The sequence below is a fragment of the Bacillus sp. OTU530 genome, from assembly GCF_038440375.1.
Map to the genome: position 1 here is coordinate 1 of NZ_JASATP010000042.1, position 51,666 is coordinate 51,666.

Genomic DNA, 51,666 nt, shown 5'->3' on the forward strand with positions numbered 1-51,666 from the left:
GTTTTGAAGGAATATCCTTCAAACCAAATAGGTCTAGTGATGATGGCGAAGAGGTCACACCCGTTCCCATACCGAACACGGAAGTTAAGCTCTTCAGCGCCGATGGTAGTTGGGGGTTTCCCCCTGTGAGAGTAGGACGTCGCTAGGCAACAAAAAAGAATCGTATCCAGAGGAACGGTTCTTTTTGCATTTTGAACAACTACGCCTTTGTTTTCGCCTAAGAGCAGGGCTCGCCAATCGGCGAGTTTTCTTTACACTGTAGGAAAGGATAAATTTCCAGCTGGAAGCGAATTCGACGTAGTCCGAAATTTTAAGAATACAGTGTAAGTGCAACTACGCCTCTGTCTTCGCCCAAGGGCAGGGCTCGCCAATCGGCGAGTTTTCTTTAAAAAATAAGAAAGTATAACTTTTGGGGATGATGTCTAGCTCCCAAGGCCCAAAATGGTAGACTTCGGCTCACCCCTACGCTGCCATAAAAGGCGGGATGTGTCTGCTTTTCTTAAAAAGATGACAGACACATCGCCCAGATATTTACATAGGATAATAAGCAGAATGGATAAAAAAATATGAAAAGTCTGTATATATGCTGTGGAATTGTCAAGGATGTAAATATGGAGGTGGAGAGAATGAAAACACTTTTAACAGATTTTGAAACTAAACAATGTATTGTATGTGACTCAAAGCAGGAGAAAGGAATTTTTCTCTATAATGGGTTTATATGTGAGTCCTGTGAGCGTGATATTGTGCAAACAGATACAGATGATGCAAGATACTTATTTTATTTACAACAGCTTCGTAAAATTCAATTGCCAAAAGTGTGACTCCCTTTAAGTAAAATAAGTGGGTTTTATAGATTATTTTTATAACAATAGGCATAAGGCCTATTATTTTTTTTGCCTGAAAAAGCGTACAATAAGGAAAGAAGTTTTTATAAGGGATACAAGTATCATAATGCAGTACTATCTAGGTTCCATAGTTCGCTTTTTAATGAGTAAAGGAGAAACAATTGTGAGAAACAAAAGTACACCACTATACGATGCTTTAGCAAAGTTTGCAAAAAAAAGACCAGTATCTCTTCATGTACCAGGACATAAAAATGGATTATATTTTCCATCTGAGGGGATGCAGCATTTTCATAGTATACTAGAAATAGATGCAACAGAACTATCAGGTTTGGATGACCTGCATTCTCCTTCTGGTTGTATTGAGGAAGCGCAGCAACTGTTGGCAGAGCTTTACGGCTCTTCAGCGAGTTACTTTCTTATTAATGGATCTACAGTTGGGAATCTTGCGATGATTTTGGCCGTTTGTAAAGAGGACGATATTGTGCTCGTACAGCGTAATTGCCATAAGTCCATTATACATGGCTTGGAGTTAGCAGGAGCCATACCGGTATTTTTGGCAGCTGAAATAGACCAAACTTCATATGTTCCTTCTGGTATTGCATATGAAACAGTGAGAGCAGCGTTAGAACAATATCCACGTGCAAAAGCAGTTATCTTAACGCATCCCAATTATTATGGACAAGCAACAGATTTAACTGCGATTATTGAGTTAGCGCATAATATGGATATTCCTGTTTTAGTTGATGAGGCACATGGTGCGCATTTTTGTTTGGGGAAACCTTTTCCAAAGTCAGCATTGGAATATGGGGCTGATCTTGTCGTTCATTCAGCGCATAAAACTTTACCCGCTATGACGATGGGGTCCTATTTGCATTTTAACAGCAGACTAGTTGATCAAGAAGAGGTGTCTCGTTACATAAGTATGCTTCAATCAAGTAGTCCTTCTTATCCGATTATGGCATCTTTAGATCTAGCCCGATTTTCCCTCGCCTGTTGGAAAGAATCGGGTACAGAGGAGCTTCAATCATTTATCATACGATTCCGTAAATCTTTAGAAAACATTAGGCAAATTAAAGTTTTATCTCATACAAATCAGGATCCATTAAAGGTTACAATTCAGACAAGATGTCATTTATCAGGATATGAACTTCAAGGACTTTTCGAACAGAGAGGTATTTATACAGAATTGGCAGACCCATATAATATTCTTCTTATCCTGCCCTTACATGTATCAGAAGTTTACCTAGAAGCTGTATCTGACCTGCATGAGGTATTGCAACAGTATGAAGCTATATCAGAACTCAATATTCCTCCCTTCATGCAGACAGATCTATATTCTGTTTTGCCGTTTAGTTATAAAAGATTGAAGGGATATAAGACGAGAATTGTTTCATTGGACCGGGCAGAAGGACTTATTGCGGGAGATATGATTGTTCCATATCCTCCGGGAATCCCTCTTATTATGAGAGGAGAACGGATTACAAAAGAGCAGATAGCACAATGGCATTTGCTAGTGAAAAGCGGTTCACGTTTTCAGGGGGCCTCCTATATACAAGAGGGTAATATAAAGGTATATGAAATAGAAGGAGAAGAGAAATGAGTACAAAAGGTATGTTTATTACGTTAGAAGGACCAGAGGGCTCTGGAAAATCTACTCTTATTACAAAGCTATCTCCGCTTTTACAAGAAAGAGGATATAAAGTCATGGTTACGCGTGAACCTGGTGGAATTGCAATTGCAGAGGATATTCGTGCGATTTTGCATAACAAGGAATATACAATGATGGATGCGAGAACAGAGGCTTTGCTTTTCACCGCAGCAAGGAGACAGCATTTAGCGGAGAAGGTAATTCCAGCTCTTAGGGAAGGGTATATTGTGATATGCGATCGTTTTGTAGATAGCTCACTTGCCTATCAAGGATATGCGAGAGGATTAGGGGTCGAGCAGATATGGAATATGAATCAATTTGCGATTGAAGATTGTATGCCTCAGCTTACTGTCTATTTAGATATAGAGCCTTCTGTTGGATTAGAGAGAATATATCAGGATCATAACAGGGAGATAAACCGTCTTGATTTAGAGAGCATTTCTTTTCATGAACGTGTACGAGAGGGGTATGTACAGTTAGCAGAACGTTTCAAAAATCGTATTGTTACAGTAGATGCTCATCAGCCTGCAGGGATTGTTCTTGAGAAAGTTCTACAAATTATTGAAGAACGGTTGTAATGAATTGGAAGATAGGCGTTTCCTCCCTATAGATGCAAAAAAATTGCTATAATAGAGAGGGACGTCAATTTCAGATGAGAGAGTGGTAAGCATGGCAAAAACGTGGGAGCAGCTTCGAATGATGCAGCCAATTGCCGGCAAGATGCTCACAAACAGTATTGTTAAGCAGCGCCTTTCCCACGCATACCTGCTGGAGGGACCAAAGGGAACTGGAAAGCTCGAGACAGCGCTGCAAATTGCAAAGAGTGTATTTTGCTCACAGCGTGAAGGGTTTGAGCCTTGTCTGGCATGCAATAATTGTCGTCGCATCGAATCGGGCAACCATCCAAATGTATATATAGTGAAACCAGACGGATTGTCTATTAAGAAGCAGCAAATTCAGGACCTTCAAGAAGAATTTTCTAAAACAGGTTTAGAGTCTAATAAGAAGGTTTATATTATAGAGCATGCTGAACGTATGACAGCGAATGCTGCAAATACGTTATTGAAGTTTTTAGAGGAACCAAAGAGTGAAACAACAGCTGTTTTGTTAACAGAGCAAGTTCAGCAAATATTGGATACTATTTTATCAAGGTGCCAAATCCTTACCTTTCTTCCGCTGCAAAAGAACCTGCTGATTGAGCAGCTAAAGGAGCGAGGGGCTTCCTTATCGTTAGCCAGTACAGCTGCACAGCTTACAAATAATCTGGAAGAAGCGCTATCTTTTTGCGATGAGGAATGGTTTGCACAAGCTAGAACTTTAGTGATAAAATTATGTGAAGCCTTAGGGAAGGAAACTTCATCACTCTTTTTCGTACAGGAGAAATGGATAAAGCATTTTGCAGAGAAAGAGCAGCTGCAGATGGGGTTAGATATGCTTCTTCTCATTTATAAGGATTTATTATATGTACAACTAGGAGAGGGAGAGAAGGTTGTGTTTCAAGATCAAAGAGCGCTGTTAGAATCTCTCTCGTATTCTCAGAAACGAATGATATCGGCTCTTTCCTATATATTAGAAGCAAAAAATAAACTCAATGCTAATGTCAGCCTGCCGCTTGTGCTGGAGCAATTAGTATTGCGTTTGCAGGAGGGATAGCAGTTTGTATGATGTAGTAGGAGTGCGTTTTAAAAAGGCCGGCAAAATCTACTACTTCGACCCGAGTAACTTGGACATCGGAGAGAATGAATTTGTCATCGTTGAAACAGTCAGGGGCGTAGAGTACGGTAAAGTAGTAATGAATAAGAAACAAGTGGATGATAATGATGTTGTATTGCCGTTAAAAAAAGTCATTCGCATTGCAGACGAAAATGACCGTACCATCGTAGAGGAAAATAAGAAAGCGGCAAAAGAAGCATATGAAGTTTGTTTGCAAAAGGTAACAGATCATGAGCTAGATATGAAGCTCGTGGATGTCGAATATACATTTGACCGGAATAAGGTGATTTTTTATTTTACAGCGGATGGAAGAATTGATTTCCGTGAGCTTGTAAAGGATTTGGCATCTATTTTCCGTACACGTATTGAGCTTCGGCAAATTGGAGTACGTGATGAGGCAAAAATGCTAGGTGGGATCGGACCGTGTGGCCGGATGCTTTGTTGTTCAACTTTTTTGGGTGATTTTGAACCTGTGTCAATCAAGATGGCAAAGGACCAAAATTTATCATTAAATCCTGCTAAGATCTCAGGCTTATGCGGAAGATTAATGTGTTGCTTGAAATATGAAAATGACGAATATGAAGCAGCTAAGGAGCAGCTCCCGGATTTGGATGAAAAAATACAAACACCGAACGGTCTTGGTCGTGTGGTAGGGTTAAATATATTGGAACGATTAATTCAAGTTGAGCTCATGGATAAAGAACATATTATAGAATTCACGTTAGATGAACTCATCAATGAGGGAGTCGTTTCGAGTCAAACCACAGATTGATGAGGTGGGTGCTTTTGGAGAAGAAAGATATTTTTGCAGCGGTTTCTAGTATGGAGGAGCAGATTGGGTCCCTTTATAAACAGTTAGGTGAACTCAAGCAGCATATTGCTGAATTGCTCGAAGAGAACCAGCATATTAAGTTAGAAAATGAAAATTTGCGGCGCCGTTTTGATGACAGGAAAGTTGAGAGTCAGAGCCGAGAGTCCCGAAAGCGAAAAGAGCAGAAACCAATCACAGATATTGGAGAGGGATACGACAATTTGGCAAGGCTGTATCAGGAAGGATTTCATATTTGTAATTTACATTATGGAAGCGTCCGTAAAGAAGGAGATTGTTTATTCTGTCTCTCATTCCTAAATAAGAAATAAAATTACCTTTCCAACTTATTGGAAAGGTAATTTTTTGTCATTTATACATACTAAAAAAGACTTGATCAGGAAGGATAGAGGTTGAAAGAAGATGGAGTTATATGGTGATGAACGTCTTGATTATTTATTGGCAGAGGATATGAAAATTATTCAGAGCCCATCCGTGTTTAATTTCTCTTTAGATGCAGTCCTCCTTGCAGATTTTGTATGGTTGCCTATTCAAAAGGGAAATATTCTAGATCTATGTACCGGCAATGCCGTGATTCCGCTTTTAATGAGCAAGCGTACAAAGGGAAAGATTACGGGGGTAGAGATACAGGAGCGCATTTATAATATGGGTGTGCGCAGTGTGAACTATAACCACTTAGAAAATCGTATTCATTTGATTCACGGTGATTTGAAAGATATGCCTAAGGAGCTTGGTTATCATAAATATGATGTAGTTACCTGCAATCCTCCTTATTTTCAAACACCAAAGCCTTCAGAGCAAAATTTGAATGAGCATTTAGCAATTGCCCGCCATGAGATTTTATGTACATTAGAGGATGTTGTACGGGTGAGCAGTCAATTGGTGAAGCAGGGAGGGAAGGTGGCATTTGTTCATCGCCCAGGGCGGCTGTTGGACATCGTTACATTAATGAGGCAGTATAAAATTGAGCCAAAGCGCATTCAGTTTGTATATCCGAAGCAGGGGAAAGAGGCTAATACGCTGTTAATAGAGGGGATAAAAGACGGAAATCCAGATTTAAAAATCTTGCCTCCTCTGATCGTATATCAAGAAAATGATGAGTATACAAAGGAGCTTCGTAAAATTTTATATGGAGAAGAGTAGTCACTTTTTTTACGTGTTATTATGCAGTGACGGCACTTATTATGCTGGATATACAAATCATTTGGAAAAGCGTCTGGCTGTTCATAATAAGGGGACGGGAGCCCGTTATACAAGGGGCCGCCGGCCTGTCAGCCTGTACTACTATGAAGAATTTGCGCTCAAGAGGGATGCAATGAAAGCAGAATATCGATTTAAACAGCTTACACGTAAGCAGAAGGAAGAGTATATGCAAAAAGGAGAACGATATGTGGCAGCAAAAAAGCTTTCAAACTGAAGGGACAGGAACATTAGTATTAGTTCCGACACCGATAGGGAATTTAGAGGATATGACATACCGCGCTGTCCGAATACTTCAAGAAGCAGATCTGATTGCGGCAGAAGATACGAGACAGACAAAGAAACTTTGCCATTATTTTAAGATTGAGACACCTGTAACAAGTTATCATGAGCATAATAAGGATATAAGCGGGCAAAAAATATTAGATTTGCTTGCAGAGGGAAAAACAGTAGCGCTTGTGAGTGATGCAGGCACTCCTTGTATTTCTGACCCAGGCTATGAATTGGTTGTAGCGGCAGTTGCGCATCAATATACCGTTGTTCCGCTTCCAGGAGCTAATGCAGCACTCACAGCCCTGATAGCCTCTGGATTGCCGACAAAGCATTTCCACTTTTATGGATTTCTACAAAGGCAGAAAAAAGATAGGAAAGAGGAATTAAGCAGCCTACGGCATGTGCGAGATACTCTAATTTTTTATGAAGCACCACACCGTCTAGAGGATACACTACTTGCTATGCTAGAAGCGTGGGGAAACCGTTCAGTTGTGCTTTGCCGCGAATTAACAAAAAAGTTTGAGGAATTTATCCGCGGTACGTTGGAGGAAGCTGTACAATGGGCAAAATCTTCAGAGGTACGAGGAGAATTTTGTATTATTGTTCAAGGATCCCTAGAAGAGCCAATAGAGGAAGAGCTTTGGTGGCAAGCAATGTCTGTCTATGATCATGTAGAGTTTTATATATCTGAAAAACAGCTATCTTCAAAAGAGGCAATTAAAGCTGCCGCAAAGGATCGAGATATACCGAAGAGGGATGTATATCAAGCATATCATATAGAGGAATAAGAAAAGCTTCTCTTTGAAGAAAAGAGAAGCTTTTTTTACACTATAGGAAAGTATAAGTGATTCGGCGTAGTCAGAAATTTTAGGAATACAGTATAAGTGCAACTACGCCCTGTCCCGCCAATCGACGAGCTTTCTTTATTGCTATTACTTTGTAACTGCAAGATATTGTTGTAATTCTTTTAAAACTGCTTCTGCGCCTTCTGTGCTTAATACAATTTTACCATCAGCTAAAGATAGGTTTTTATCAGATACTTCACCTGTTACTTGGCAAGTCATGTTTGGTTTATATTTTTTTAAGATGATTTTTTCATCATCTACATAAATTTCAAGAGCATCCTTTTCTGCGATTCCTAATGTACGGCGTAATTCGATAGGAATTACCACGCGACCCAACTCATCAACTTTACGAACGATACCAGTAGATTTCATATTATTGTATTCTCCTCCCAAGGATTTATTATAAGTGATTTTTTATGTCTTATTTCTTCATTTTTCGACAAAAACTTCATATGTTTATGATACCAATTATTTACATTTTGGTCAATTAGTAAATTACAAAAATATCAAATTTTTTAAAATGTAAGGCTTTATTGTAAATTTTTAGACTTCTGCACATAGAAAATTTTTTTTGCCAAAGAACAATTTTTTCGACATTATAACAAATTATCTTCATTTCTTATAAGTATAATATCACTTTTTGTCGAAAAAAGTCTAATGAAATTTCTTTTATTTTGAATTTTTAGGATGGTTTGGTTGAAAAGTATTCATATTCCCATAAAAAAATAAGAGTATCTGAGGGAAGAATGTATATTTTGAGGAAGCAATAGAAATACATGATAATATATATAAAGGCAGGTAACAGGCTCTCGTCTTTACATTAGAATTTTTGTTATACTGTTTATAAATACATATAACTAAGGTCCTTTGGGAGGTTTAACAGTGACAGAAGGAAAGAAAACATTTTATATTACAACGCCAATTTATTATCCGAGCGGCAAGTTACATATTGGACATGCATACACAACAGTAGCGGGTGATGCGATGGCTCGTTATAAAAGACTAAGAGGGTTTGATGTTTACTATTTAACAGGGACCGATGAACATGGTCAAAAAATTCAAAAGAAGGCAGAAGAACTAGGCGTTACACCTCAGGCATATGTAGATGACATTGTGTCAGGAATTAAAGATTTATGGAAAAAAATGGATATATCCTACGATGACTTTATTCGCACAACGGAAGATCGTCATAAGGAAGTGGTAGAGAAAATTTTTGCCAGATTGCTCGAGCAGGATGATATCTACCTGGATGAGTATGAAGGTTGGTACTCTGTTCAGGATGAAACGTTTTATACGGAGCATCAGTTGGCAGATCCGATTATTGAAAATGGAAAGGTTATAGGTGGAAAGAGTCCTGATAGTGGTCACCCTGTTGAACTAGTGCGTGAGGAATCCTATTTCTTTAGATTAGAGAAGTACGCAGACCGTTTATTGCAGTATTATGAGGAAAACCCAGGGTTTATCCAGCCGGAATCACGTAAAAATGAAATGATTAACAACTTTATTAAGCCTGGACTAGAGGATCTGGCTGTCTCCCGAACGTCTTTCGATTGGGGCATTAGGGTGCCAGGCAATCCGAAGCACGTTATTTATGTATGGATTGATGCATTATCCAACTATATTACTGCTCTTGGGTATAATACAAAAGGTGATGAGAAATATCGTAAATATTGGCCGGCAGATATTCATTTAGTCGGAAAGGAGATTGTCCGCTTCCATACAATTATTTGGCCTATTTTATTAATGGCTTTGGACTTACCGCTTCCAAAAAAGGTATTTGCGCACGGCTGGATTTTAATGAAGGACGGCAAGATGAGCAAATCAAAAGGAAATGTAGTAGATCCAGTTACGTTAATAGATCGTTATGGTTTAGATGCTCTTCGTTATTATTTGCTTCGTGAAGTTCCATTTGGCTCTGATGGCGTGTTCACCCCAGAAGGATTTATTGAGAGAATCAATTACGACCTAGCAAACGACTTAGGAAATTTGTTAAATCGTACGGTTGCAATGGTTGATAAATACTTTGCTGGAGAGATCCCTGCCTATAAAGGAAATGTAACAGATTTTGACGCAGCGCTAGTATCCTTTACAAAAGAGACAGTAAAGCATGTAGAGAATGCAATGGAGAATATGGAATTTTCTGTGGCGTTAACAGCGATTTGGCAGCTTGTTAGCCGATCCAACAAGTATATTGATGAAACGCAGCCATGGACATTGGCAAAGAGTGAGGAACATCGTGACAAGCTAGAGGCTGTGATGGCACATCTTGCGGAATCTCTACGCCAAATAGCTGTAATGCTTACACCATTCCTAACAGAGGCGCCAGTTAAGATGTTTGAACAGCTTGGTGTTGTAGAAGAATCATGGAAAACTTGGGATAGCCTACAGGACTTTGGGGTTATAAAAGGCGGAACAAAGGTATCCAAAGGGCAGCCTATCTTCCCGCGTTTGGAAGCAGAACCTGAAGTAGAGTATATTAAATTGAAGATGCAGGGATCAGCTCCAAAAGTGGAAGAGAAAAAGGAAGAATCAGCGTCAAAAGAGGAAATTGTGGAAATATCAATTGATGACTTTTTTAAGGTCGATTTGAGAGTGGCGGAAGTGTTGCATGCTGAACCTGTTAAAGGCGCAGATAAGCTATTGAAGCTGCAGCTCGACTTAGGCTCAGAAAAACGGCAGGTAGTCTCAGGAATTGCCAAGTTTTATTCTCCAGAAGAATTAAAAGGAAAAAAAGTTATTTGTGTTACAAACCTAAAGCCTGTAAAGTTACGCGGTGAATTGTCACAAGGAATGATCTTAGCGGGTACTGACAATGGTAAATTGTCATTAGCAACTGTTGATCAGACGCTAGCTAACGGGACTAAAATTAAATAGATTTGATAAAAATAGGGATGTTTCACGTGTAACATACAGGAAACGTCCCTTTTCTATATTGATTACAAAAATATTCCATATTTGTAGCGGAATTGTAATATAGTTGTTATTCGGCTGTTAGGAAAGTAATTTATTGTTATGCTAGACTTAAAACAAGTAAAGGGGATATCGTTATGCTATTTGATACGCATGCCCATTTAAATGCGGAGCAATTTAACGAAGATTTAGAACAAGTAATAGAACAAGCAAAGCAAGCAGGAGTTACAAATATCGTTGTTGTTGGGTTTGACGATGTAACAATCCCAAGAGCGATAGAGTTGGCTGATAGGTATGATTTTATCTATGCAGCTGTTGGATGGCATCCTGTTGATGCAATTGACATGACAGATGAACATTTACAGTGGTTAGAGGAATTAGCTGCTCACCCTAAGGTGGTTGCACTTGGGGAGATGGGTCTTGATTACTATTGGGATAAGTCTCCAAAAGAAGTGCAGCAAGAAGTATTTCGAAAGCAAATTAGACTAGCTAAGAAAGTAAAGCTCCCAATTATCATCCATAATCGTGAAGCAACCCAGGATATTGTGGATATCTTGAATGAAGAAGGTGCTTCTGAGGTTGGAGGTATTATGCATTGCTTTGGCGGAAGTGTTGAAACTGCCAAACAATGTATAGATATGAATTTCCTCATTTCACTAGGTGGACCTGTAACGTTCAAAAACGCAAAAAAACCAAAGGAAGTTGCAACAGAGATTCCCTTGGAGAAACTGCTAATTGAAACGGATTGTCCGTACTTAGCTCCCCACCCGTTTCGAGGTAAGCGTAATGAACCTGGTTTTGTAAAACTTGTCGCAGAAGAAATCGCTCAGTTAAAAGGGATTTCTTATGAGGAAGTAGCAGCAAAAACAGCAGAAAACGCAAAACTACTATTTAATCTTCCATAAAAGGCGGCGGCATGCTCGCATGCCGCCCGCTATAGAACCTGTACCTATTCCACTACTTTCATTTCAACTTTGCCAGTCTGCTAGATTAATAAGAGGGAGCCTAGCTAGTCAATCGTATCTCAACGAGAAAAAGGAGGCGTTTCAGCGTGATGTTTCACACGGGAAAGCTATTATCGAAGTTAAGGACGAGCAAAAAACTAGCATTACAACTTACAAGTGCTCTGATAGTTTCAAGTTCAGTTGGTACAGCTGCTTATGCTGCAACAAAAGAGAATGTAACTATTGAACTAGATGGGAAAAAGCAAGTAGTATATACACATGCTGACACAGTAAAAGAATTGTTAAAAGATGAAGAAATTAAGGTGGCAAATCGAGATTATATCTCTGCATCTTTATCTGAAGAAGTAGAGGATAATATGAAGCTTGTCATTGCAAAAGCCAAGCCCTTTACCTTAGATGTGAAAGGGAAATCCCAAACGGTTTGGTCAACAGCGAAAACCGTGCAGGAGCTGTTAGATCAGCAAAAAATCCAGTTAGGTGAACATGATAAGGTAACGCCAGAAAGGAATACAGCGATTCAGGGTCACAACACGATTAAGGTAGAGACAGCATTTCCTGTTATATTGAATGTCGGTGGTCAACAAACAAACGTATGGTCAACTTCGATTACTGTCGCTGACTTTTTGAAGCAGCAGCAGGTGGCGTTGCAGGAGTCAGATAAGGTAACCCCAGCACTAGACCAACTCCTTGCAGAAAACACACCTGTGACTGTTACAAAAGTAGAAAAAGTCACCGATGTGGTGGAAGAACCAATTCCGGCTGCGGTAGTTAAGCAGAAGGATGATTCTCTCCCAGCAGGCACTGAAAAGGTGCTTCAGGAAGGAGAGGATGGGACGATCCAAAGAACCTTTGAAGTAGTGAAGGAGAACGGAGTTGTCACGGCACGAAATCTTCAAAAGGAAGAGAAGCTGAAGGACAGCCAAGATCGCATTATTGCTGTTGGAACAAAGAATGTAGAAAATTATGATACACCATCCCGTGGTAATGAGGCAGGAGCTGCTGATGAATTTTATGTAGAGGCAACAGCTTATGGACCAGATTGTGGGGGCTGCACAGGGATTACTGCTAGTGGATACAATATTAAAGCAAATCCGAATATGAAAATGATTGCGGTAGACCCGAGTGTTATTCCGCTAGGATCAAAGGTATGGGTAGAAGGCTATGGCTATGCGATTGCTGGAGATACAGGCGGCGCAATTAAAGGACATCGCATTGACGTGCTATACCCATCTGAAGCAGCAGCATCTTCCTGGGGACGTAAACGTGTGAAAGTCCGTGTTTTACGATAAAATAAAGTGTAAAGAAGCAGAGGCAGCACCTCTGCTTTTTAATTTTTTTATATATGGAAAATAATAATGGAAAAGCTGTTTGTTTTTTTGTTTAATTAGTTAGGGAGTAAAGAAGGAAGCATGGAGGCAGGAATGAAAATAAAAGAAGTGATTGTCGTAGAAGGTAAAGACGACACAGTTGCAATTAAGCGGGCAGTAAATGCAGATACGATTGAGACGAATGGTTCTGCAGTAAATGATGAAGTAATTGAACGTATTCGTCTTGCGCAACAAAAACGAGGTGTTATTATTTTTACAGATCCAGATTTTCCTGGAGAACGCATCCGTCATATTGTTTCGCAAAGGGTACCAGGCTGTAAACATGCTTTCTTACCTAAGGAGGAGGCTCTGGCAAAGCGTAATAAAGGTGTGGGAATTGAGCATGCCTCTAATGAGGCGATACGACGTGCATTGCAAAGTGTAAAACAGGAAGTGGAAGAATACATAAGTGAAATCACATGGGAAGATTTAGTGACAGCTGGATTGATTGGCGGCGATAAAGCCAGCAGTCGGCGCGATCGCCTTGGAAAGCTACTAAAAATTGGTCGTACAAATGGAAAACAGCTATATAAACGAATTACAGTGTTCCAAATTTCCAAGGAGGCTTTTGCAGCTGCGTTAGCCCAAGTGTTACAGGAGGAAAAAGAATGAAGGATATTGCAACACCAAATCGGACGAAGGGCATTCTAGAGAAGTATGGATTCTCATTCAAAAAAAGCCTTGGACAGAACTTTTTAATTGATACAAATGTTTTAAATAGGATTGTTGATTTTGCGGAGATGAGCTCGGAAACAGCTGCCATTGAGATTGGGCCAGGTATCGGGGCTTTAACTGAACAACTAGCAAAGCGAGCTAAAAAGGTTATTGCATTTGAGATTGATCAAAGGCTGCTTCCGATTCTTGGGGAAACCCTAGAGCCTTACGATAACGTGAAAATCATTCATAGTGATGTGTTAAAGGCGAATGTGAAGCAGGTTGTAGAGGAGGAATTTGAGAAAGATCAAGACATTATGGTTGTTGCTAACCTTCCCTATTATGTTACAACCCCTATTTTATTTAAGTTATTAGAGGAGCAGCTGCCAATTCGCGGTATTGTTGTTATGCTTCAAAAGGAGGTTGCTGATCGTATAGCAGCAGCGCCAGGAACGAAGGATTATGGCTCTCTTTCTATTGCCCTGCAGTATTACACAGAGGCGGAAACAGTTATGATCGTTCCACGTACAGTATTTGTTCCGCAGCCAAATGTAGATTCTGCTGTAATCCGTTTGACAAAACGCGAAAAGCCGGCGGTCATGGTACAGGATGAAGCGTTTTTCTTTGAGGTTGTACGAGCTAGTTTCGCGCAGCGTCGTAAAACATTAATGAATAACCTCGTCAATAATCTGCAAGGTATTCCCAAGGATAAGGAACTGCTAGAACAGACGCTTCAGGAGGCAGGAATTGATCCAAAGAGAAGGGGAGAGACATTAACCATTGAGGAATTTGGCCGTTTGAGCGATGCTCTATACAATCAGAAGAAGAACTACCATTCTGTTTGAGTTATCAAATTCTTATCTTTTTGTAAGAAAAATTTTCATTTTTAGTCGTTACAGTACGTGTGCTGAAATCATCCGCCTTTTTGAGAAAGGCGGTTTTTTTCACTTTAAGAAAGTATAAATTTCTCACTAGAAGACAATTCGACGCAGTGAGAAATTTTAGGAATAAAGTATAAGGGCAACTACGCCTCTGCCTTCGCCAATTAGTGAGTTTTCTTGACCTGTCTTAGGAGAGATTCACCCCTGATTTATCTTTCTTAGTCACGCTTTTTTAATTTTCTCATAGGCTAAAAACAGAACAACAACGTTGCAGTTATACCCTGCGCACTTATGAGGCTGGAGGTAGAAAGGAATGGAGGTAAAGGTTGGAGATTTAGTGGAAAGAAAGTCTTATCAACGTGATCTTCTTTTTCGTGTTACAGAAATTAAAGAAGAGAACGGAAAGACCCTTGCGATTCTTTTTGGAGCAGAGTTCCGTATCGAAGCTGATGCACCCATAGATGATTTGATTATAGTTGGTCAGCGTGAATATAAGGCTAGAGAAAAGCAAGTAATTGATACACTTGAAAAGGCATATCGTTTATTTCAACAAGATCACCATTTAGCAAAGCAGCGTAATGAATATTATTCTACGGGAGGATACACGAACGAAGTCAGCTACTTTCAAGTGCCTGGGCGAGTACTTCACTTAGATGGAGATCCACTATATCTACAGAAGTGCTTAGACTTATACACAAAGATAGGAGTTCCTGTACAAGGGGTGCATTGCAAAGAAACAGAAATGCATGAAAAGATTGGGGGATTACTTGATTATTATCAACCAGATATTCTTGTGATTACAGGGCATGATGCTTATGCAAAAACAAAAGGGAAAATGAATGAAATGAAAGCATATCGCCATTCTAGACACTTTGTACAGGCTGTCCGAGAAGCAAGAAAGAAATATCCATCACTAGATCATTTAGTGATTTTTGCAGGAGCCTGTCAGTCGAACTTTGAAGCACTAATCCGAGCGGGAGCCAATTTTGCCAGTTCACCATCACGGATTAATATTCATGCTCTAGACCCTGTGTACGTTGTGGCGAAAATCAGCTTCACCTCTTTTATGGAGCGGGTGAATGTGTGGGATGTTATACGGAATACAATCACAGGGGAGAGAGGGCTTGGCGGTATTGAGACGAAAGGGATATTGCGAACAGGCTTGCCATTCCAATATTACGAGGAGTAGTAAACAAGCAAGGGCTTTGTCCTTGCTTGTTTACTATCAGCTTTTACACCTTAAGAAGTATAAATTTCTAGCCGGAAGTGGACTCGACGTATTCGGAAATTTTAGGGAGACAGTATAAGTAGAGCTACGCCTCTGTCTTCGCTCAAAGGCAGGGCTCGCCAGTCGGCGAGTTTTCTTTACACTGTAAGAAAATATAAATTTCTAGCTAGGGGACAATTCGACGTAGTGAGAAATTTTAGGAATACAGTATAAGTGCAACTACGCCTCTGTCTTCGCCCAAAGGCGGGGCTCGCCAGTCGGCGAGTTTTCTTTACACTGTAAGAAAATATAAATTTCTAGCTAGGGGACAATTCGACGTAGTGAGAAATTTTAGGAATACAGTATAAGTGCAACTACGCCTCTGTCTTTGCCCAAAGGCAGGGCTCGCCAGTCGGCGAGTTTTCTTTACACTGTAAGAAAATATAAATTTCTAGCTAGGGGACAATTCGACGTAGTGAGAAATTTTAGGAATACAGTATAAGTGCAACTACGCCTCTGTCTTCGCCCAAAGGCGGGGCTCGCCAGTCGGCGAGTTTTCTTTAGATACATAAAAAATATGAAATGAGTACAAGCTATGTATGTTGAGCAGCAAAAACTGAAAACAGCGAGGTGCAGCGAGAAATGGCGAAGCAGTTGAGTGAGATTAAAACCGTTTTGGATAACCAGCTTGGCAGAAGGCTTACATTAAAAGCAAATAGTGGGCGAAGAAAAACGATTGAGAGATCTGGATTTTTGGCAGAAACATACCCTTCCGTTTTTGTCGTACAGTTGGACCAGCAGGAGGATACATTTCAGCGTGTATCTTACAGTTACGCGGACATTTTAACGGAAACAGTGGAATTGACTTTTCTAGATGAGCATGGCAGTGACATAGCATGGGGCGGACAATAAATTATCTATTTATATCATTACATAAAGTACCATGAGTGAGAGCTTTATTATTTTGCATACTAGTTAATAAAGCAGCTGAAAAGGGGGTTCTTAATATTGAGCAGAAGAAGAGGGATTATGTCTGAGCAATTTAAAGAAGAACTTGCGAAAGAGCTTGGATTTTATGATGTTGTAAAAACAGAGGGCTGGGGCGGTATTCGTGCCAAAGATGCAGGGAATATGGTGAAACGTGCTATTGAACTTGCAGAGCAGCATCTGGCAAATCAACGAAATCAATAGCTTATCGATTTTCTATGCTGCGGCGCCGAGGGAGAAATTCCTCGGTTTTTTCTTTTTATTGGGTTTCCTTTATAATGTGTCTATATGTATGGAAGAACAGCATGGCATTGTTAATTTTATGATAAAATAGACGGTAAAAGATTGAGTACATAGAGTAGGTGAAAAGTTTGAAGCTGCTAGTGAAAGCACCAGCCAAAATTAACTTGTCCTTGGATGTGTTAAGAAAGAGAAACGATGGGTATCATGAGGTCAGGATGATTATGACAACAATCGACCTAGCTGACCATTTAGAACTTACTCCATTGGAGGAAAATCGTATTGAAGTTGTTTCACACAATCGGTATGTACCAGATGATCAGCGAAACCTTGCGTATCAGGCAGCCGATCTCTTAAAGAGACGCTTCGGTATTCGACAAGGAGTTTCCATAGCGATCGAAAAAACAATCCCGGTAGCTGCGGGTCTTGCTGGGGGGAGCAGTGATGCAGCAGCGGCGCTACGCGGTTTAAACAAAATCTGGGGACTTGGGCTCAGTATGGATGAACTAGCGGAAATTGGTGCTGAAATAGGATCAGATGTTTCGTTTTGTGTATATGGAGGAACTGCAATTGCGACTGGGAGAGGAGAGAAAATCGAGCATATTCCTGCGCCGCCTCCATGTTGGGTTGTTTTAGCTAAACCGCAAATTGGTGTTTCAACAGCTGAGGTATACCGCAATCTGCAGATTGACCGGATTACTCATCCAAACGTGGATCAAATGATTCATAGTATCCAGCACAGTGATTATGAAGGTATTTGTCATTCAGTTGGAAATGTCTTGGAAGATGTAACGTTTCGCATGCATCCTGAGGTTGCGCATATAAAGGAGCAAATGAGAAGGTTTGGGGCAGATGCTGTATTGATGAGCGGAAGTGGACCAACTGTATTTGCATTAGCCCACCATGATTCACGCATGCATCGTATTTATAACGGATTAAAGGGATTCTGTGAGCAAGTCTATGCGGTACGTACGCTTGGCGAACGAGAAAGACTTGAATAGATACGTATGATGCGTTATGATTTGTTTAGAATATTCGTGATTTGAGGTGAGGGTATGAAAACAAGACGTAGTACAAGATTGGTTGATATGACGTATTATTTATTGCAACATCCTCGTCGCTTAGTTTCTCTCACTTTTTTTGCTGAACGGTATCAGTCTGCCAAATCCTCTATTAGTGAGGATTTGGTTATCATTAAGCAAACGTTTGAGCAACAAGGAGTCGGCACGTTGCAGACGATACCTGGTGCAGCAGGAGGAGTAAAGTATATCCCGTATATGAATAGTATAGAGGCGGATGCGTTGATTGAAGAGCTTTGCAGGCAGTTGGCAAATCCAGAGCGTCTTCTTCCGGGCGGCTATTTATACATGACAGACTTATTAAGTAATCCTCGTTATATTAATGGAGCAGGCCGGTTGTTTGCTTCTTTATTTGCGGGTCAGCAGGTTGATGCAGTTATGACAGTTGCGACAAAAGGAATTCCGCTTGCTTATGCAGTAGCAAATTATTTGGATGTGCCTGTAGTGATTGCTCGTAAAGACAGTAGGGTGACTGAGGGGCCTACTGTAAGTATCAACTATGTATCTGGTTCATCCAAGCGTATCCAAACAATGACTCTTGCGAAAAGAAGTATACCAGAAGGTGCGAATGTCCTCATTGTTGATGACTTCATGAAGGCAGGAGGCACAATTCAGGGAATGATTAGTATGCTGGAGGAATTTCAAGCAAATGTGATTGGGATCGGTGTACTTGTAGAGGCTGATCATATTGAGGAGCGTTTAATTGAGGAATATGTTTCTTTAATCCGTTTATCTGAAGTGAATACGAGAGATAAGGTGATTGAAGTGGTAAAAGGAAATTATGCTCTCCCTGAATTTAAAGAAGAAATGGTATCAGAAGAAGAGATAAAGCTATAAGCTTTATCTTCTTTCATACATACATTTTGAAGAGGAAAAGGTGAGATAATATGAAAATCGTACATACTGTAAAAGCACCGCAAGCAATTGGTCCATATTCACAAGGGATTATCGCTGGAAACATGTTTTACAGCTCAGGACAAATCCCATTAACAGCGGAGGGCCAGCTTGTTACAGGAGATGTGAAAGAACAGACACATCAAGTGTTTGCAAACTTAAAAGCAGTTTTAGAGGAAGCAGGGGCATCATTCGAAAGCGTTGTCAAAACAACAGTATTTTTAAGCGATATGAATGACTTTAATGATGTAAATGAGGTATACGGACAATATTTCTCTGAGCATAAACCTGCACGCTCTTGTGTACAGGTAGCGCGATTGCCAAAAGATGTAGCGGTTGAAATCGAAGTAATCGCTCTCGTGCAGGCATAAAGAAAACTCGCCGACTGGCGAGCTTTGCTCTTGGGCGAAGACAGAGGCGTAGTTGCACTTATACTTTATTCCTAAAATTTCTCGCTACGTCGATTTCACTTCTAGTTGGGTATTTACAGTTTCTTACAGTGTGGAAAATATAACCATCTTATGTGCCATAACAGTTTATTTTGAAAATTTTTAAAAATTTGAAGGAATAACCAAAAGATTGTGGAATTTATACTCCATATCGCTGATTTATGGAAAAGGGTGGTGAACATAAGATGGAAGTGACTGACGTAAGATTACGCCGCGTAAGCACAGAAGGCCGCATGAGAGCTATTGCATCTATCACACTGGATCATGAGTTTGTAGTCCATGATATTCGAGTGATTGATGGTAATAACGGCTTATTCGTAGCAATGCCAAGCAAGCGCACTCCGGATGGAGAATTCCGTGATATCGCGCATCCAATTAATTCTAATACACGCTCTAAAATTCAGGATGCTGTATTAGCAGAGTATCACCGTTTAGGTGAACTAGAAGAGGTTGAGTTTGAAGAAGCAGGTGCTTCATAAAATAACCAAAAAGTCGAAAAGGCATTTTTGCGTAAGGCAGGCTCCTGGAAAACAGGAGTTTGTTTTTATGTTTAGGTGGAAAAACAATGGACTTGAAGATATCCCTCATGTATTTTGTCACCTTCTAAGGCTAATGTACGTTTGCTCCACTACAATAAATAGGTTATGCAAATATTGCAGGAGCGTCTGAAGAGATTGAAATGAAACGTAATCCCCATGATAAATTCCTCATCCCTATCTTTTTTTCTCCATAAGCTTTAAGATATGTTTCACTTCTTGAAAAAATAGATAACAATAATACAACAATGGGTAAAAGCTGTGGTAAAATTTAATAGTTGTGCTTCGTTTCTTGAAATAAAAAACGTTTTAGGATAATATTCTTAATGGATAAATAGGTTGTGATGGAGGGTTTATATGTCAAATCGATTTGCGATCATTTTGGCAGCAGGGCAGGGAACACGCATGAAGTCCAAGTTGTATAAAGTACTTCACCCTGTTTGTGGAAAGCCAATGGTGCAGCATGTAGTTGAGCAGGTGTCACAGCTGGGCTTGCAAGAAATTGTTACAATTGTAGGCCACGGTGCGGAATTAGTGAAAGAACAGTTGGGAGAGCAAAGTAAATTTGCCTTGCAGGCAGAGCAGCTAGGCACAGCGCATGCGGTATCACAAGCTGTATCTTTGCTAGGACAAGAAACAGGAACCACTCTTGTCATTTGCGGTGATACGCCTTTAATTACTGCTGAAACGATGGAAGCATTGTTACAACACCATGAAGAGATGGGTGCAAAAGCGACAGTGTTGACGGCTTATATAGAAGACCCGACTGGATATGGACGCATTGTTCGTAATGATAAAGGATATGTGGAGAAGATTGTTGAGCATAAGGATGCAAGCGATGATGAGAGAAAGCTTCGCGAAATCAATACAGGCACATATTGCTTTGACAATCAGGCATTATTTGAATCGCTTAAAAAGGTTTCAAATGAAAATGTGCAAGGGGAGTATTATTTGCCCGATGTTATTGAAATCTTAAAAAAGGAAGGCTCAATTGTTTCCGCCTACCAAACAGATCGCTTTGAAGAAACATTAGGGGTAAATGACAGAATTGCTCTATCACAAGCAGAAGATATTATGAAAAAGCGCATTAATCAAAAGCATATGATGAACGGTGTTACGTTAATCGATCCTAACAATACGTATATTTCCGCAGATGCAGTAATTGGAAGTGATACAATTATCTATCCAGGAACAGTGATTGAAGGAGAAACAACAATTGGTTCTGATTGTGTCATTGGGCCGCATACAACATTAAAGGATAGTGGAGTAGGAAACGGAACCGCAATTCGTCAATCTACTGTTCACGATAGCAGAATTGGCAATGATGTTGCTATTGGACCTTTTGCTCATATTCGTCCTGATTCTATAATTGGTAATGATGTGCGTGTTGGAAACTTCGTAGAAATTAAAAAGTCTATCTTTGGTGATGGAAGTAAGGCATCTCATCTTAGCTATATTGGAGATGCAGAGGTAGGCACAGATGTGAATCTTGGCTGTGGCTCCATTACGGTAAACTACGATGGTGAAAATAAGTTCAAAACTGTTATTGGCGATGGTGCTTTCATTGGCTGTAACTCCAACCTTGTTGCACCTGTAACGGTAGGAGAAGGAGCCTATGTTGCAGCAGGTTCAACCATTACGGATCATGTACCTGCAAAAGCGTTATCGATTGCGCGTGCGCGTCAAGTGAATAAGCAAGACTATGTAGAGAAAATGTTACAGAAGAAAAACTAATGTGGAGGGTTCATTTTAATGCCTAATCAGTATTTAAATTCAAACTTGAAGGTATTCTCACTTAATTCCAATAAGGTTGTTGCGGAACAAATCGCAGAGCGAATTGGTGTAAAATTAGGAGAATGCTCCGTAACCCGTTTTAGCGATGGTGAAATTCAGATTAATATTGAGGAGAGCATTCGTGGTTGTGACGTGTTTGTCATCCAATCTACAAGCTATCCGGTAAATGAGCACATTATGGAGCTATTAATCATGATTGATGCTTTAAAACGTGCATCCGCTAAAACTGTTAACATTGTGATACCATATTATGGCTATGCACGTCAAGACCGTAAAGCACGTGCGCGTGAACCGATTACTGCAAAACTTGTGGCTAACCTTTTGGAAACAGCAGGTGCAACTCGTGTAATTACACTTGATTTGCATGCTCCACAACTTCAAGGTTTCTTCGATATTCCAATTGATCATCTTATGGGTGTACCGATTCTTGCTGATTATTTCTCAAAGAAGGAATTAAAGGATGTTGTTGTTGTCTCCCCTGACCATGGTGGAGTAACGCGTGCAAGAAAGCTGGCAGACCGCTTAAAAGCTCCAATTGCAATTATTGATAAGCGCCGCCCTAGACCGAATGTGGCAGAGATTATGAATATTGTTGGTCATATTGAAGGAAAAACAGCTATTCTGATCGATGATATTATTGATACAGCCGGTACCATTACTCTAGCAGCAAATGCTCTTATAGAAAATGGCGCGGCAGAGGTATATGCATGTTGTACACACCCAGTCCTGTCTGGTCCTGCAATCGAACGCATTCAAAACTCCAAAATTAAAGAGCTTGTTGTGACAAATTCAATTTTGCTTCCAGAGGAGAAGAAGATTGAAAAGATCAGGGAGTTATCTGTAGGCCCATTACTCGGAGAAGCGATTATCCGCGTTTACGAAAAACAATCTGTAAGTACATTATTTGATTGATTTTTATATAGCAAGTTAGACGTAACCTGAGACGAGGTTACGTCTTTTCGCATCAAGGATAGAAAGAAGGGAAAAGAATGAAGCTAATTGCAGGACTTGGAAATCCGGGAAGAGAATATGAAGCAACAAGGCATAATATTGGGTTTATGGTAATCGATGAATTGTCAAAGCGTTGGAATATTCCATTAAATCAACAAAAATTTAAAGGAATATTCGGGTCTGGTGTCGTAAATGGGGAGAAGGTAATCTTATTGAAGCCGCTCACGTACATGAATTTATCTGGAGAAAGTATTCGTCCACTTCTTGATTACTATAAAATTGAAGTTGCCGACTTCATTGTACTGTATGATGATTTAGATTTGCCAGTTGGAAAGCTGCGGTTACGTACAAAGGGAAGTGCCGGTGGACATAATGGAATCAAGTCTACGATTGCGCACTTAGGGACGCAGGAATTTAATCGCATTCGGATGGGGATTGATCGTCCCAAGCACGGCATGAAGGTTGTGGACTATGTACTAGGACGATTTGCAGCAGAAGAAATGTCAGAGGTACAACATTCTATTCAAAAAAGTGCTGATGCATGTGAACAATGGTTATCTGCACCTTTTTTACAAGTTATGAATACCTTTAACGGACAATAAAGGACGAATAATTCTACGCCATTTCATCCATACTAGTAATAATTGCAAAAAGTTCAGGAGGATGGCATGAACGCCCATTATTATTGTCGTTATTGTGGATACAAGGTTGGCTCCATTGAAGGAGAAGAAGCACAGGAAATGGTTTTAGGGAATTTAACAAATGAAGAACAGTTAGAAATGACACACTTCGATGAAAATGGGAATTTATTTGTAAAAACCATTTGCGAATCGTGTCAGGATACTTTGCAGCATAATCCACATTATTATGAATACGACACATTTTTGCAATAAGCTTTGGCTTGTCCAAAGCATTTTTCTGTTTGCTATTTGCAAGTATGCTGCATAAAAATATATTAACTTGCTCTTTTGTCGAGAGGGGTTTTGACGATGATAGGATTATTGGAGAGCTTTTATGAAAGTAAGGAGGTTCAGTCTGTTTTAAATGGATTGAACGAGGGATTGAAAGAACAGTTAGTGTCCGGGATGTCTACGTCTTCCCGTTTGCTGCTTTCAGCTGCATTATATAAACAAACAAAGCGTACGCAGCTTATTGTAACGCACAATTTATATCAGGCACAAAAGGTTTATGAGGATATGGTATCCATTTTGGGTGAAAATGAAGTATGGCTATATCCTGTTAACGAGTTGATTGCTTCAGAGATAGGAGTAGCGAGCCCGGAATTAAAAGCGCAGCGAATCGAGGTACTCAACCATCTTGTTCAGAATGAGCCTGCTATTGTAGTTGCACCTTTAGCTGGTTTGCGCCGTTTTCTTCCTGCAAAGGAACTTTGGGCGCAGCAGCAAATTGAATTAAGGGTCGGCGAGGAAGTCGATTTAGAGCATATGGCTCGTATTCTAGCTTATATGGGCTATGAACGAAAATCGATGGTGGAGGCGCCCGGAGACTTTAGTATTCGCGGTGGTATTCTAGATTTATACCCGCTTACTGAGGAACTACCAATTCGCCTCGAGTTTTTTGATACAGAAATTGATTCTATTCGTACGTTTACAGTAGAAGATCAACGTTCTCAGGAGAAAGTTTCAGCTATTTCCTTTGGACCAGCAACAGAATTTATATTTGCCGATGAAGAGCTTCGCCAAGGAACGATGAAGCTAGAACAGGAATTAACGAAGACAGTTAAAAAGCTTAAAGATGAAAAGCTGAAGGAGCTGCTAGTAGAAACAGTTACTCATGAGTTGGAAAAGCTAAAGAATGGACAAATAATTGAACAAATGTTTAAGTATCTGTCTCTTTTTTATCCACAGCCTGCTAGTCTTATAGACTATTTGCCGGATACGGGTATTGTGATACTAGATGAAATCTCACGCATTCAAGAAACTGCAGATCAGTTAGAGAAGGAAGAAGCGGAATGGTATATAGCGCTGCTTGAGGAAGGAGCTATTGTACAAGATTTAGCTTTTTCTCATGATTTCACAAAGCTTCTGCAGCAGCGGGATCGCAGCTTTTTATATTTAACTCTATTCCTTCGTCATATTCCTCATACGCACCCACAAAATATCGTCAATGTAACATGTAAGACCATGCAGGATTTTCATGGTCAAATGAATCTATTTAAAGCAGAGATTGACCGGTGGAAAAAGAGCCATTCCACTGTTGTGATATTAGGGGCAAATGAAGAAAGAATGAAGAAGCTTGAGAAAATTTTGAATGATTATGAGATAGATGTTGATGTTCTACCAGATTCTGTGCAGCTTATTCCAGAACGTATACAGATTGCCAGGGGCGATCTTCATGCGGGATTTGAACTGCCAATGCAAAGGCTTGCGGTCATTACCGAGAAGGAGCTTTTTAATAAAAAGGCGAAAAAGCCGCAGCGCAGACAAAAGCTCTCTAATGCTGAGCGTATTAAGAGCTATTCCGAATTGAAGGTTGGAGATCATGTTGTCCATGTAAATCACGGTATCGGTAAGTTCTTTGGTATTGAAACTCTAGAGATTAATGGTGTGCATAAAGATTATTTGCATATTAAATATCAAGGAAATGATAAGCTGTATGTCCCAGTTGAGCAAATTGATCAAGTGCAGAAGTACATTGGTTCAGAAGGAAAGGAACCAAAGATTTATAAGCTGGGTGGAACAGACTGGAAGCGTGTTAAAACAAAGGTAGAGAAATCGGTTCAAAATATCGCTGATGATTTAATTAAGCTGTATGCTGAGCGTGAAGCATCAAAGGGCTATGCCTTTTCTCCAGATGCGTTAGAGCAGCGCGAGTTTGAGTCCTCTTTCCCATACCAAGAAACAGAGGATCAGTTGCGTTCAATCACTGAGATTAAAAAAGATATGGAACGCTCCCGCCCTATGGATCGCTTATTATGTGGCGATGTTGGCTATGGAAAAACAGAAGTTGCTATTCGGGCAGCATTTAAAGCCATTATGGATGAAAAACAGGTGGCAATTCTTGTTCCGACAACTATTTTAGCGCAACAACACTATGAAACAATTCGAGAGCGTTTTCAAGATTATCCCATTAATATTGGTGTGCTAAATCGATTCCGCACACGAAAGCAGCAGAACGAAACAATGAAAGGGTTAAAGGATGGAACGATAGATGTTGTAGTAGGGACGCATCGTCTTTTATCCAAGGACATTATCTTTAAAGATTTAGGTCTTCTGATTATTGATGAAGAGCAACGCTTCGGTGTAACGCACAAAGAGAAGATTAAACAGATGAAAGCTAATATCGATGTCTTAACGTTAACGGCAACACCAATACCGCGTACGCTTCATATGTCGATGCTGGGTGTTCGTGATTTATCCGTTATTGAGACACCTCCGGAGAACCGCTTTCCAGTTCAAACATATGTAGTAGAGTATAATCCTGCCCTAATTCGAGAAGCAATCGAACGGGAGCTGGCCCGGGATGGTCAAGTATACTTTTTATATAATCGTGTAGAAGATATTGAGCGGAAAGCAGAAGAGATTTCCATGCTTATCCCTGATGCACGTGTAACCTTTGCTCATGGAAGAATGAATGAAGGTGAATTGGAATCAGTCATGCTTGCATTTTTAGATGGTCAATATGATGTTCTTGTTAGTACCACGATCATCGAAACAGGAGTTGATATTCCAAACGTAAATACGCTAATTGTGCAGGATGCTGATCGTATGGGGCTGTCACAGTTGTATCAGCTACGCGGTCGCGTAGGTCGTTCTAATCGTGTTGCGTATGCGTATTTTACGTATAAGAAGGATAAGGTGTTAGCGGAAGTAGCAGAAAAACGATTACAAGCTATTAAAGAATTTACAGAGCTTGGGTCGGGATTTAAAATTGCAATGCGTGATTTGTCTATTCGTGGTGCCGGGAACTTGTTAGGTGCAGAGCAGCATGGTTTTATTGATTCTGTTGGTTTTGATTTATACTCCCAAATGCTGAAGGAAGCGATTGAACAACGAAGAGGCGATACGGGAGAACAGCCATACTTTGATGTAGAGATAGATCTTGAAGTAGATGCTTACCTTCCGGATACGTACATTTCCGACAGCAAGCAAAAAATTATGATGTATAAGCAATTTAAGGGGATATCCTCTATAGAAGATATTGAAGGGCTTCAAGAGGAAATGATAGACCGCTTTGGCGATTACCCGCAGCAGGTTGGCTATTTATTGCAAATTGCCTTGATCAAGGTGCTTGCTGCACAGGAGCGTATTGAGTCCATCAAGCAGCTAAAGCAGCAGGTAACCCTTTTGTTCTCTGAACAGGCAACTCAAACTATAGATGGTGGAAAGCTCTATATGCTAAGCAGCAGTCTTGGAACTATGACTCATCTTGGCATGGAGGGATCAAGGTTAAAGGTAATCATCGATGTAAAGGGTATTGAGCCATCTAGATGGCTGACGATTACAGAGAATTTACTGCGAGGTTTGCCCAATGCGAAAAAAGAAGTTGTAAATGCTTGACTAAAGAAATAAAAAATGCAATTCGACGTGCATAGAACCTTCACAGTGAACAATACTATGCTTAACAGTTGGTGATTTTTACATGAAAAGGAGAAGATAGAACAAATCACCACTTTTATCATCAAGTAGAAAGTGAGGCAGCATTAGAATGAAAGCAACTGGCATAGTACGTCGAATTGATGATTTAGGTAGAGTAGTTATTCCAAAAGAAATTCGTAGAACCCTTCGCATTCGTGAAGGAGACCCATTAGAGATTTTTGTGGACCGCGATGGAGAAGTCATTTTGAAAAAATACTCTCCAATCAGTGAATTGAGTGATTTTGCAAAGGAATATGCAGATGCATTATATGATAGCTTAGGACATACAGTATTAATTTGCGATCGTGATACTATTATTTCGGTTTCGGGCGTTTCCAAAAAAGAATATTTAAATAAAAATATCGGTGACTTAGTTGAAAAGGTGATGGATGATCGAAATTCCGTTGTAATGACAGATGAAAGTGAAATTTCCATCGTAGACGGGATAAAAGAAACTGTTACATCCTATACGGTTGGACCCATCATTGCAAACGGTGATCCAATCGGTGCAGTCATCATTCTCTCTAAAGATAAAGTTATTGGAGATGTTGAGCAGAAAGCTGTTGAAACAGCAGCGAGCTTTTTGGCAAAGCAGATGGAGCAGTAGGAAAAAAGGCAGCATGTCGCTGCCTTTTTTTGCTATGATAATTTACACTTTAGGAAGTTGTGAATTCCCCGTTTGCCAAGTTGTGATATATAATACGTAAGAGCCTGGCAAAGAAGGAGATTTTTATGAAAGCCAAAAAATATTCTGCCTTTTGGCACGGTGCAGTTATTTTGACAGCAGCGGGTTTAATTACAAAAATTTTAAGTGCATTTTATCGAATTCCTTATCAAAATATTGCGGGAGATATTGCATTTTATACATATCAGCAAGTATATCCGATATATGGTCTTTGTCTTACTTTTGCAGTATACGGCTTTCCTGCCGTAATTTCTAAAATGATTGCTGAACAGAAGGAGGATGGAAAGGAGGAACGAGTGAGAGATATCCTTTCTATTTCTTTTTGGCTCTTGACACTACTTTGTACCATCGTGTTCCTATTCTTGTTTGCTGCGTCCCATTTTGTTGCACGAATGATGGGAGATGAGCAGCTCTACAAGATTGTACGAGTTGCATCCTTTTGCTTTTTATTTATGCCATTCATCTCTATGGTGCGGGGATATTTTCAAGGCTCGTATAATATGCTGCCAACCGCTGTCTCACAAGTAACTGAACAATTGCTCCGTGTGTCTACAATTGTTTTGTTATCATTGTATTTTGTTGCAAACGATTTTGATGTATATACAATTGGGGCAGGTGCAATGTTTGGGTCAGTAGTTGGGGGAATGGTCAGTGCTGTGGTGTTATGGCTATTTCTACGTCGCAATTTGCAGCATGTCCTCTTTCGCCGGTGGAGCAGCATTTCTAAAAAGGGAATGATTATGAGGGCGTTATTTTGGCAAGGGATCACAATTTGTGTTAGCAATCTTGTTCTGATTGTTATGCAATTTGTTGACTCTTTGACAGTGTACAATATGTTGATCGGAGCAGGAGAATTTGCGGATAGGGCAAAAGTAATAAAAGGGATATACGATAGAGGAATTCCGCTTGTACAGCTAGGCACTGTTGTTGCCACTTCTTTTTCATTGGCACTTATTCCTGTGATGACGGAAGCGCGGCGGAGAAAAGATACAGCACTCATTAGAGGCAAACTCCGTCTTGCTGTAAAGGTTACACTTGTCATTGGACTAGGAGCATCTGTTGGTCTTGCTTGCATTATAAAGCCAACAAATATAATGCTGTTTGAAAATCAGGCAGGCTCTGACCTGCTGGCCATTTTAGGGTTTTCGATCTTATTTAGCGCCTTGGCCATTACATCTGCAACTGTTTTGCAAGGACTAGGGTATACAGCGGCTCCTGCCCTCTTCACACTGGTTGGTGCTGTTGCGAAATATACGGCAAACATTATTCTCATTCCTGAGCTAGGAGTAAAAGGAGCGGCGGTTGCGACTGTTATTTCATTAATGCTGATTGTCATACTAAATTTCTTTCTTCTTGCTCGTGTGGTTTGCACTTCTCTTATAGAGTGGTTTGCTCTTATTAGGATAGTGCTTTCTTGTGGGGCTATGGCTCTTTTTTTAATGCTCTATTTATTTATTGTAGAGTCTGTATTTCCAGGAGCGAGTCGCAGTGGGGCATCAGTTGAAGCTATTGCAGGAGCAGTACTCGGTGGATTGGTGTATCTTATTTTTCTTGTGAAGCTTCATGTTTTTACGGAGGAAGAACTCGGTGCATTGTTGCATCGTAGAGAGATTTCATTTCAAAAGAAAATGAGAAAGGAGAAGGGTGCATGATTACAATTTTAGGACTTGGTGCCGGAGAGTTAGAGCAGCTTACGCTTGGCGTATATCGAAGCATTCAGCGAGCATCGCATCTTTACTTGCGCACAAAGGAGCATCCCGTTGTTAAGGACTTAGAGGAGGAAGGAATTGCATATACATCCTTCGATGATGTATATGAGGCACACGATTCCTTTGAACAGGTATACGAGACAATTGCGGAAACATTACTTACAAAGGCAAAGGAGCAGGAGATTATCTATGCTGTTCCTGGGCATCCCCTCGTAGCAGAACGGACGGTACAGCTTTTATTGGAAAAGGGCCAGGCTGCTGGTATTCGCGTAAGAGTAGAAGGAGGACAAAGCTTCCTAGATCCTTTATTTGCGAGCCTGCAAATTGACCCGATTGAGGGGTTTCAGCTTGTAGATGCGACGTCCTTTGAGAGAGGACAATTGGAATTGCGTCATCATCTTGTATTCTGTCAGGTATATGATGCATTTATTGCCTCAGAGGTAAAGTTAACATTGATGGAGATGCTTCCCGATGAATATGAGGTATACATTGTAACTGCTGCGGGTACATCCTTTGAGAGTTTAAAAAAGGTGCCTTTGCATGAATTAGATCATGAAGCGGAATTAAATAATTTAACGAGTGTATATGTTCCGCCTGTTAAAGAAAAATCTGTACTGTATCAACAGTTTGACGTGCTGCGCAGCATTATTGCAGAGCTCCGTGGCCCAAATGGCTGTCCGTGGGATAAGGAGCAGACGAATGTTTCGTTAAAGAAATATTTAATTGAAGAGGCGTACGAGCTTCTTGATGCAATTGATGAGGAAGATGATGACCATATTGTCGAGGAACTTGGAGACGTTTTACTTCAGGTACTGCTGCATGCACAGATTGGAGAGGATGAAGGCTGGTTTTCTATCGATGATGTGATTCGCACATTATCAGAAAAAATGGTTCGTCGTCATCCGCACGTGTTTGGCAGTGTAGAAGCAACGACTGCTGATGAGGTCCTAGCAAACTGGGAAGAAATCAAAAACAACGAAAAGGATCGTGTGAAAGAATCTGTTTTATCGGGTATCCCGAAAAGCTTGCCGCAGCTGCTGCAGGCCTATGAATTACAGAAGAAAGCTGCAAAGGTTGGATTTGACTGGGATGATGTAAAGCCGATGATAGAAAAGGTAAGTGAGGAATGGAATGAATTTCAGCAAGAGCTGGGAGAAATGAATGAAGAGAGAATGGTCTCTGAATTCGGGGATATATTGTTTGCGTTTGTAAATATTGCCCGTTACTACAAGATTAATCCGGAAGAGGCCGTGCATGCAACAAATCGCAAGTTTTTGAAACGTTTTTCCTACATAGAGATGAAGACAGCAGAAGTGAACAAGGATATGAAGTCATGTACGCTTGAAGAACTGGATGTACTTTGGGAAGAAGCAAAAAGCAAAGGAATATAAGCAGGAGGAATAGTATGAGATTAGATAAATTTTTAAAGGTATCCCGTTTAATTAAAAGAAGAACATTAGCTAAGGAAGTAGCTGACCAAGGTCGCATTTCTATTAACGGTCTACCTGCAAAAGCCAGTTCAGTCGTAAAAGTAAATGATGAGCTAACCGTTCGATTTGGACAGAAAATTGTAACAGTCAAGGTGAACGAGCTGAAGGAAACAACCAAAAAGGAAGACGCTCCTTCCATGTATACAGTTGTGAAGGAAGAAAAAGTACAAACAGAACAATCTGAAGGCTTGTTCTAAAAAAAATGTCCCCTTCATACATTGATAACAGTATGAGCCATGGGGGGAAGAGCATGAATAAGGGCTACCAGGCAACTTCTTTAAATAATCAAAATGCCTCTGTCGAGCATGACGTTATTATGCGTGGGAGAAGACTCCTTGACATTACGGGTGTAAAGCAGGTGGAGAGCTTTGACAGTGAAGAATTCTTGTTAGAAACAGTCATGGGATTTCTCACAATCCGGGGACAAAATTTGCAAATGAAGAACTTGGATGTAGAAAAGGGCATTGTGTCGATCAAAGGCAAGGTTTACGAAATGGCCTATATAGATGAACATCAATCGGAGAAGGCTAAAGGCTTCTTTAGCAAGCTATTTAAATGAGTCTAACCATTCAATTCTACACAATGCTTTCTATGGTTGGTATGGGTGCATGGGTCGGTGCGGCCCTTGACACGTACCAACGTTTTCTAAAACGTCCTAGACGAAACCGCTGGGTTGTATTTGTCCATGATATTGTATTTTGGGCTGTCCAAGCTATGTTTGTTTTTTATGTGCTGCTGCTCGTAAATGAAGCAGAGCTTAGGTTTTATGTGTTTGTTGCTTTAGTATGTGGTTTTGCAGCTTATCAAAGTCTGCTCAAAACCTTATACATGGCAGTACTTGAGGCAATCATCCGGACTGTTGTTCGTACGTATCGTTTATTAGAGATGCTTGTCAAAATCCTTATTATTAGACCGATTGTATATCTTTTTCAGTTTTTATTTACATGCATCTTGCTTTTGCTTCAGCTGTTAAGGACAACTTCTCTTCTCTTTTACAGACTGATTGTACAGCTCCTGCTTCTTATTTGGAAAATCATTTTGGCTCCTCTTCGTTTAATTGGAGTTATAGTATGGAAACTCCTTCCCAACCGTGTTAAAATTTTTGTGAAGAAATATGCAGGAATTTTAAAGAAAATCCAGAAAGTGAAAGTGATAGTCTTAAAATGGTGGGAATACATTAAACGATGGTTAGGGGGACCTCGGAAATGAGGGAACTAAGAAAGTATGTAACGGAGAATCCAACAGAGAATCTTCAGCATACTATACAATCAGACAATTCGAAGAAAAAACACCTTTTGCGCCGACTCCTTGTGTTTTTTCTATTTTCCTGTACCGTTGTGGTAGGGTCAAATATCACCTTCTATCAGCAAAATGTAAGTATTAAAGAGAAGCAAAAGGAAGTAGAGAAGCTTTCAAAGGAAATGGAAGCAATGTCGGCGGAGGAAAAAGGCTTAAAGGATGAGATTAAACAGCTGAACGACGATGAGTATATTGCTAAGATTGCTAGAAGAGACTATTTTTTTTCCAAAGAGGGAGAAACTATTTTTCCGGTTGCTAAATGAAGAACCGGTTTTTTCCAAATGCTTGTAAGGCATATGTCGTTCATTGACACTATATTTTACAATCATATATAATAAAGGAAACTTGACTTTTGAAAAATTAAGGAGGAGCATTTTTTTTATGTCAATTGAGGTAGGCAGCAAGTTACAAGGGAAAGTAACAGGTATCACTAATTTTGGGGCTTTTGTGGAGCTGCCAGAAGGGCTAACTGGTCTCGTTCATATTAGCGAAGTAGCGGATAATTATGTTAAAGATATTAATGATCACTTAAAAATCGGCGATCAAGTAGAAGTAAAAGTGATTAATGTTGAAAAGGACGGAAAGATAGGATTATCTATTAAAAAGGCTAAGGATCGTCCACCGGTACCAGAGGGTGAACAACAGCAACAACAGCGTTCTGGACGTCCACAGCGCCCTCGTCCGTATAACCGTGATCGTGGCGGCGAACCCCGTGGTGTAGTGAAAGAAAACTTTGAACAGAAAATGGCACGCTTTTTAAAGGATAGCGAAGATCGTTTATCTTCCTTAAAGCGTAATACAGAGTCAAAACGAGGCGGTCGCGGCGCGAGACGCGGGTAACTTGCTGTTTATCCTTTCAAAATATAGGCACTCGAGAACGCAGTTCGGGTGCCTTTTTATTTCACTTTAAGAAAGTATAAATTTCTAGCTAGAAGACAATTCGACGAGTTTTCTTTATATACTCTAAAAAACTTTGGATTTTATGTTGACACTTTTTAAGATTATTGATATTATAAGTCTTGTCCGTTGGATGACCAAGATATGGCGGTGTAGCTCAGCTGGCTAGAGCGTACGGTTCATACCCGTAAGGTCGGGGGTTCGATCCCCTCCGCCGCTACCATAAAGGCCCGTTGGTCAAGCGGTTAAGACACCGCCCTTTCACGGCGGTAACACGGGTTCGAATCCCGTACGGGTCATCTAAAAAGAGCTAAACCATTGTGGTTTAGCTCTTTTGCACTTTAAGAAAGTATAAATTTCTAGCTGGAAGACCATTCGACGTAGCGAGAAATTTTAGGAGTACAGTATAAGTGCAGCTACGCCTTCGCCTTCGCTAAAGGGCACGGCTCGCCAGTCGGCAGGTTTTCTTTATATTAATTCCCCTCTTCGTTCTTCTTTGTGAACAAGCTTGCTTTCTAAACATTGTTTCTTGTTTGCCCCATCTTACAGATTCTTTGGATTCTTCAAAATAAATATACCTTGTATTCGATGCTATTAGTCAAAAAAGACGATTCCTCTAAAGATATTACAAATAATTTATGATAGTCTAACTGTTTATGTATAGAAATGGAAGGATTTCTATTAAAAAGTCGAACAATTCTGAAATTAGTTTCTGTTATTTTGACAAAATTTACCCTTTATACCATTTATAATTACAATTAATAAATTATGCGGGTGGTGTTAAGAGTATGTCAAGGACAGGAAAAAATACTGTCAATCCGAACTCTGACTTAGTGGCTATAAATCGTGGACCGCTAGCCCTCTCACGTTGGACAAGCAAGCTGAAAACATGGGTGGAACATGTTTTCTTCCGCTGGGGATTTGTTATTGCGTTGGTAGGCTTTCTTTTGGGGCGTGCATATATCCTAACAAATATTTTACCATTTGCTCTTCCATTTTTTGCAGCTGTGTATATTATGAAGCGAGATAAAATAGCATTAGCTTTTCTCGCTGTTATGGGGGGAGCCTTTACTGTCTCGATTGAAAACACAACCTTCACCTTTGCCTCTATCTTTATGTTCTTCATATACAATATTGTTTTTGGTAGGTTTACAACAAAAACTGTGGGACTTGTGCCATTTCAAGTATTTCTCTCTGCATTAACAGCTCATCTGTCTGTTGTATATTTTCAGCAGGGGTCCTTAATCCTATATGACGTATTTATGAGCACAATTGAAGCGGGCTTGAGTTTTGTATTAACGATGATTTTTTTACAAAGCGTTCCCCTACTTACGGAACGGAAAGGGAAACAGCAATCTCTAGAAACGGAAGAAATTGTTTGTTTAATCATTTTACTAGCTTCTGTTTTGACAGGAACAACAGACTGGTTTTTATATCACTTATCGATTCAGCATATATTCACTAGATATCTTGTCCTGTTGGCGGCATATGTGGCTGGAGCTACAATTGGTTCGACGGTAGGAGTAGTGACAGGTTTGATTTTAAGTCTTGCAAATGTCGCCAGTTTATATCAGCTTAGTTTGCTTGCCTTTTCCGGGCTTTTGGGAGGCCTATTGAAGGAAGGGAAGCGTATTGGGGTCGGATTAGGACTTTTAATTGGGACAAGCTTGATTGCTCTTTATGTAGACAAGCAGGCGGATATAGCGGTGACGCTGTTAGAGTCAGTGGTTGCCATTATCATGTTTCTTCTCACTCCAAAATTTATCATGGAGAAACTTGCAAAGTTTGTCCCTGGAACAAATGAGCATTCAACAGATCAACAGCAATATTTACGTCGTATGCGTGATGTTACATCAAATAAGATTACGCAATTTGCTAATGTATTTCAAGCGCTATCTGGTAGCTTTGCTGTTTATGGGTATGTAGAAGAAGAGGATCAAGAGAAAGAAGCTGATATATTTTTAAGCGGTATTACGGCAAAAACATGCCAAACATGCTTTAAGCGAGAGCAGTGCTGGGCAGTGAACTTTGATAAGACCTATGATTATTTACGGGAGATTATGCAGGAAACGCAGGAAGGGACTCTGCAAAGAAATACGAAGTTAATGAGAGAATGGGATAAATATTGTGTTAGAGGAACACGCGTAACAGAGTTAATCAATCAAGAGTTGTTTCATTTTTATAATGAACAGAAGCTGAAGAAACAAATGATGGAGGGTCGCCGTCTTGTTGCGGAGCAGCTTCTTGGTGTATCGAAGGTAATGGAGGATTTCGCTAAAGAAATCCAGAGAGAGAAGGAGAATCATCAAATACAGGAAGAACAAATTCTCGAAGCATTTCGAGAATTCGGGATAGAGATTGGACATGTAGATATTTATTGTCTTGACCAAGGCAATGTTGATATAGAAATGACAATTCCAACTGCATCAAATCAGCGTGGTGAATGTGAAAAACTGCTTGCGCCGATGTTATCAGATATTCTCAAGGAAACAATTGTTGTAAAGCTTGAAGAGCCCTCACAGTATCCAAATGGTTATAGTAATGTATGTTTTGGTTCCGCAAAAACCTTTTCTATTGATACGGGACTTGCTACCGCTGCGAAAGGGGGCGGACTTGTATCCGGTGATTCTTACTCTACGATGGAGCTGAGCATTGGAAAATATGCTATAGCTATTAGCGATGGAATGGGAAATGGGGAGCGGGCGCATCGCGAAAGCAAAGAAACGTTAAAGCTTCTGCAAAAAATTCTCCAATCTGGTATTGATGAGACTATTGCCATCAAATCGATTAACTCTATTTTATCACTAAGAACGACCGAAGAGATTTTTACCACATTAGATTTGGCCATGATTGATTTGCGGGACGCCAGTGCCAAATTTTTGAAAATCGGCTCTACACCAAGCTTTGTAAAACGTGGTGATCGTGTGATTAAAATAGAAGCAAGTAATTTGCCAATGGGGATGATCCAAGATTTTGAAGTTGATGTAGTAAGTGAGCAACTTAAAATGGGGGATATTCTCATTATGATGAGTGATGGCATCTTTGAGGGGCCAAAGCATGTGGAAAATCATGAGATGTGGATGAAACGAAAAGTTAAAGAACTGCAGACGGAGGATCCACAGGAAATTGCGGACATTTTAATGGAGGAAGTCATTCGCTCCCGCAATGGCTTTATTGAAGATGATATGACAGTAGTAGTAGCCAAGGTAGATAAAACAATGCCGAAATGGGCAACCATTCCGGTGTTTAGTAAACAAGCATAGGATGTATAAAAATTGTTTCCTCCGTCAAAGATAGGAATAGGATGGGGTACGAAATGTTGCTGGGTTCTTTCATGGCTAGACATGGAAAGCATTGGCGAAGATCCAAGGTGCAAACCTCGGGTCTTCTTTGTGTTTACGATATAAGGGGGAGTATACATTTCCAGCTAAAGCAGATTCGACGTATCCAGAAATTTTAGGAGCACGGTATAAGTGTCGCTACGCCTCTGTATTCACCCAAGAGTGGGCTCCTCAGTCGGCGAGTTTTCTTGATCGATATTTGTAAAATTTGTTGCGGGTGTTTCTTTTGCAGACAAATCATAAAAAGTGGTACGATTATGCTTATAAGCTTAATAGGTTTCAATCGATGAAGGGTGATTATAATATTGAAGGATGAATTTGTTCAGAAAGTAGATGCCTTTGTAGCAAAACATGAAATGCTTAATGCCGGTGCGAAAGTAGTTGTTGCTGTCTCAGGAGGAGTTGACTCGCTTGCGTTATTGTATTATTTAATGGAACGAAAAGAGAGGGAGGATCTCTTCATCGTTGTAGCACATGTGGATCATATGTTTCGAGGAGAAGAGTCATGGGAGGATCTTCTTTATGTACGCAGTATATGCGAACAGCTTCAGATCCCATTTGAATCCGCTCGAATTCCTGTGGCTGCTTATCAGAAGGAGCATCACCTTGGAGCTCAAACTGCTGCAAGAGAGTGCCGCTATCGTTTCTTAGAAGAGGTAATGAACAAATATAGGGCAAATGCCCTTGCACTTGGTCATCATGGCGATGACCAGATCGAGACGATCCTCATGCGTCTTGTAAGGGGCAGCAGTATGAAAGGTTATGCGGGTATGTCAGTAAAGAGAGCGTTCAGTCATGGTATGATTATACGACCCCTTTTAGCTGTAACAAAGCAAGAAATTGAACAATATTGCTACAATAAAGGAATTGTTCCTCGTGTGGATCCAAGTAATAATAAAGATACATACACAAGAAATCGGTTTCGTAAATATGTTCTTCCTCGCCTAAAAGAAGAAAACCCTGTTGTGCATGAAAAATTTCAAAATTTCAGCAAGTTTATTCAAGAGGATGAAGACTATTTGCAGGAATTAGCCATCCAAAGAATGAATAAAATAATTAGAAAAGAAAACAAAATACAGGTTGCACTGTCAATTCCTGACTTTGAATCATTGCCTATGCCTTTACAAAGGAGAGGGATTCAACTAATATTAAACTATCTTTATAATTCTAAGCTTCCTTCATCACTATCTTCTATACATATTGAGCAAGTACTGTCTTTTCTAAAGCGTTCCCATCCTTCAGGATCTCTAGATTTTCCAGAAGGACTGAAAGTAACTCGTACATATGAAGAATGTAGTTTTGGATTTTTAGAAGAGAAAGCCGCTCCTTTCTCTTATACGATGTCTGTCCCTGGGACAATCATTTTGCCAAACGGTGATGAATTGATAGCAGAATTTAGTAAGGAAGTTCTTTATCCAAACGATGGTGCTGTATTTGTTGCACCGAAAGGCGTTGTTTCTACTCCTCTTGTTGTTCGTTCCAGAATGAATGGAGATCGCATGCATGTTAAAGGTATGAATGGTTCCAAAAAGATAAAAGCTATCTTTATTGAAGAAAAGATACCAATACACAAGAGAGAGGAATGGCCTATCGTTTGTGATGCAAAAGGAACAATTCTTTGGCTGCCTTTGCTGAAGCAAGCATCAGTAATTTCAGAAAAGGCTGATGAAGAAAAAGGTTACATAATTATTCGTTACAAAAGCAAGGAGTCTTCTAGGAGGATAAACAGATGATGAATCAAGATATTGAGCAAGTACTCATTTCAGAGGAAGAAATACAACAAAAGCTTAAAGAACTTGGTGCTATTATTACAGAGGATTATAAGGGCACTCTTCCTTTAGCTGTTGGGGTACTGAAAGGTGCTATGCCTTTTATGGCAGATCTTTTAAAACGTGTAGAGACATATCTTGAAATGGACTTTATGGCAGTTTCCAGCTATGGAAATTCTACAACGTCTAGCGGTGAAGTGAAAATTTTAAAGGATCTTGATACTTCTGTAGAAGGACGGGATATCTTAATTGTAGAAGATATTATTGACAGTGGACTTACATTAAGCTACCTTGTGGATCTATTTAAGTACCGTAAAGCTAAGTCCGTGAAAATTGTCACATTATTGGATAAGCCGTCAGGACGAAAAGTGGATATTGAAGCAAATTATGTAGGTTTTCAAGTGCCAAATGCATTCGTTGTCGGCTACGGCTTAGATTACAGAGAGCAATATCGCAACCTTCCCTATATTGGGGTATTAAAACCAAGTGTTTATTCAAATTAATATTATGAAGGCTTTACATTTGGATAAGAAGGTTTTTCTATGTTAATATTTACTATAAGTGTGTATGCTGTGAGAGGAGGTCAGGGATGAATCGCATCTTCCGTAATACCATCTTTTATTTACTTATATTTCTTGTTGTAATCGGTGTTGTGAGCTACTTTAATGGTTCTACTCAGCAAACAAAGTCGATTAGCTATGACACATTCGTTTCTAGATTGGAGGGCGGAGAAGTACGCAGCGTTGAACTCCAGCCTAAAAACGGCGGTGTATTTGAGGTAAAGGGGCAATTTAGTGATTCTAGTCAAGAAGATTATTTCGTTACATATGCCCCGAATACTGAGGAATTGCAAAGAAAAATCAACGAAAAGGTAAAGAATACAAAGATTGATTATCAACCTGCAGAAGAAACAAGTGCGTGGGTGACGTTCTTTACTTCTATCATTCCGTTTGTGATTATCTTCATCCTTTTCTTTTTCCTTTTAAATCAGGCGCAGGGCGGAGGAAGCCGTGTGATGAATTTTGGGAAAAGTAAGGCGAAGCTATATAACGATGATAAGAAAAAGGTACGCTTTAGAGATGTAGCAGGTGCAGATGAAGAGAAACAAGAACTTGTAGAGGTTGTAGAATTTTTGAAGGATCCGCGCAAGTTTGCAGAGCTCGGCGCTCGTATCCCGAAAGGTGTGTTATTAGTAGGCCCTCCAGGAACAGGTAAAACACTTCTTGCGAGAGCTGTGGCAGGTGAAGCCGGTGTACCATTCTTCTCTATTAGTGGTTCTGACTTTGTAGAGATGTTTGTCGGTGTCGGTGCTTCCCGTGTTCGTGATTTATTCGAAAACGCGAAGAAAAATGCCCCTTGTATTATTTTTATTGATGAAATTGATGCGGTAGGCCGTCAGCGTGGCGCAGGTCTAGGCGGCGGTCATGATGAGCGTGAACAAACCTTAAACCAGTTGCTTGTAGAGATGGACGGGTTCGGTGCTAATGAAGGCATTATTATTGTCGCTGCAACGAATAGACCAGATATTTTGGATCCAGCCTTACTGCGTCCGGGGCGTTTTGACCGTCAAATTACGGTAGATCGTCCAGACGTAAATGGTCGTGAAGCAGTCCTTAAGGTACATGCGCGTAATAAACCTCTTGATGATACAGTAGATTTAAGAGCAATTGCAGCGCGTACACCAGGATTTTCCGGTGCTGATCTTGAAAACTTATTAAATGAGGCGGCTCTTGTGGCAGCTCGTCAGAATAAGAAACGAATTGATATGACAGATATTGACGAAGCGACAGATCGTGTAATTGCTGGTCCGGCCAAGAAAAGTCGGGTAATTTCTGAAAAAGAGCGAAATATTGTTGCGTACCATGAAGCAGGCCATACAGTAATTGGTACGGTGCTAGATGAAGCTGATATGGTACATAAGGTAACAATTGTCCCACGTGGTCAAGCAGGCGGCTATGCTGTTATGCTTCCAAAGGAAGATCGTTACTTTATGACAAAACCAGAATTGCTTGATAAAATTGTTGGTTTACTTGGCGGTCGTGTTGCGGAGGATATCGTATTCGGTGAGGTTAGTACAGGAGCTCATAACGATTTCCAACGTGCGACAGGTATTGCAAGACGAATGGTAACAGAATTTGGTATGAGTGATAAGCTTGGACCGATGCAATTTGGTAGTCCGCAGGGGCAAGTATTCCTTGGCAGGGATTTCCATTCTGAACAAAATTATAGTGATGCAATTGCGCACGAAATTGATATGGAAATTCAGCGTATTATGAAAGAAAGCTATGCGCGTGCAAAGGAAATTTTAACAGATAAGCGCGACAAGCTTGAAATCATTGCGAAAACATTGCTTGAAGTGGAAACTCTTGATGCGGAGCAGATTAAGGGCTTGTACGAAAACGGTGTATTGCCGGAGCGTAAGAAAAGCTCATATGCTGACGAGGTGAAGGTCAATATCTCCGCAAAAAAAGAAGAGCCAGGTGCTGAAGAGCCTAAAGAGAAGGAGTGACGTCATGTCACTCCTTTTTGTTTCGAATGTAGGAGAGGATAGCCTCCAGCTAGAAGTCATTCGAGGTAGTTGGAGTTTTGGGGATGCAGTGTAGGTGCAACTACGCCCCTGTCTTCGCCCAAGGGCAGGGCTTGCCAATCGGCGAGTTTCTTTATTAACTACGTGCCCTGCTAGCTGATGAAAGTCTATTTTCTCAATCCATAACGTAACAATTACCTTTTTATGCAGTGAAAGCGAAATAAATTAGGTACAATATAGAGAAATACTAGTTATAATTGCTATATATATAAAAATTTAGGATAAGTGGTGAGGTCATGATTTTTGTATTAGATGTAGGGAATACAAATGCTGTATTAGGAGTGTTTGAGGGCGGACAATTACGTCAGCATTGGCGAATTGAAACAAATCGCCATAAAACAGAGGATGAATACGGAATTCTTGTAAAGGAGCTCCTTGCTTACGAAGGCATTACATTTCACGATATTACAGGAATTATCATTTCTTCGGTTGTGCCGCCTATTATGTTTGCACTTGAAAGAATGTGCGAAAAATATTTTAAGCTAAAACCGCTCGTTGTAGGACCAGGAATTAAAACAGGCCTAAATATTAAATATGACAATCCAAAAGAGGTTGGAGCTGATCGTATTGTGAATGCGGTAGCTGGTATTCAACTCTACGGAAATCCGCTTATTATAGTCGACTTTGGAACAGCAACTACATATTGTTATATTAATGAAAATAAGCATTATATGGGAGGGGCTATTACTCCTGGAATTATGATATCAGCGGAGGCTTTATATACAAGAGCAGCAAAGCTGCCGCGTATTGAAATTACAAGACCACAGGATGTAATCGGTAAAAATACAGTAAGTGCCATGCAGTCTGGTATTTTGTACGGGTATGTTGGACAGGTAGAAGGAATTGTAGGGCGTATGAAGGCAGAGGCACAAAAAGAACCTCTTGTAATTGCAACTGGAGGATTGGCTAAACTAATTGCGGAGGAATCAAATATCATTGATATTGTTGATCCATTCCTAACGTTAAAAGGTCTGCATATTCTATATGAGCGTAATGCAAATTTGCAGCTTGAGAAGGGTGAACATCTATGAAAGATTATTTAGTCAAGGCACTGGCATTTGGTGGCGAGGTGCGAGCATATAGTGCTCTGACAACAGAAACTGTCAGTGAAGCGCAGCGGCGCCATGATACATGGAGAACAGCATCAGCAGCTTTAGGGCGCGCTTTAACAGCAGGTGCGATGATGGGAGCTATGCTCAAGGGCGACCAGAAATTAACGATTAAAGTTGAAGGAAACGGCCCATTAGGCCATATTTTAATTGATGCAAATCCAAAAGGCGAAGTGCGAGGCTATGTAGCTAACCCGCATGTTGATTTTGAATCTAATGAGCATGGGAAGCTGCGCGTATATCAAGCAGTTGGTACAGAAGGCTTTCTCACTGTCATTAAGGATATTGGAATGCGTGAGCCCTTTATTGGACAAGTTCCCATTGTATCAGGAGAGCTTGGAGAAGACTTCACCTATTATTTTGCGGTTTCAGAGCAAACACCTGCATCTGTAGGTGTAGGGATTCTTGTAAATGGTGATGATACCATTAAAGCAGCTGGCGGGTTTATTCTGCAAATCATGCCAGGAGCAGAGGAGAAGACCATTTCCTTCATTGAACAGCGTCTTCAAACCATTCCTCCTATCTCTAAGCTTGTGGAGCAAGGGCTGATGCCAGAAGAAATTTTATCTGAGGTATTAGGGAAGGAAAATGTAAAGGTTTTGGAGAAGATGGATATAGCTTTCCGCTGCACATGTTCGCGCGAGCGTATTGAGAGTGTGCTTCTAAGTTTAGGAAGAGCTGAACTCGAGCAAGTTCGTGAAGAAGAAGAGCAAACAGAGGTACATTGTCATTTCTGTAATGAGAAGTATCTATTTACTCAAGAAGATTTAACTTCACTCATTGAAAGTCTATAGAAAAAAAGAAGCTGAATAATAAGAAACATCAATTGACAAATAAAGATTTATTTGTAAAAATAGAATAAAACCAATAAAAATACTCGGTATTAGGGGTGGCGGAGATGAAAGTAGCAAATTCTGTTTCAGAATTAATCGGACAAACACCGATTGTAAAGTTAAACCGTCTTGTTGAAGAAGATAGCGCTGAAGTATATGTAAAGTTAGAATTCATGAATCCTGGCAGCAGTGTAAAAGACCGTATTGGTCTCGCAATGATTGAAGCAGCAGAACAAGATGGCACGTTAAAGCCTGGTGATACAATTGTTGAGCCAACAAGTGGAAATACTGGAATTGGTTTAGCGATGGTAGCTGCAGCAAAAGGCTATAAGGCAATTCTTGTTATGCCAGAAACAATGAGTATGGAACGTCGTAACCTATTGCGTGCTTACGGAGCTGATCTTGTATTAACTCCAGGACCAGAAGGTATGGGCGGAGCTATTCGTAAAGCTGAAGAATTGTCAAAGGAAAATGGCTACTTCATGCCGCAGCAATTTAAAAACATTGCAAATCCTGAAGTACACCGTTTAACAACAGGGCCAGAAATCGTTGAGCAAATGGGCGATCAATTAGATGCTTTTATTTCTGGTATCGGTACAGGCGGAACAATCTCTGGTGCTGGAAGCGTATTAAAAGAAAAATATCCGAACATTAAGATTTGTGCGGTAGAGCCAACTGACTCTCCAGTATTGTCTGGAGGTAAGCCAGGTCCACACAAAATTCAAGGAATTGGCGCAGGGTTTATTCCTGATACATTAAACACAGAAGTGTATGATGAAGTGATTCAAGTAACAAATGACCAAGCATTCGAGTATGCAAGAAGAATGGGTCGTGAAGAGGGAATTCTTGTTGGGATTTCTTCTGGTGCAGCTGTTTACGCTGCGTTGCAAACAGCAAAGAAGCTTGGTAAAGGAAAGAAAGTACTTGCGATTATCCCAAGCAACGGGGAACGTTATCTAAGTACACCACTTTATCAATTTGAATCTTAATTTTATACTTACTTCAAATGGGTTTCGCAATCATTGCGCGCCTAGCTGAAGCATTTCTAACAGGGTGTTCCGTCGTTTGGGATGCCCTGTTTTTCTTTTGCTTTAGGTAAAGTATAAATTTCTTATATAAAATTGAGTTTACTGTATAAGGGGGGCTATTAAAGAGGAAACATTAGTTTAATGAGAAGGCTTACATCATTACCTCTTTCAGATGCTTCACTTTTTTCTGTACTTCGGCAGTGAAAAAAGTGAAACAGTTAGACAACTTCGTGTAGAATAAATAGTAGCAATAAAACGAATGAGGTGTAGGTATGCAAAGAACAGCCTTAGCGGTCTCTATCCCTTATAGCCGCTCCTTTTTTCATCAATATAAGTTCTTATCACAAAACAAAGAATACCATGTCATCCTTGAGAGTGGACGTGGTGGTCGATACAGTATCGCTGGTTTAGATGCAGTTGCGGTTTTGCGTGGAAAAGGCGAGGAGTTACGCATTAGAGAAGGGGAGAATGAAACTGTTCTAAGCGGAAATCCGCTTGATTTAATGAAGAGTTATATGGAGCAAAGAAGCACGGCGCCGAATGCTAGTTATCCACCGTTTCATGGAGGAGCGATAGGATATTTTAGCTATGATTGTATCCGTTATATTGAAAAGCTTCCGTCGATAGCAGAGGATGATTTAAATATTCCGGATGTGTTCTTTTTAGTTTTTGATGATGTTTTTGTGTATGATAAGCAGGAGCAGCTGTTATGGCTGATTACTCATTATGATACAGAACAAGACGCTGCGAGGAAGTACTTAGAAGAGTTAAAGGCTATGTGGACACAGGAAATTCCGACTGTGTTTAATGAAATAGAGAATGTTTCGGATGAGGAGGCAACCGTTTCTTTTACCGAAGAGGGATTTATAGATGCTGCTAAGCGTGTGCAAGAATATATTGCAGCTGGTGATGTATTTCAAGTGAACTTATCTGTTCGTCAATCCCAGCCTCTTAGCTCTCATCCAATGGAAATTTACACAAGCCTCCGAGAAATTAATCCATCTCCCTATATGGGGTATTTAGAATTGTCTGATTTCCAAATTGTCAGCGGTTCACCAGAGCTGCTCATTAAAAAGGCAGGGATGGAGGTTAGTACAAGACCTATTGCAGGAACCCGTTCACGCGGTAAGGATGAGGCTGAGGATGAGACCTTGGCAAGAGAATTAATTGAAAACGAAAAAGAACGTGCAGAGCATGTTATGCTTGTGGATTTAGAGCGAAATGATCTTGGACGTGTATGTGAGTATGGAACTGTAAATGTTGATGAATTTATGGTGATTGAGAAATATTCACATGTGATGCATATCGTATCGAATGTAAAAGGTACATTACAAAAGGATAAGGATGCGTTCCATATTGTAAAAGCTGTCTTTCCGGGGGGGACCATTACGGGAGCTCCTAAAATTCGGACGATGGAAATCATTGAAGAACTTGAGCCTGTACGAAGAGGGATTTATACGGGATCTATTGGCTGGATTGGTTATTCAGGAGACATGGAACTTAATATTGTTATTCGTACTCTCCTTGCTAAGGATGGCCAGGCATATGTGCAGGCTGGGGCAGGCATTGTAATTGACTCGAATCCAAAGAATGAGTACAAAGAATCGCTAAAGAAGGCGATTGCTTTATGGCGTGCGAAAGAACGAAGTGAAGAAACGGTAAGGTGAGCATAGATGATTCTAATGATTGATAATTATGATTCCTTTACATTTAATCTTGTCCAATTTCTCGGAGAACTTGGACAAGAACTTGTTGTGAAACGAAATGACGAGGTGACCATTGGTGAAATAGAGGAATTAGCACCTTCCTTTTTAATGGTTTCGCCAGGGCCGTGCAGTCCAAATGAAGCGGGGATTAGTTTGCGGGTAATTGAGCATTTTGCGGGAAAAATCCCTATTCTTGGTGTGTGTTTAGGACATCAATCCATTGCCCAAGTGTTTGGCGGTGATGTAGTAAGAGCGGACCGGCTTATGCATGGTAAAACATCACTTATGTACCATGATGGCAAAACTCTTTTTCAAGGTATTCCCAACCCGTTTCATGCGACTCGTTACCATTCTCTTATTGTGAAGAAGGAAACATTACCGGATTGTTTAGAGGTTTCTTCGTGGACAGAAGAGGGTGAAATTATGGGAATTCGTCATAAAGAGCTCCCGGTTGAAGGGGTGCAGTTTCATCCGGAATCCATTATGACGTCACACGGCAAGGAGCTTTTGCAAAATTTTATTGCATATTATAGCCGGAGCAAGACGGTATGCTGATTTATGTAAATGGGCAGTTTGTTGAAAGTAGTGAAGCTGTAATTTCCCCATATGACCATGGGTATTTATACGGACTTGGGGTGTTCGAAACATTTCGTATTTATGAGGGTCATGCGTTTTTATTTCAAGATCATTATGAGCGGCTTACAACCGCTCTTTCCTGTTTACATGTTGAATGGCATATGACGATGGACGAGGCTTGGGAAATTATCAAGGAACTTCTTGTGAGAAATGATTTTCGAAATGCATATATCCGCTTTAATGTTTCTGCGGGGGCAGGAGAGATTGGTTTGCAAACGGAGGCTTATGAGCAGCCGTCTATTATTGTGTTTATAAAGCCATTGCCTCCTGCCGGGGATGCTATAGAAAAAGAAGGGGTTATCCTAGAGCAGAGACGCAATACACCAGAGGGTTCAGTCCGTCTTAAGTCACACCATTATTTAAATAATATCCTGGGAAAACGAGAAATTGGACAAGACCTCGGAAAAGAGGGTATTTTCCTAACTGAATCTGGATACGTGGCCGAAGGAATTGTGTCCAATGTGTTCTTTGTCAAAAATGGAATACTGTATACACCGTCTTTAGAAACTGGGATTTTAAATGGGATTACGCGGCAATTCATTCTTGCTCTCGCAAAGGAACAGGGAATCTCCTATAAAGAAGGCCTGTTTACGGAGCAGGAGCTATTAACGAGTGATGAGATTTTCGTTACAAACTCCATTCAAGAAATTGTACCGATTCGTTCTCTTCGTTCCCATGCTTTCCCGGGTAAGAATGGAGAGTTGACACGACAGCTCATCGCAGCTTATCAACAATATAGGCATAAGCTTTGGAGTAAATTTGAATTGAGTGAAAGGAGAGGTTGAGGTTTGGGGTTAGTACCAAATATTCATTGCGGCTCACACGAATTAAATATAGCAGAAAAAACAATCATTATGGGCATTTTAAATGTTACCCCGGATTCCTTTTCTGATGGCGGGCGTTATAATGTGGCTGAAGCAGCGGCTGCTCGTGCAAAGGAAATGGTTATGCAAGGAGCGGACATCATTGATATTGGCGGTGAGTCTACACGACCTGGCTTTACGAAGATATCTGTTGAGGAAGAAGTGAGTCGTGTAGTGCCGATGATTAAGGCTGTTGCACAAGAGGTAAGGGTACCTATTTCTATTGACACATATAAGGCTGAGGTAGCAAAACAGGCGGTTGAAGCAGGAGCTCACATAATTAATGATATTTGGGGAGCAAAGGCGGAACCCCGTATTGCAGAGATAGCAGCGTACTATGAGGTACCTATTATTTTAATGCACAATCGCGATAATATGAATTATCACAGTTTAATTGCTGACATGATAGCTGACCTATATGAGAGCGTCAAAATTGCAAAAGCAGCTGGTGTTCGAGATGAAAACATTATTTTAGATCCAGGTATTGGTTTTGCAAAAACAGCAGAGCATAACTTGGAAGTAATGCAAAATCTTGAAAAATTAACTATCCTTGGTTACCCTCTTCTTCTTGCAACCTCGAGAAAAACCTTTATTGGCCATGTTCTTGATTTACCTGTAGATGAGCGGATGGAAGGTACGGGTGCAACGGTTTGTCTCGGTATTCAAAAGGGATGTGACATTGTACGTGTGCATGATGTGTTAGAAATGGCAAGAATGGCAAAAATGATGGATGCGATGCTTGGCAAGGGGGGGCAGCGCATTGGATAAAATCTTTGTCAATGAAATGGAGTTTTATGGATATCACGGTGTTTTTCCTGAAGAAAATAAGCTAGGACAACGCTTTAAAGTGGACTTAACAGTAGAACTCAGTTTAAAGGAAGCTGGGATAACAGATGATTTGAATCATTCTGTTAACTATGGAGAGCTTTATAATACATGTAAGAACGTAGTTGAAGGGAAGCCCTATCAGTTGATAGAAGCTGTTGCCGAGAATATTGCGGCAGATATTTTGAAACAGTATCCGCTTATAAAGCGATGCACTGTCAAGATTATTAAACCGGATCCGCCAATTCCAGGGCATTACCGTTCCGTAGCAGTTGAAATTATGAGGGAAAGATTATGAAGAATACAGTATATTTAGGATTGGGCTCCAACATAGGCGACCGCTGCCGGCATTTGCGCGAGGCGGTTCTTTTATTGCAGGAGCATCGTGATATTGAGGTCGAGGATGTTTCCTCGATTTATCAAACAGATCCTGTCGGGTATACAGAGCAGGATAAATTCTTAAATCTCGTTATAAAAATTTCTACCAATCTGAAATCCGACGAATTGTTGCAAACTATGCAAAACATAGAACATCATCTAGGAAGAACAAGGGAAATTCATTGGGGACCAAGAACGATAGACCTTGACATTTTGCTGTATAATCACGAAAATATTGAAACAGAGAGTCTTATTGTTCCTCATCCTCGTATGTTTGAACGTGCCTTCGTTTTAATTCCTTTATTAGAGGTTTACGATGAATTGAGTTATAAGATTTCGCCTTCACAATTAGAAGAGATGAGAAGGCAAGAGGGCGTAGTTGTATGGAAGAAGAAAAACGAGGAAGATGTACTTGGGCTTTTCGAAAGCTGAAGGATGTGCACAGTGTTAGGTGTGTTTCCATAGGATTTATGGACAGAGGACAGAAGTTTTGAACGTTTCTATAGATAATCTATCAAGCAAGGGATAAGAAGGGAGGAAATAAAATGTTAAAGATCGGAAACATTGAAATGAAGAATCCGGTTGTGTTAGCGCCGATGGCAGGTGTATGTAATGCCGCATTTCGCTTAACTGTGAAGGAATTCGGTGCAGGATTAGTATGTGCAGAAATGGTAAGTGATAAAGCCATTCTATTTAATAATCAGAAGACGATGGATATGCTATATATTGATGAGCGTGAAAAGCCGCTTAGTTTGCAAATTTTTGGCGGTGAAAAAGAAACACTTGTAGAAGCTGCGAAGTTTGTGGATCAAAATACAACAGCTGATATTATTGATATTAATATGGGTTGTCCAGTTCCTAAAATTACAAAATGTGATGCAGGAGCAAAATGGCTGCTAGACCCAAATAAGGTTTACGAAATGGTTGCGGCTGTCGTGGATGCGGTTCAAAAGCCAGTAACAGTGAAAATGCGCATCGGCTGGGACGAAGATCATATCTTTGCAGTAGAAAATGCGCTGGCTGTACAACGCGCAGGTGGGCAAGCTGTTGCTGTTCATGGTCGTACTCGTTCACAGATGTATGAAGGAAAAGCAGACTGGAATATTATTAAACAAGTGAAAGAAGCGGTTCATATCCCGGTTATTGGAAACGGAGATGTAGAAACGCCTCAGGATGCGAAGCGTATGCTCGATGAAATTGGGGTAGACGGAGTTATGATTGGCCGCGCTGCACTAGGAAACCCATGGATGATCTACCGTACAGTAAAGTATTTAGAGACGGGAGAGCTTATGGCAGAGCCAAGTGTTCGTGAGAAGATTGATGTGTGTATTCTTCATTTAGATCGCTTAATTGACTTGAAAAATGAAAATATCGCCGTAAAAGAGATGAGAAAGCACGCCGCTTGGTATCTTAAGGGTGTTCGCGGAAATGCAAGAGTACGCAACTCTGTAAATGAATGTAATACACGTGAGCAGATGGTATCCCTTCTTACTGCTTTTGTAGAGGAAGTTGAGAACAAGGAGAATGCTGCACAAGCAGGATAAGTGTTTGACAATGCATGACATACTGCCTATAATTACGTCGAAGACTGCCGGTGAAATACTGGCAGTTTTTCTGGTTGCGGAGAAAATGCTATACTGTATATATTGTAAAATTTAAGAAAGCCTGGAGTTGATAAAATGAGCCACGAAGAGTTAAATGACCAGCTGCTAGTGCGCCGGGAGAAGTTACATAATCTGCGTGAAAAAGGGATTGATCCGTTCGGAAAGCGTTTTGAACGTACCCATTCTACAAAACAGCTATTTGAGTTGTTTGAAGGGATGTCAAAAGAAGAGTTAGAAGAAAAGGATGCGGTTGTTTCACTTGCTGGTCGCATTATGACGAAGCGCGGTAAAGGGAAGGCTGGATTTGCACATATTCAAGATTTAGAAGGACAAATTCAAATGTACGTTCGCCAGGATGCTGTTGGTGAAGAGCAATACGAGCTATTTGACACAGCTGACCTAGGGGATCTTGTCGGTCTAGAAGGTACTGTCTTCAAAACAAAGGTAGGAGAGCTTTCTGTAAAAGTAACAAACTTTACTTTGTTGACAAAGTCACTTCGTCCGCTTCCGGACAAGTATCATGGCCTCAAGGATGTTGAACAGCGTTACCGTCAACGTTATGTGGACTTGATTACAAGTATGGAGAGCCGTCAAACATTTATTGCAAGAAGTAAAATTATTCAAGCGATGAGAAGATATTTGGATGATCATGGTTATCTTGAAGTAGAAACTCCGATGATGCATGCGATTGCGGGTGGGGCATCTGCGCGTCCATTTATTACGCACCACAATGCATTAGATATGGAACTCTATATGCGTATTGCAATTGAGCTTCATTTGAAACGTTTAATTGTTGGCGGCTTGGAAAAGGTATATGAAATTGGGCGTGTATTCCGTAATGAGGGAATCTCGACTCGTCACAATCCAGAATTTACAATGATTGAGCTGTACGAAGCATATGCTGACTATCAAGACATCATGGAGCTTACAGAGAATTTGATTGCTCATATTGCACAAGAAGTGTTGGGAACAACAACAGTGAAATATGGTGAATATGAGGTAGACTTAAAGCCGCAATGGAAACGACTCCACATGGTAGATGCTATTAAACAATACTGTGGTGCTGATTTCTGGGGTCCGATGAGTGTAGAGGAAGCTCGTGCTTTAGCCAAAGAGCATAATGTTGAAATTAAAGATACTATGGAAGTAGGCCACATTATTAACGAATTCTTCGAGCAAAAGGTAGAGGAGCACTTAATTCAACCTACATTTATCTACGGTCATCCAGTAGAGATTTCTCCACTTGCAAAGAAGAACGATGAAGATCCACGCTTTACTGATCGTTTTGAATTATTCATCGTAGCTCGTGAGCATGCAAATGCCTTCACTGAATTGAACGATCCTATTGATCAGAAGGAGCGTTTTGAGGCACAATTGAAAGAGCGTGAGCAAGGAAATGATGAAGCTCATATGATGGATGATGACTATATTGAGGCGTTAGAGTACGGTATGCCTCCTACGGGTGGACTTGGTATTGGGATTGATCGTCTTGTTATGCTATTGACCAATTCTCCATCCATTCGTGATGTATTATTGTTCCCTCTTATGAGACATAAGTAAGGTTGAGCTTTGGAGGTTTCTCCAAAGCTTTTTTTGCACCGTAAGAAAGTATGAATTTCTAGCTGGGAGTGGATTTGACGTAGTAAGAAGGTTTAGGAATGCAGTATAAGTAGGGCTACGCCTCTGTCTTCGTCCAAGAGCGGGGCACGTCAATCAGTGAGTTTTCTTTACACTTTTAAGAAAGTATAAATTTCTAGCTGGAAGATCATTCGACGTAGCGAAAAATTTTAGGAATAAAGTGTAAGTGCGACTGCACCTCTTTCTTCGCCCAAGAGCAGGGCTCGCCAATCAGCGAGTTTTCTTTATATGATAGAATTATGCAGTTCTCGAAAATAAAAAATAATAAAAAACTATTGCATTTGAATGGATTAATTGTTATATTAGTATTCGTCGCTGAGAACAAGATAATCTGAAATGAATTAAAAAAGATTGTTGACATGAATAGCGCGAAATGATATAGTATGAAAGTCGCCTTTGAGCGG

49 protein-coding genes, 2 tRNA genes, 1 rRNA gene and 1 pseudogene are annotated in these 51,666 nt (G+C 40.3%); 52 read left to right on the plus strand and 1 reads right to left on the minus strand.

All coding sequences use genetic code 11. The features are described from left to right. Positions 1-32 precede the first annotated feature (32 nt). From rrf to rsmI, 10 genes are all read left to right on the plus strand, one after another. Positions 33-148: ribosomal RNA gene (rrf, locus tag AAHB12_RS23255) — 5S ribosomal RNA — on the plus strand. A 478-nt stretch (positions 149-626) separates the two neighbouring features. Next, complete coding sequence (locus AAHB12_RS23260) at positions 627-821, plus strand: sigma factor G inhibitor Gin (RefSeq protein ID WP_129730979.1); 195 nt, start codon at positions 627-629, stop codon at positions 819-821. 187 nt (positions 822-1,008) lie between these two features. Next, complete coding sequence (locus tag AAHB12_RS23265) at positions 1,009-2,445, plus strand: aminotransferase class I/II-fold pyridoxal phosphate-dependent enzyme (RefSeq protein WP_342047396.1); 1,437 nt, start codon at positions 1,009-1,011, stop codon at positions 2,443-2,445. Then, positions 2,442-3,071, plus strand: a complete 630-nt coding sequence (gene tmk, locus AAHB12_RS23270) for a dTMP kinase (RefSeq protein WP_129730977.1) — start codon at positions 2,442-2,444, stop codon at positions 3,069-3,071. The genes AAHB12_RS23265 and tmk overlap by 4 nt, the downstream gene beginning before the upstream one ends. Before the next feature lie 91 nt (positions 3,072-3,162). Further along, positions 3,163-4,146: a DNA polymerase III subunit delta' gene (gene holB / locus AAHB12_RS23275; protein WP_129730976.1), complete on the plus strand. Its 984-nt coding sequence runs from the start codon at positions 3,163-3,165 to the stop codon at positions 4,144-4,146. A gap of 4 nt (positions 4,147-4,150) precedes the next feature. Beyond that, complete coding sequence (locus tag AAHB12_RS23280) at positions 4,151-4,978, plus strand: PSP1 domain-containing protein (protein ID WP_342047397.1); 828 nt, start codon at positions 4,151-4,153, stop codon at positions 4,976-4,978. 14 nt (positions 4,979-4,992) lie between these two features. Then, positions 4,993-5,346 (plus strand): DNA replication initiation control protein YabA, encoded by a 354-nt coding sequence (gene yabA / locus AAHB12_RS23285; RefSeq protein ID WP_129730972.1) that lies wholly within the window; start codon positions 4,993-4,995, stop codon positions 5,344-5,346. 91 nt (positions 5,347-5,437) lie between these two features. Next, positions 5,438-6,178 (plus strand): tRNA1(Val) (adenine(37)-N6)-methyltransferase, encoded by a 741-nt coding sequence (locus tag AAHB12_RS23290; protein WP_129730970.1) that lies wholly within the window; start codon positions 5,438-5,440, stop codon positions 6,176-6,178. Then, a complete protein-coding gene (locus AAHB12_RS23295) occupies positions 6,165-6,452 on the plus strand; it encodes a GIY-YIG nuclease family protein (protein ID WP_129730968.1) in 288 nt (95 codons plus the stop codon). Before AAHB12_RS23290 ends, AAHB12_RS23295 begins: the two co-directional genes overlap by 14 nt. Next, the gene (gene rsmI, locus AAHB12_RS23300; protein WP_342047399.1) at positions 6,424-7,296 is read left to right on the plus strand and encodes a 16S rRNA (cytidine(1402)-2'-O)-methyltransferase; all 873 of its coding nucleotides are present in this window, start codon (positions 6,424-6,426) and stop codon (positions 7,294-7,296) included. Before AAHB12_RS23295 ends, rsmI begins: the two co-directional genes overlap by 29 nt. Positions 7,297-7,440: 144 nt before the next feature. On the opposite strand, the gene AAHB12_RS23305 is transcribed toward rsmI, so the two are convergent. Then, the gene (locus AAHB12_RS23305) at positions 7,441-7,725 is read right to left on the minus strand and encodes an AbrB/MazE/SpoVT family DNA-binding domain-containing protein (protein ID WP_129730964.1); all 285 of its coding nucleotides are present in this window, start codon (positions 7,723-7,725) and stop codon (positions 7,441-7,443) included. Positions 7,726-8,235: 510 nt separating this feature from the next. Here AAHB12_RS23305 and metG point away from each other — a divergent pair. From metG to lysS, 42 genes and pseudogenes are all read left to right on the plus strand, one after another. After that, positions 8,236-10,227, plus strand: coding sequence for a methionine--tRNA ligase (gene metG, locus AAHB12_RS23310; protein WP_342047401.1), 1,992 nt, complete (start codon positions 8,236-8,238; stop codon positions 10,225-10,227). Between the two features lie 173 nt (positions 10,228-10,400). Then, positions 10,401-11,168: a TatD family hydrolase gene (locus AAHB12_RS23315; protein ID WP_129730960.1), complete on the plus strand. Its 768-nt coding sequence runs from the start codon at positions 10,401-10,403 to the stop codon at positions 11,166-11,168. Between the two features lie 149 nt (positions 11,169-11,317). Then, positions 11,318-12,517 (plus strand): ubiquitin-like domain-containing protein, encoded by a 1,200-nt coding sequence (locus AAHB12_RS23320; RefSeq protein ID WP_342047444.1) that lies wholly within the window; start codon positions 11,318-11,320, stop codon positions 12,515-12,517. A gap of 132 nt (positions 12,518-12,649) precedes the next feature. Beyond that, positions 12,650-13,207, plus strand: a complete 558-nt coding sequence (gene rnmV / locus AAHB12_RS23325; RefSeq protein ID WP_129730958.1) for a ribonuclease M5 — start codon at positions 12,650-12,652, stop codon at positions 13,205-13,207. Further along, entirely contained in the window at positions 13,204-14,094 is an 891-nt protein-coding gene (rsmA, locus tag AAHB12_RS23330) for a 16S rRNA (adenine(1518)-N(6)/adenine(1519)-N(6))-dimethyltransferase RsmA (RefSeq protein ID WP_342047403.1), read from the plus strand. Before rnmV ends, rsmA begins: the two co-directional genes overlap by 4 nt. A gap of 349 nt (positions 14,095-14,443) precedes the next feature. Then, a complete protein-coding gene (yabG, locus tag AAHB12_RS23335; protein ID WP_342047404.1) occupies positions 14,444-15,319 on the plus strand; it encodes a sporulation peptidase YabG in 876 nt (291 codons plus the stop codon). Positions 15,320-15,979: 660 nt separating this feature from the next. After that, complete coding sequence (gene veg, locus AAHB12_RS23340; protein WP_129730952.1) at positions 15,980-16,249, plus strand: biofilm formation stimulator Veg; 270 nt, start codon at positions 15,980-15,982, stop codon at positions 16,247-16,249. 96 nt (positions 16,250-16,345) lie between these two features. Beyond that, positions 16,346-16,528 carry a small, acid-soluble spore protein, alpha/beta type gene (locus tag AAHB12_RS23345; protein ID WP_129730950.1) on the plus strand — a complete coding sequence of 61 codons (183 nt, stop codon included), beginning with the start codon at positions 16,346-16,348 and terminating at the stop codon, positions 16,526-16,528. Between the two features lie 167 nt (positions 16,529-16,695). Continuing rightward, entirely contained in the window at positions 16,696-17,565 is an 870-nt protein-coding gene (ispE, locus tag AAHB12_RS23350; protein WP_342047405.1) for a 4-(cytidine 5'-diphospho)-2-C-methyl-D-erythritol kinase, read from the plus strand. A gap of 54 nt (positions 17,566-17,619) precedes the next feature. After that, a complete protein-coding gene (gene purR / locus AAHB12_RS23355) occupies positions 17,620-18,480 on the plus strand; it encodes a pur operon repressor (RefSeq protein ID WP_342047406.1) in 861 nt (286 codons plus the stop codon). A 50-nt stretch (positions 18,481-18,530) separates the two neighbouring features. After that, positions 18,531-18,908, plus strand: a complete 378-nt coding sequence (locus AAHB12_RS23360) for a RidA family protein (RefSeq protein ID WP_129730944.1) — start codon at positions 18,531-18,533, stop codon at positions 18,906-18,908. Between the two features lie 263 nt (positions 18,909-19,171). Then, complete coding sequence (gene spoVG / locus AAHB12_RS23365) at positions 19,172-19,465, plus strand: septation regulator SpoVG (protein WP_129730942.1); 294 nt, start codon at positions 19,172-19,174, stop codon at positions 19,463-19,465. Between the two features lie 414 nt (positions 19,466-19,879). Then, positions 19,880-21,256, plus strand: a complete 1,377-nt coding sequence (gene glmU, locus AAHB12_RS23370; protein ID WP_342047410.1) for a bifunctional UDP-N-acetylglucosamine diphosphorylase/glucosamine-1-phosphate N-acetyltransferase GlmU — start codon at positions 19,880-19,882, stop codon at positions 21,254-21,256. Positions 21,257-21,274: 18 nt separating this feature from the next. Further along, entirely contained in the window at positions 21,275-22,228 is a 954-nt protein-coding gene (locus AAHB12_RS23375) for a ribose-phosphate diphosphokinase (protein WP_129730939.1), read from the plus strand. A gap of 77 nt (positions 22,229-22,305) precedes the next feature. Further along, the gene (gene pth / locus AAHB12_RS23380; protein ID WP_129730937.1) at positions 22,306-22,869 is read left to right on the plus strand and encodes an aminoacyl-tRNA hydrolase; all 564 of its coding nucleotides are present in this window, start codon (positions 22,306-22,308) and stop codon (positions 22,867-22,869) included. Between the two features lie 66 nt (positions 22,870-22,935). Beyond that, positions 22,936-23,160, plus strand: coding sequence for an anti-sigma-F factor Fin family protein (locus AAHB12_RS23385; protein ID WP_129730935.1), 225 nt, complete (start codon positions 22,936-22,938; stop codon positions 23,158-23,160). Between the two features lie 96 nt (positions 23,161-23,256). Beyond that, positions 23,257-26,787 (plus strand): transcription-repair coupling factor, encoded by a 3,531-nt coding sequence (mfd, locus tag AAHB12_RS23390; RefSeq protein WP_342047417.1) that lies wholly within the window; start codon positions 23,257-23,259, stop codon positions 26,785-26,787. Positions 26,788-26,935: 148 nt separating this feature from the next. Then, the gene (gene spoVT / locus AAHB12_RS23395; RefSeq protein ID WP_129730931.1) at positions 26,936-27,472 is read left to right on the plus strand and encodes a stage V sporulation protein T; all 537 of its coding nucleotides are present in this window, start codon (positions 26,936-26,938) and stop codon (positions 27,470-27,472) included. Between the two features lie 125 nt (positions 27,473-27,597). Continuing rightward, positions 27,598-29,202 (plus strand): putative polysaccharide biosynthesis protein, encoded by a 1,605-nt coding sequence (locus AAHB12_RS23400; RefSeq protein WP_342047418.1) that lies wholly within the window; start codon positions 27,598-27,600, stop codon positions 29,200-29,202. Then, the gene (mazG, locus tag AAHB12_RS23405; RefSeq protein WP_342047420.1) at positions 29,199-30,650 is read left to right on the plus strand and encodes a nucleoside triphosphate pyrophosphohydrolase; all 1,452 of its coding nucleotides are present in this window, start codon (positions 29,199-29,201) and stop codon (positions 30,648-30,650) included. The genes AAHB12_RS23400 and mazG overlap by 4 nt, the downstream gene beginning before the upstream one ends. A gap of 14 nt (positions 30,651-30,664) precedes the next feature. After that, positions 30,665-30,946, plus strand: a complete 282-nt coding sequence (locus AAHB12_RS23410; RefSeq protein ID WP_129730925.1) for an RNA-binding S4 domain-containing protein — start codon at positions 30,665-30,667, stop codon at positions 30,944-30,946. Between the two features lie 53 nt (positions 30,947-30,999). Next, positions 31,000-31,308, plus strand: a complete 309-nt coding sequence (yabP, locus tag AAHB12_RS23415; protein WP_129730923.1) for a sporulation protein YabP — start codon at positions 31,000-31,002, stop codon at positions 31,306-31,308. Continuing rightward, the gene (gene yabQ, locus AAHB12_RS23420; protein WP_342047422.1) at positions 31,305-31,958 is read left to right on the plus strand and encodes a spore cortex biosynthesis protein YabQ; all 654 of its coding nucleotides are present in this window, start codon (positions 31,305-31,307) and stop codon (positions 31,956-31,958) included. The genes yabP and yabQ overlap by 4 nt, the downstream gene beginning before the upstream one ends. Continuing rightward, a complete protein-coding gene (locus tag AAHB12_RS23425; RefSeq protein WP_129730919.1) occupies positions 31,955-32,311 on the plus strand; it encodes an FtsB family cell division protein in 357 nt (118 codons plus the stop codon). The genes yabQ and AAHB12_RS23425 overlap by 4 nt, the downstream gene beginning before the upstream one ends. A 118-nt stretch (positions 32,312-32,429) precedes the next feature. Continuing rightward, complete coding sequence (locus AAHB12_RS23430) at positions 32,430-32,888, plus strand: S1 domain-containing RNA-binding protein (RefSeq protein ID WP_129730917.1); 459 nt, start codon at positions 32,430-32,432, stop codon at positions 32,886-32,888. Between the two features lie 203 nt (positions 32,889-33,091). Further along, positions 33,092-33,168: transfer RNA gene (locus AAHB12_RS23435), tRNA-Met, on the plus strand. A 4-nt stretch (positions 33,169-33,172) separates the two neighbouring features. Then, a tRNA-Glu gene (locus AAHB12_RS23440) sits at positions 33,173-33,244 on the plus strand. 489 nt (positions 33,245-33,733) lie between these two features. Next, positions 33,734-36,208 (plus strand): stage II sporulation protein E, encoded by a 2,475-nt coding sequence (spoIIE, locus tag AAHB12_RS23445; protein ID WP_342047426.1) that lies wholly within the window; start codon positions 33,734-33,736, stop codon positions 36,206-36,208. A gap of 383 nt (positions 36,209-36,591) precedes the next feature. Beyond that, entirely contained in the window at positions 36,592-38,019 is a 1,428-nt protein-coding gene (gene tilS, locus AAHB12_RS23450; RefSeq protein WP_342047428.1) for a tRNA lysidine(34) synthetase TilS, read from the plus strand. After that, positions 38,016-38,558 (plus strand): hypoxanthine phosphoribosyltransferase, encoded by a 543-nt coding sequence (hpt, locus tag AAHB12_RS23455; RefSeq protein WP_342047430.1) that lies wholly within the window; start codon positions 38,016-38,018, stop codon positions 38,556-38,558. Before tilS ends, hpt begins: the two co-directional genes overlap by 4 nt. Before the next feature lie 86 nt (positions 38,559-38,644). Next, positions 38,645-40,564 carry an ATP-dependent zinc metalloprotease FtsH gene (gene ftsH, locus AAHB12_RS23460; RefSeq protein WP_342047431.1) on the plus strand — a complete coding sequence of 640 codons (1,920 nt, stop codon included), beginning with the start codon at positions 38,645-38,647 and terminating at the stop codon, positions 40,562-40,564. Between the two features lie 314 nt (positions 40,565-40,878). Next, positions 40,879-41,673 (plus strand): type III pantothenate kinase, encoded by a 795-nt coding sequence (locus tag AAHB12_RS23465; RefSeq protein ID WP_129730907.1) that lies wholly within the window; start codon positions 40,879-40,881, stop codon positions 41,671-41,673. Then, a complete protein-coding gene (gene hslO, locus AAHB12_RS23470) occupies positions 41,670-42,545 on the plus strand; it encodes an Hsp33 family molecular chaperone HslO (protein ID WP_342047433.1) in 876 nt (291 codons plus the stop codon). The genes AAHB12_RS23465 and hslO overlap by 4 nt, the downstream gene beginning before the upstream one ends. A gap of 104 nt (positions 42,546-42,649) precedes the next feature. Further along, positions 42,650-43,573, plus strand: a complete 924-nt coding sequence (gene cysK, locus AAHB12_RS23475; RefSeq protein ID WP_129730902.1) for a cysteine synthase A — start codon at positions 42,650-42,652, stop codon at positions 43,571-43,573. Between the two features lie 311 nt (positions 43,574-43,884). Further along, entirely contained in the window at positions 43,885-45,279 is a 1,395-nt protein-coding gene (gene pabB, locus AAHB12_RS23480; protein WP_342047435.1) for an aminodeoxychorismate synthase, component I, read from the plus strand. A gap of 6 nt (positions 45,280-45,285) precedes the next feature. Beyond that, complete coding sequence (gene pabA, locus AAHB12_RS23485) at positions 45,286-45,873, plus strand: aminodeoxychorismate/anthranilate synthase component II (RefSeq protein WP_129730898.1); 588 nt, start codon at positions 45,286-45,288, stop codon at positions 45,871-45,873. Further along, a complete protein-coding gene (pabC, locus tag AAHB12_RS23490; protein WP_342047437.1) occupies positions 45,867-46,739 on the plus strand; it encodes an aminodeoxychorismate lyase in 873 nt (290 codons plus the stop codon). Before pabA ends, pabC begins: the two co-directional genes overlap by 7 nt. Before the next feature lie 42 nt (positions 46,740-46,781). Then, positions 46,782-47,585 (plus strand): annotated as a pseudogene (folP, locus tag AAHB12_RS23495) (dihydropteroate synthase); the annotation flags it as partial. Then, on the plus strand, positions 47,578-47,940 hold the full coding sequence (gene folB / locus AAHB12_RS23500; RefSeq protein ID WP_129730894.1) for a dihydroneopterin aldolase: 363 nt from the start codon (positions 47,578-47,580) through the stop codon (positions 47,938-47,940). The pseudogene folP and the gene folB, both read left to right, overlap by 8 nt. Further along, complete coding sequence (folK, locus tag AAHB12_RS23505) at positions 47,937-48,452, plus strand: 2-amino-4-hydroxy-6-hydroxymethyldihydropteridine diphosphokinase (protein WP_342047440.1); 516 nt, start codon at positions 47,937-47,939, stop codon at positions 48,450-48,452. Before folB ends, folK begins: the two co-directional genes overlap by 4 nt. A 113-nt stretch (positions 48,453-48,565) precedes the next feature. After that, on the plus strand, positions 48,566-49,564 hold the full coding sequence (dusB, locus tag AAHB12_RS23510) for a tRNA dihydrouridine synthase DusB (RefSeq protein ID WP_342047441.1): 999 nt from the start codon (positions 48,566-48,568) through the stop codon (positions 49,562-49,564). Positions 49,565-49,699: 135 nt separating this feature from the next. After that, positions 49,700-51,184 carry a lysine--tRNA ligase gene (gene lysS / locus AAHB12_RS23515; RefSeq protein ID WP_342047443.1) on the plus strand — a complete coding sequence of 495 codons (1,485 nt, stop codon included), beginning with the start codon at positions 49,700-49,702 and terminating at the stop codon, positions 51,182-51,184. The last annotated feature ends 482 nt before the right edge of the window (positions 51,185-51,666 follow it).

Coding starts and splice junctions, on each gene's coding strand:
- holB (WP_129730976.1), top strand. CDS start 3,163: ATGGCAAAAACGTGGGAGCAGCTTCGAATGATGCAGCCAATTGCCGGC.
- AAHB12_RS23315 (WP_129730960.1), top strand. CDS start 10,401: ATGCTATTTGATACGCATGCCCATTTAAATGCGGAGCAATTTAACGAA.
- purR (WP_342047406.1), top strand. CDS start 17,620: ATGAAAACAAGACGTAGTACAAGATTGGTTGATATGACGTATTATTTA.
- hslO (WP_342047433.1), top strand. CDS start 41,670: ATGAAAGATTATTTAGTCAAGGCACTGGCATTTGGTGGCGAGGTGCGA.
- pabB (WP_342047435.1), top strand. CDS start 43,885: ATGCAAAGAACAGCCTTAGCGGTCTCTATCCCTTATAGCCGCTCCTTT.
- veg (WP_129730952.1), top strand. CDS start 15,980: ATGGCGAAGCAGTTGAGTGAGATTAAAACCGTTTTGGATAACCAGCTT.
- rnmV (WP_129730958.1), top strand. CDS start 12,650: ATGAAAATAAAAGAAGTGATTGTCGTAGAAGGTAAAGACGACACAGTT.
- AAHB12_RS23375 (WP_129730939.1), top strand. CDS start 21,275: ATGCCTAATCAGTATTTAAATTCAAACTTGAAGGTATTCTCACTTAAT.
- rsmI (WP_342047399.1), top strand. CDS start 6,424: ATGTGGCAGCAAAAAAGCTTTCAAACTGAAGGGACAGGAACATTAGTA.
- rsmA (WP_342047403.1), top strand. CDS start 13,204: ATGAAGGATATTGCAACACCAAATCGGACGAAGGGCATTCTAGAGAAG.
- AAHB12_RS23430 (WP_129730917.1), top strand. CDS start 32,430: ATGTCAATTGAGGTAGGCAGCAAGTTACAAGGGAAAGTAACAGGTATC.
- ftsH (WP_342047431.1), top strand. CDS start 38,645: ATGAATCGCATCTTCCGTAATACCATCTTTTATTTACTTATATTTCTT.
- AAHB12_RS23295 (WP_129730968.1), top strand. CDS start 6,165: ATGGAGAAGAGTAGTCACTTTTTTTACGTGTTATTATGCAGTGACGGC.
- AAHB12_RS23260 (WP_129730979.1), top strand. CDS start 627: ATGAAAACACTTTTAACAGATTTTGAAACTAAACAATGTATTGTATGT.
- cysK (WP_129730902.1), top strand. CDS start 42,650: ATGAAAGTAGCAAATTCTGTTTCAGAATTAATCGGACAAACACCGATT.
- AAHB12_RS23410 (WP_129730925.1), top strand. CDS start 30,665: ATGAGATTAGATAAATTTTTAAAGGTATCCCGTTTAATTAAAAGAAGA.
- mazG (WP_342047420.1), top strand. CDS start 29,199: ATGATTACAATTTTAGGACTTGGTGCCGGAGAGTTAGAGCAGCTTACG.
- glmU (WP_342047410.1), top strand. CDS start 19,880: ATGTCAAATCGATTTGCGATCATTTTGGCAGCAGGGCAGGGAACACGC.
- AAHB12_RS23425 (WP_129730919.1), top strand. CDS start 31,955: ATGAGGGAACTAAGAAAGTATGTAACGGAGAATCCAACAGAGAATCTT.
- yabP (WP_129730923.1), top strand. CDS start 31,000: ATGAATAAGGGCTACCAGGCAACTTCTTTAAATAATCAAAATGCCTCT.
- folK (WP_342047440.1), top strand. CDS start 47,937: ATGAAGAATACAGTATATTTAGGATTGGGCTCCAACATAGGCGACCGC.
- tmk (WP_129730977.1), top strand. CDS start 2,442: ATGAGTACAAAAGGTATGTTTATTACGTTAGAAGGACCAGAGGGCTCT.
- lysS (WP_342047443.1), top strand. CDS start 49,700: ATGAGCCACGAAGAGTTAAATGACCAGCTGCTAGTGCGCCGGGAGAAG.
- AAHB12_RS23305 (WP_129730964.1), bottom strand. CDS start 7,725: ATGAAATCTACTGGTATCGTTCGTAAAGTTGATGAGTTGGGTCGCGTG.
- pabA (WP_129730898.1), top strand. CDS start 45,286: ATGATTCTAATGATTGATAATTATGATTCCTTTACATTTAATCTTGTC.
- spoIIE (WP_342047426.1), top strand. CDS start 33,734: ATGTCAAGGACAGGAAAAAATACTGTCAATCCGAACTCTGACTTAGTG.
- AAHB12_RS23290 (WP_129730970.1), top strand. CDS start 5,438: ATGGAGTTATATGGTGATGAACGTCTTGATTATTTATTGGCAGAGGAT.
- AAHB12_RS23320 (WP_342047444.1), top strand. CDS start 11,318: ATGTTTCACACGGGAAAGCTATTATCGAAGTTAAGGACGAGCAAAAAA.
- pth (WP_129730937.1), top strand. CDS start 22,306: ATGAAGCTAATTGCAGGACTTGGAAATCCGGGAAGAGAATATGAAGCA.
- AAHB12_RS23385 (WP_129730935.1), top strand. CDS start 22,936: ATGAACGCCCATTATTATTGTCGTTATTGTGGATACAAGGTTGGCTCC.
- AAHB12_RS23400 (WP_342047418.1), top strand. CDS start 27,598: ATGAAAGCCAAAAAATATTCTGCCTTTTGGCACGGTGCAGTTATTTTG.
- pabC (WP_342047437.1), top strand. CDS start 45,867: ATGCTGATTTATGTAAATGGGCAGTTTGTTGAAAGTAGTGAAGCTGTA.
- spoVG (WP_129730942.1), top strand. CDS start 19,172: ATGGAAGTGACTGACGTAAGATTACGCCGCGTAAGCACAGAAGGCCGC.
- spoVT (WP_129730931.1), top strand. CDS start 26,936: ATGAAAGCAACTGGCATAGTACGTCGAATTGATGATTTAGGTAGAGTA.
- yabQ (WP_342047422.1), top strand. CDS start 31,305: ATGAGTCTAACCATTCAATTCTACACAATGCTTTCTATGGTTGGTATG.
- dusB (WP_342047441.1), top strand. CDS start 48,566: ATGTTAAAGATCGGAAACATTGAAATGAAGAATCCGGTTGTGTTAGCG.
- AAHB12_RS23360 (WP_129730944.1), top strand. CDS start 18,531: ATGAAAATCGTACATACTGTAAAAGCACCGCAAGCAATTGGTCCATAT.
- mfd (WP_342047417.1), top strand. CDS start 23,257: ATGATAGGATTATTGGAGAGCTTTTATGAAAGTAAGGAGGTTCAGTCT.
- hpt (WP_342047430.1), top strand. CDS start 38,016: ATGATGAATCAAGATATTGAGCAAGTACTCATTTCAGAGGAAGAAATA.
- AAHB12_RS23465 (WP_129730907.1), top strand. CDS start 40,879: ATGATTTTTGTATTAGATGTAGGGAATACAAATGCTGTATTAGGAGTG.
- yabG (WP_342047404.1), top strand. CDS start 14,444: ATGGAGGTAAAGGTTGGAGATTTAGTGGAAAGAAAGTCTTATCAACGT.